General features: G+C 64.9%; 52 protein-coding genes (1 of these 52 only partly in view). 28 read left to right on the forward strand and 24 right to left on the reverse strand.

What is annotated here, in order from left to right:
- Positions 1-191 carry the final stretch of a hypothetical protein gene (locus tag GMST_RS07830; RefSeq protein WP_183354075.1) on the forward strand. 346 nt of this gene lie to the left of the window's left edge, so only the last 191 of its 537 coding nucleotides appear in the window; its start codon lies beyond the left edge, outside the window; the stop codon is at positions 189-191.
- Positions 192-213: 22 nt separating this feature from the next.
- On the opposite strand, the gene GMST_RS07835 is transcribed toward GMST_RS07830, so the two are convergent.
- The 6 genes from GMST_RS07835 to aroF form a co-directional block, all read right to left on the reverse strand.
- Positions 214-891, reverse strand: coding sequence for a cyclase family protein (locus GMST_RS07835; RefSeq protein WP_183354076.1), 678 nt, complete (start codon positions 889-891; stop codon positions 214-216).
- Between the two features lie 78 nt (positions 892-969).
- On the reverse strand, positions 970-1860 hold the full coding sequence (gene hslO / locus GMST_RS07840; protein ID WP_183354077.1) for an Hsp33 family molecular chaperone HslO: 891 nt from the start codon (positions 1858-1860) through the stop codon (positions 970-972).
- On the reverse strand, positions 1860-2420 hold the full coding sequence (locus GMST_RS07845) for a hypothetical protein (protein ID WP_183354078.1): 561 nt from the start codon (positions 2418-2420) through the stop codon (positions 1860-1862). Before GMST_RS07845 ends, hslO begins: the two co-directional genes overlap by 1 nt.
- Positions 2421-2524: 104 nt before the next feature.
- On the reverse strand, positions 2525-4894 hold the full coding sequence (locus GMST_RS07850; protein WP_443093440.1) for a peptidase U32 family protein: 2370 nt from the start codon (positions 4892-4894) through the stop codon (positions 2525-2527).
- Between the two features lie 427 nt (positions 4895-5321).
- The gene (locus GMST_RS07855) at positions 5322-5804 is read right to left on the reverse strand and encodes a hypothetical protein (RefSeq protein WP_183354080.1); all 483 of its coding nucleotides are present in this window, start codon (positions 5802-5804) and stop codon (positions 5322-5324) included.
- A gap of 147 nt (positions 5805-5951) precedes the next feature.
- Complete coding sequence (gene aroF / locus GMST_RS07860) at positions 5952-6971, reverse strand: 3-deoxy-7-phosphoheptulonate synthase (RefSeq protein WP_183354081.1); 1020 nt, start codon at positions 6969-6971, stop codon at positions 5952-5954.
- 511 nt (positions 6972-7482) lie between these two features.
- Between aroF and GMST_RS07865 the strand changes: the two genes are divergently transcribed.
- From GMST_RS07865 to cobD, 12 genes are all read left to right on the forward strand, one after another.
- Entirely contained in the window at positions 7483-7935 is a 453-nt protein-coding gene (locus GMST_RS07865; RefSeq protein WP_183354082.1) for a YqaA family protein, read from the forward strand.
- Positions 7936-8007: 72 nt separating this feature from the next.
- Positions 8008-9297 carry a M16 family metallopeptidase gene (locus tag GMST_RS07870; RefSeq protein WP_183354083.1) on the forward strand — a complete coding sequence of 430 codons (1290 nt, stop codon included), beginning with the start codon at positions 8008-8010 and terminating at the stop codon, positions 9295-9297.
- 73 nt (positions 9298-9370) lie between these two features.
- Positions 9371-9754 (forward strand): sirohydrochlorin chelatase, encoded by a 384-nt coding sequence (locus GMST_RS07875; RefSeq protein ID WP_183354084.1) that lies wholly within the window; start codon positions 9371-9373, stop codon positions 9752-9754.
- Positions 9754-10392, forward strand: a complete 639-nt coding sequence (locus GMST_RS07880) for a precorrin-8X methylmutase (protein ID WP_183354085.1) — start codon at positions 9754-9756, stop codon at positions 10390-10392. The genes GMST_RS07875 and GMST_RS07880 overlap by 1 nt, the downstream gene beginning before the upstream one ends.
- 197 nt (positions 10393-10589) lie before the next feature.
- A complete protein-coding gene (locus GMST_RS07885) occupies positions 10590-11669 on the forward strand; it encodes a cobalt-precorrin-5B (C(1))-methyltransferase (RefSeq protein ID WP_183354086.1) in 1080 nt (359 codons plus the stop codon).
- 77 nt (positions 11670-11746) lie between these two features.
- The gene (cbiE, locus tag GMST_RS07890; protein ID WP_183354087.1) at positions 11747-12964 is read left to right on the forward strand and encodes a precorrin-6y C5,15-methyltransferase (decarboxylating) subunit CbiE; all 1218 of its coding nucleotides are present in this window, start codon (positions 11747-11749) and stop codon (positions 12962-12964) included.
- The gene (gene cobI / locus GMST_RS07895; protein WP_183354088.1) at positions 12964-13674 is read left to right on the forward strand and encodes a precorrin-2 C(20)-methyltransferase; all 711 of its coding nucleotides are present in this window, start codon (positions 12964-12966) and stop codon (positions 13672-13674) included. The genes cbiE and cobI overlap by 1 nt, the downstream gene beginning before the upstream one ends.
- Before the next feature lie 74 nt (positions 13675-13748).
- Positions 13749-14525, forward strand: a complete 777-nt coding sequence (gene cobM / locus GMST_RS07900; protein WP_183354089.1) for a precorrin-4 C(11)-methyltransferase — start codon at positions 13749-13751, stop codon at positions 14523-14525.
- A 7-nt stretch (positions 14526-14532) separates the two neighbouring features.
- Positions 14533-15582: a cobalt-precorrin 5A hydrolase gene (locus GMST_RS07905; protein ID WP_183354090.1), complete on the forward strand. Its 1050-nt coding sequence runs from the start codon at positions 14533-14535 to the stop codon at positions 15580-15582.
- 62 nt (positions 15583-15644) lie between these two features.
- Positions 15645-18089: a cobyric acid synthase gene (locus GMST_RS07910; protein ID WP_183354091.1), complete on the forward strand. Its 2445-nt coding sequence runs from the start codon at positions 15645-15647 to the stop codon at positions 18087-18089.
- Between the two features lie 193 nt (positions 18090-18282).
- Positions 18283-19254 (forward strand): adenosylcobinamide-phosphate synthase CbiB, encoded by a 972-nt coding sequence (gene cbiB / locus GMST_RS07915; protein WP_183354092.1) that lies wholly within the window; start codon positions 18283-18285, stop codon positions 19252-19254.
- A gap of 292 nt (positions 19255-19546) precedes the next feature.
- Complete coding sequence (gene cobD, locus GMST_RS07920; RefSeq protein ID WP_183354093.1) at positions 19547-20623, forward strand: threonine-phosphate decarboxylase CobD; 1077 nt, start codon at positions 19547-19549, stop codon at positions 20621-20623.
- A 111-nt stretch (positions 20624-20734) separates the two neighbouring features.
- Here the strand turns inward: cobD and GMST_RS07925 are convergent, their stop codons facing one another.
- Positions 20735-21466: a PilZ-like domain-containing protein gene (locus GMST_RS07925; protein WP_183354094.1), complete on the reverse strand. Its 732-nt coding sequence runs from the start codon at positions 21464-21466 to the stop codon at positions 20735-20737.
- 307 nt (positions 21467-21773) lie between these two features.
- Between GMST_RS07925 and GMST_RS07930 the strand changes: the two genes are divergently transcribed.
- The 6 genes from GMST_RS07930 (at position 21774) to GMST_RS07955 (ending at position 26557) form a co-directional block, all read left to right on the forward strand.
- Complete coding sequence (locus tag GMST_RS07930) at positions 21774-22211, forward strand: Fur family transcriptional regulator (protein WP_183354095.1); 438 nt, start codon at positions 21774-21776, stop codon at positions 22209-22211.
- Positions 22212-22281: 70 nt separating this feature from the next.
- Positions 22282-23034: a metal ABC transporter ATP-binding protein gene (locus GMST_RS07935; RefSeq protein ID WP_183354096.1), complete on the forward strand. Its 753-nt coding sequence runs from the start codon at positions 22282-22284 to the stop codon at positions 23032-23034.
- Positions 23035-23270: 236 nt separating this feature from the next.
- Positions 23271-24095 (forward strand): metal ABC transporter permease, encoded by an 825-nt coding sequence (locus GMST_RS07940; RefSeq protein ID WP_183354097.1) that lies wholly within the window; start codon positions 23271-23273, stop codon positions 24093-24095.
- Positions 24096-24206: 111 nt separating this feature from the next.
- The gene (locus GMST_RS07945; protein WP_183354098.1) at positions 24207-24377 is read left to right on the forward strand and encodes a hypothetical protein; all 171 of its coding nucleotides are present in this window, start codon (positions 24207-24209) and stop codon (positions 24375-24377) included.
- A gap of 191 nt (positions 24378-24568) precedes the next feature.
- Positions 24569-26188, forward strand: coding sequence for an NADP-dependent glyceraldehyde-3-phosphate dehydrogenase (locus GMST_RS07950; protein WP_183354099.1), 1620 nt, complete (start codon positions 24569-24571; stop codon positions 26186-26188).
- A 15-nt stretch (positions 26189-26203) separates the two neighbouring features.
- Positions 26204-26557, forward strand: coding sequence for an MGMT family protein (locus GMST_RS07955; RefSeq protein WP_183354100.1), 354 nt, complete (start codon positions 26204-26206; stop codon positions 26555-26557).
- Positions 26558-26602: 45 nt separating this feature from the next.
- On the opposite strand, the gene gpmA is transcribed toward GMST_RS07955, so the two are convergent.
- From gpmA to GMST_RS07970, 3 genes are all read right to left on the reverse strand, one after another.
- On the reverse strand, positions 26603-27301 hold the full coding sequence (gene gpmA, locus GMST_RS07960) for a 2,3-diphosphoglycerate-dependent phosphoglycerate mutase (RefSeq protein WP_183354101.1): 699 nt from the start codon (positions 27299-27301) through the stop codon (positions 26603-26605).
- A 10-nt stretch (positions 27302-27311) separates the two neighbouring features.
- A complete protein-coding gene (locus GMST_RS07965; protein WP_183354102.1) occupies positions 27312-27863 on the reverse strand; it encodes an acyloxyacyl hydrolase in 552 nt (183 codons plus the stop codon).
- 104 nt (positions 27864-27967) lie between these two features.
- The gene (locus GMST_RS07970; protein ID WP_183354103.1) at positions 27968-29287 is read right to left on the reverse strand and encodes a M23 family metallopeptidase; all 1320 of its coding nucleotides are present in this window, start codon (positions 29285-29287) and stop codon (positions 27968-27970) included.
- A gap of 628 nt (positions 29288-29915) precedes the next feature.
- Here GMST_RS07970 and GMST_RS07975 point away from each other — a divergent pair.
- Entirely contained in the window at positions 29916-30113 is a 198-nt protein-coding gene (locus tag GMST_RS07975) for a cytochrome c3 family protein (RefSeq protein ID WP_183354104.1), read from the forward strand.
- A gap of 745 nt (positions 30114-30858) precedes the next feature.
- Here GMST_RS07975 and GMST_RS07980 read toward each other — a convergent pair.
- The 4 genes from GMST_RS07980 to GMST_RS07995 form a co-directional block, all read right to left on the reverse strand.
- Positions 30859-33504, reverse strand: coding sequence for a PAS domain S-box protein (locus tag GMST_RS07980; RefSeq protein WP_183354105.1), 2646 nt, complete (start codon positions 33502-33504; stop codon positions 30859-30861).
- 100 nt (positions 33505-33604) lie between these two features.
- Complete coding sequence (locus GMST_RS07985) at positions 33605-35239, reverse strand: methyl-accepting chemotaxis protein (RefSeq protein ID WP_183354106.1); 1635 nt, start codon at positions 35237-35239, stop codon at positions 33605-33607.
- 294 nt (positions 35240-35533) lie between these two features.
- Entirely contained in the window at positions 35534-36916 is a 1383-nt protein-coding gene (locus GMST_RS07990) for a sigma-54-dependent transcriptional regulator (protein WP_183354107.1), read from the reverse strand.
- A gap of 159 nt (positions 36917-37075) precedes the next feature.
- Positions 37076-37387, reverse strand: coding sequence for a hypothetical protein (locus GMST_RS07995; protein ID WP_183354108.1), 312 nt, complete (start codon positions 37385-37387; stop codon positions 37076-37078).
- A gap of 337 nt (positions 37388-37724) precedes the next feature.
- Here GMST_RS07995 and GMST_RS08000 point away from each other — a divergent pair, with 337 nt between their 5' ends.
- Positions 37725-40022, forward strand: a complete 2298-nt coding sequence (locus GMST_RS08000; RefSeq protein WP_183354109.1) for a nitric-oxide reductase large subunit — start codon at positions 37725-37727, stop codon at positions 40020-40022.
- A 110-nt stretch (positions 40023-40132) separates the two neighbouring features.
- On the opposite strand, the gene GMST_RS08005 is transcribed toward GMST_RS08000, so the two are convergent.
- Genes GMST_RS08005 through GMST_RS08015 form a run of 3 tightly spaced genes read right to left on the reverse strand, consistent with a single transcriptional unit; the run spans position 40133 to position 41457 of the window.
- Positions 40133-40648 carry a lipocalin family protein gene (locus GMST_RS08005; protein ID WP_183354110.1) on the reverse strand — a complete coding sequence of 172 codons (516 nt, stop codon included), beginning with the start codon at positions 40646-40648 and terminating at the stop codon, positions 40133-40135.
- Positions 40645-41094, reverse strand: a complete 450-nt coding sequence (locus tag GMST_RS08010; protein WP_183354111.1) for a VOC family protein — start codon at positions 41092-41094, stop codon at positions 40645-40647. Before GMST_RS08010 ends, GMST_RS08005 begins: the two co-directional genes overlap by 4 nt.
- A gap of 12 nt (positions 41095-41106) precedes the next feature.
- On the reverse strand, positions 41107-41457 hold the full coding sequence (locus GMST_RS08015; protein ID WP_183354112.1) for a hypothetical protein: 351 nt from the start codon (positions 41455-41457) through the stop codon (positions 41107-41109).
- A gap of 154 nt (positions 41458-41611) precedes the next feature.
- Here GMST_RS08015 and GMST_RS08020 point away from each other — a divergent pair, with 154 nt between their 5' ends.
- The 3 genes from GMST_RS08020 to GMST_RS08030 all read left to right on the forward strand — a co-directional run bounded on the left by GMST_RS08020 (position 41612) and on the right by GMST_RS08030 (position 43691).
- A complete protein-coding gene (locus GMST_RS08020) occupies positions 41612-42622 on the forward strand; it encodes a GlxA family transcriptional regulator (RefSeq protein ID WP_183354113.1) in 1011 nt (336 codons plus the stop codon).
- Entirely contained in the window at positions 42619-42894 is a 276-nt protein-coding gene (locus GMST_RS08025; protein WP_183354114.1) for a DUF2917 domain-containing protein, read from the forward strand. The genes GMST_RS08020 and GMST_RS08025 overlap by 4 nt, the downstream gene beginning before the upstream one ends.
- Before the next feature lie 104 nt (positions 42895-42998).
- A complete protein-coding gene (locus tag GMST_RS08030; RefSeq protein WP_183354115.1) occupies positions 42999-43691 on the forward strand; it encodes an aspartate/glutamate racemase family protein in 693 nt (230 codons plus the stop codon).
- Between the two features lie 74 nt (positions 43692-43765).
- On the opposite strand, the gene GMST_RS08035 is transcribed toward GMST_RS08030, so the two are convergent.
- The 4 genes from GMST_RS08035 to GMST_RS08050 all read right to left on the reverse strand — a co-directional run bounded on the left by GMST_RS08035 (position 43766) and on the right by GMST_RS08050 (position 49956).
- Positions 43766-45388: a methyl-accepting chemotaxis protein gene (locus GMST_RS08035; RefSeq protein WP_183354116.1), complete on the reverse strand. Its 1623-nt coding sequence runs from the start codon at positions 45386-45388 to the stop codon at positions 43766-43768.
- Positions 45389-45745: 357 nt separating this feature from the next.
- Positions 45746-47593, reverse strand: a complete 1848-nt coding sequence (locus GMST_RS08040; RefSeq protein ID WP_183354117.1) for a glycoside hydrolase family 15 protein — start codon at positions 47591-47593, stop codon at positions 45746-45748.
- Positions 47594-47790: 197 nt separating this feature from the next.
- Positions 47791-49206, reverse strand: a complete 1416-nt coding sequence (gene cls / locus GMST_RS08045) for a cardiolipin synthase (protein WP_246399286.1) — start codon at positions 49204-49206, stop codon at positions 47791-47793.
- A 189-nt stretch (positions 49207-49395) separates the two neighbouring features.
- Positions 49396-49956: a thioredoxin family protein gene (locus tag GMST_RS08050; protein WP_183354118.1), complete on the reverse strand. Its 561-nt coding sequence runs from the start codon at positions 49954-49956 to the stop codon at positions 49396-49398.
- Between the two features lie 152 nt (positions 49957-50108).
- Here GMST_RS08050 and rsmB point away from each other — a divergent pair, with 152 nt between their 5' ends.
- The 3 genes from rsmB to GMST_RS08065 all read left to right on the forward strand — a co-directional run bounded on the left by rsmB (position 50109) and on the right by GMST_RS08065 (position 52922).
- Positions 50109-51458 carry a 16S rRNA (cytosine(967)-C(5))-methyltransferase RsmB gene (gene rsmB / locus GMST_RS08055; protein WP_183354119.1) on the forward strand — a complete coding sequence of 450 codons (1350 nt, stop codon included), beginning with the start codon at positions 50109-50111 and terminating at the stop codon, positions 51456-51458.
- 136 nt (positions 51459-51594) lie between these two features.
- Positions 51595-52260: a ribulose-phosphate 3-epimerase gene (gene rpe, locus GMST_RS08060; RefSeq protein ID WP_183354120.1), complete on the forward strand. Its 666-nt coding sequence runs from the start codon at positions 51595-51597 to the stop codon at positions 52258-52260.
- A 95-nt stretch (positions 52261-52355) separates the two neighbouring features.
- Positions 52356-52922 (forward strand): NUDIX hydrolase, encoded by a 567-nt coding sequence (locus tag GMST_RS08065; protein ID WP_183354121.1) that lies wholly within the window; start codon positions 52356-52358, stop codon positions 52920-52922.
- A gap of 456 nt (positions 52923-53378) precedes the next feature.
- On the opposite strand, the gene GMST_RS08070 is transcribed toward GMST_RS08065, so the two are convergent.
- The 3 genes from GMST_RS08070 to nadA all read right to left on the reverse strand — a co-directional run bounded on the left by GMST_RS08070 (position 53379) and on the right by nadA (position 55626).
- Complete coding sequence (locus GMST_RS08070) at positions 53379-54023, reverse strand: endonuclease III domain-containing protein (RefSeq protein WP_183354145.1); 645 nt, start codon at positions 54021-54023, stop codon at positions 53379-53381.
- A 122-nt stretch (positions 54024-54145) separates the two neighbouring features.
- Positions 54146-54688 carry a gamma carbonic anhydrase family protein gene (locus GMST_RS08075; protein ID WP_183354122.1) on the reverse strand — a complete coding sequence of 181 codons (543 nt, stop codon included), beginning with the start codon at positions 54686-54688 and terminating at the stop codon, positions 54146-54148.
- Positions 54689-54711: 23 nt separating this feature from the next.
- Entirely contained in the window at positions 54712-55626 is a 915-nt protein-coding gene (gene nadA, locus GMST_RS08080; RefSeq protein ID WP_183354123.1) for a quinolinate synthase NadA, read from the reverse strand.
- A gap of 203 nt (positions 55627-55829) precedes the next feature.
- Between nadA and tatB the strand changes: the two genes are divergently transcribed.
- A complete protein-coding gene (gene tatB / locus GMST_RS08085; RefSeq protein ID WP_183354124.1) occupies positions 55830-56180 on the forward strand; it encodes a Sec-independent protein translocase protein TatB in 351 nt (116 codons plus the stop codon).
- Positions 56181-56371 lie beyond the last annotated feature (191 nt).

Raw genomic sequence — 56371 nt, forward strand, 5'->3', positions numbered from 1 at the left:
AAGGAAAGCCGTGCTGCGACAAGGGGGCGAAGGCCGGTGCGGGGTGTGAGAAGTGCGCCAAGATGAAGGAAGGCGCTGCCAAGCCGTGCTGCGACAAGTCCGCCAAGGCCAAGGCCGGGTGTGACAAGTGCGCCAAGATGCAGAAGAAGCAGGCCAAGCCCTGCTGCGACAAGAAGGACCAGAAACAGTAGTCGATACAAAAGAAATGGCCGGTCAGGAGACCGGCCATTTCGTCGTGTGCGGGTCGAAGGCGAGCCCGCCGCCAGCTGCAGAGCCCCGCAATAGAGCCCGTACGGGCGCCCCGTCTCCCCCCTTCACCTTGAGCGGCAGACAGATAAGCTCGTACTCTCCCGGATCGATCCCCTCCAGGTTCAGCCCCTCAACAACCAGCACGTCGTTTTTCAAAAGGGTCCGGTGCACCGTGCCGTCGCCGTCCATCCCTTCGATGGAGAGGTAGTCGATCCCCACGAGCTTCACCCCCGCCTCGACCAGGTACTGGGCGCCGTCCACGGAGAGCGCGGCGAAGTCCGGCGAGAAGCCCGACTCCTGCCAGAGCCGGGAGTTCCCGGTCTTTAAGAGGAGCCGCTCCACGCCGCGGACCGGAAGCCGGTGCAGCTCCTTGCGTCCGATCACCTTGGTCTCCTCGAGTTCCAGCACCAGGGCCCGGCCGACCAGGCGCTCCAGCGGGATCTCGTCGATGGTCGCTCCCGCATCGTCGAAGTGGCGCGGCGGGTCGAGGTGGGTTCCGGCGTGGTTGCAGAAGGAGAGCCGGGAGACGTTGGCCTCGTCGCCGTTGGCGATCCGGTTCCAGGGGGAGAGTTCAAAGCCGCAATCCCCGGGATAGACCGGGAGCTGTGACGAAAGCGGGAGGGTGATGTCGTAGATGCGCATGGGCTCCTCCGGAATGTCCGTGCTGGTCGACTGGGTCATTATAGCGCGAGATGCCCAGGACGCGACCGGCTTCTCCCTCTACGCCTGAGCCTCTCCCTCGGTCATCCCCGCAATGAGACCGACCAGGTCGGCCTCGCTGAAGCTGTAGCGCTCGCCGCAGAACTCGCAGGTGACCTCTGCCCCGTGCTGCTCCTCGCGCAGCGAGGCCAGCTCCTTCCTCCCCATCGAGATCAGCACCCGCTCAATCCGTTCCCGGCTGCAACTGCAGGCAAAGCGGAGCTCCCTCTTCTCCAGGATGTCGTAGGGGATCCCGGCAAAGAGGAGTTCCAGGATCTCTTCCGGCGTCTTCCCCTCGCGCAGCAGCTGGCTCAGTGGCGGCAGCTGTTCGATGCGCGCCATGAGCTCCTCGATCACGTCCGGATCGACCGGCGGCACCGCCTGGATCAGGAAGCCGCCCGCTACCGCGACCTCCCCGGTCGGCTCCACGTACTCGGCGAGTCCCACCGCGGAGGGGATCTGCTCCGATTCGACCAGGTAGAGCGCCAGGTCCTGGGCGATCTGGCTCGTGTAGAGCTGGACCGTGCCGCTGTAGGGTTCGCGCATGCCGAGGTCTTTGGCAACGGTGAGAAAGCCGGCCCGGCCGATGGCACCCGGAACGTCGAGAGAGCCGTCCGGCTTTTGCAGGTTCACCTCCGGGTCCCCCACGTAGCCGCGCACGCTGCCGTTACTGTCGGCCTCGACGACGATCTTTTTGAGCGGTCCGTTTCCCTCGAAACGCAGCGCCACCCGCTGACCGGTCTTCAGGAACGCTCCCATGAGTGTCCCCGCCGTCAGTGCCCGCCCCAGGGCGGCCGAAGCGGTAGGGAGCGTGCCGTGCCGTTTGCAGATATCTTCCACGAGACCGGTGGTGAGGCAGGCGAGCCCGCGCACGTTGCCGGCCTTGGTTATGATGCGCACCAAATAATCCATTAAATCACTACCCCCACTCTTCCTACGATTTCTCCCTGTTTCAGGGTAAGTTCCTTCAGCGTGACGAGGTCCCAGCCGTTCAGTTCGCGCGAGCCCAGGCGTACCCGGCGGGCGAAGAGTTCCGCCAACGTGGGGACCCGGTTCAGGTCGCAGGTGATGAGATTGCCGCTGCAGGTTAAAAAAGGTATGTGTTCGACCACCTTGCGGGTCAGCCAATCGATGTCGAGCGGTGCCACCTGCTCCAGCTTCAGCAGCACGTACTTGCGTGCCGGGCTGAACTCCATCCCCTGGATGGTGAAGGTGGCCGAGAACGGGATGGCCGGCAGGAGCCGTTTCTTCATCTTTCCGGAGACCTCGCCGTAGCCGTTACAGAGCTCGATGGAGAGCTCGATCAGCTCCTCGTCCTGGGCCCGGCTCAAGAACTCGCGCTGCAGGTAGGCCTGCGAGATGCGGAACTCGCGCCTGGTGAAGAGATCATGGAGCTTCTGCTCCTTCATGAGCTCGGCCAGTGCAGGATTTTTCTCCTGTAATTTCCCTGCGATCTTGTCAAAGAGTGACATGTCTTTGTGCACCTGCCTTTCAAGGAGCCAAACGCCCGGGGCTTCGGGCCGGACTGCCAAAGAGGGGACCTTAAGCGCGCTGGCCCACCTGCCCATTTTACTCTTTAGACCAATCCCGCAGTGTAGTTAAATTCCGAGGCGCCGGGGAGTGACTGGCCTTTGCGGTAGGCCTCCAGGACGCGCTCGCGCTGTTCGGGGGCGAGCTGGGAGACGTCGAGGAGGAAACTTCCGCACCCCAGCTGGCGCAGTTCGCTGCGGTACTGGGTGAGCGCGAAGGGCGTCTCGGCACTGACCACGGTGAGGCGGTCCTTTACCTTCACCGCGTACTGGTCGCCGCGGTCCGAGACGAGCCCGGCGTCCCCCTTCACCTCCTTGATCGCGATCTTCGAGGTGATCACCGGGACCGGCGCGAAGAGGAGGGTGCCGCGCTTGATCTTCAGCTCGGCCCCCAGAAGTTGCGCCAGGTTCTCCCGGTCGTCCTCTATGTACAGGGTCGCCCGGGTGGCGCCGAGTTCCTGCCAGCTCAAAAGCGCCTGGGTGTTCAGCGAGTAGAGCCGGTAATCGGTAGAGAGCTCGGCATCGGTCCCCTTGAAGAACTGGAACTGGGAGAGGTTGGTGAGCTCGAAGCGCTTCAATCCGGAACGGAGCAGGTACTGGACCGCCTCCTGGTAGAAAGCGAGGTCCGCTTCGAAGATCATGAAGGGGAGCTGCCAGACGATGCGGGCCTCGTACCCTTTAAGCTTGCGCAGGTACTGCGGGATCTGGTGCAGGTTGGCGCGCGATACCGGGAGGATGATCTCGTCCACCATGTCGCGGTGCAGTTCGTGCCAGTCCTTGAGCTGCTCGAGCCGAACCGCCAACTCCTCCTTCCCCTTGTGGGGGACTGATGGGCGCTGGCGCACCAGGGAGGCAAGGGCCCGCTTGCGCCCCTCGCCGCTTTTCTGCTTCAGCGCCCCCACGGTTGCCTCGGCGAGCCAGGCGTAGAAGACGCGCCGGATATCTTTGAGCTTGGCGGCCGGGATGAGGAGCGCGGGGAAGTCCGGGGCGCTCAGCTTGGCGAGGGTGAACTGGGTGTCGCCGGTCTTGGAGAACTGTCCCCTGAGCACCCCTTCCATGTCGCTGGTGCGCGCCGCCTCAAGTTCGCCCAGGTCAAACCGGGTGCTGAACCTGGTGCGGAACACCTCCGCCTCGATCTGCATCCCCTGGTCTGCATAGGAGATGTTCAGGATGCAGGGGATACTGTCACCCTTCACCGAGTCGAGCCGTTTCAGACAGGCGTTCTCGCTCATGGTGAAGGCGGTCTCGGAGGAGACCTTGAAGACCGAGTCCCCCAGCTTGAACGGGAAGGGGGAGGGGGTGCTGACCAGGGTGTTTTCCTTCACCTGCTTCACCGGTTTGCCGACGACAAAGAGTTCCTTGATGGTGAAGGCGCGTCCCGCCATATCGGATTTGGGTTGGACCCGGATCCGGTCCCCGACGAAGAGGCGGTCCCGGGTGTCGAAGCTGATCCGGTTGCCGCGGATCTCGCGGATGTCCCCCAGGTAGCGGCCGGTGGCCCCCTTGATGGACGGGGTGGAGATGTCGGTCGGCTGGTGCGAGGCGAGGAACCCCTTGGTGGGGACCCGCCCGAAGGATTGCTTGAGCAGCCCCTTAGCCTCGGTGACCGCGGCGGCGTAGTTTTCGGGGGCGGAGTCCAGTACCATCCGGTAGGCCCCGATGACGCTCGCCACGTACTCGGCGGACTTCATGCGCCCCTCGATCTTGAGCGAGTGGACGCCGGCCTCCATGAGCGCCGGGATCATCTCGATGCTGGAGAAGTCGTTGGTGGAGAGGTAGTACCCCTCCTTCCCCTTGTGCTTGTACTGGCGCCGGCAGGGCTGCGCGCAGCGCCCGCGGTTGCCGCTGTGGCCGCCCAAGAAGGACGAGAAGTAGCACTGCCCGGAGATGGAGAAGCAGAGCGCGCCGTGGATGAAGCACTCGATCTCGGCGCGGCTCGCCTCGACGATGGTCTTGATCTCGTCGATGTGCAGCTCGCGGGCAAGCACCACGCGCTCGAAGCCGAGCTCCTCGAGCTGGCGCACGCCCAGCGAGTTGTGGATGGTCATCTGGGTCGAGGCGTGCAGCGGGATGCCGGGGAAGAACTCGCGGGCCAGGCGGGCCACCGCGAGGTCCTGCAGGATCACCCCGTCCACCCGCATCGCCTCCAGGGCGGCCAGGGTGTCAACCAGTTGGGGGAGCTCATTTTCCTTAACCAGCGTGTTGAGCGTCACGTAGACCTTCTTGCCGGTGCCGCGGGCATAGGAGGTCATGCGCTCCATCTGGGAGAGGGAGAAGTTCTTGGCTTTGGCGCGGGCGGAGAAGTCTTTGAGCCCTGCATAGACGGCATCGGCGCCTTTTTCCATGGCGGCGAAAAAGGCTTCCAGGGAACCTGCGGGAGAGAGGAGTTCCGGCTTCGTGGGGACAGTTTTTTTCATTATAGACATGTGGCTTAGAGTACCGGAAGGGGTGGAAAGGGTCAAGCTCATTGAAGGGCGGGGGGATTGACTTAGGAGAGGGGGCGGATGGAGTCAGCGGCAGCGCCAAGGCGAATCCTCCCTGTCCCTCCTTTTGCAAAGGAGGGGACGCGGGGGGAAGGGCTGCGCTACGTGGATGGAGTGCTGCGGGTTACGCTGATCGTCGGAGGGACTTCAAAAAATGTTGTTCCGAGGAAGCTACGAGATTGTTCCGGCGGGGTCAGAGGGACAGGGTGAGGGGGAAGGCGCCATCTCTTCACAAATGGCAACTTCACCCACCCCCCGACCCCCTCCCGTCAAGGGAGGGGGGGATATGCTTCTGCCAAAAAGGCGTTCAGGGGACAGAGACGTTCTAAAGGGACAGGGCGCCGGGCGGAGCCCATTCATCTTATTTGGGCTGGATCGGCAGGTATTTGTAGCGGGCGCGCTTCTTGGTAAGCTCGGCCAATGAGAAGAGGTCGGACTGTGAGATCACCCAGACGCTGTCCTCGCGTTTAAGTTTGATCCCCTTGGTGACGTACTCGGTGCCGGGGACGCTCCCCTCGAAGCCGAGCTTCGCGTGCACCGTCGCTGCGCGGTCTCCCTTGAAGGAGACGCGGGCTTCCTGGATCTTCTCCCAACAGCAGGCGGGCTTGCGCGGGGCGGCGGCAAGCTTCTGAGCGAAGCGCTCCTTCCCTTCCTTGCCGCCGGCGGTCCGGTCGTAGAGCTCGGCGTAGCGGCCGTCGCGCCAGAGGTCGAGGATCTTTTCCAGATCCTGGATGACGGCCTGCTCGTCGCTGCCCGGGGGGCGCGGCTCTGCCTTGCGACGCGCCTCGGCGGGGAGGGCGAAAAGCGAAAGAGCGAGGAGCATAAGCAGAACGATTCGGGCCATGGGCACCTCCTACGGATTCAGGTCGCACCAATGATACCGCAAAAGGAGGCGCGGGCGAGCTGCCGGCGGCCCTCGAACCGGGGACGCCGGAGCGTCCCCCGAGGCATTCCCACGCCGGAGCGTGGGAACGAATGTGGTGCTTCGTGGCTACAGGGTTTTGTCCGCGGCGGCCGCGAAGAGCTTCAGCTTGTCCATGAGGGCCGCGAACTTCTTGGGCTTTAAGGACTGCGGGCCGTCGGAGGAGGCCTTCTCCGGGTCCGGGTGCACCTCGATGATCAGACCGTCGGCACCTGCGGCCACCGCCGCGTAGGACATGGGGGCGATGTAGTGGTAGTTGCCGGTCCCGTGCGAGGGGTCGATCACGATCGGGAGGTGGGTCTTCGCCTTGAGGACCGGGATCGCCGAGAGGTCGAGGGTGTTGCGGGTGGCGGTCTCGAAGGTGCGGATGCCGCGCTCGCAGAGGATGACGGACTGGTTCCCCTCGCTCATGATGTACTCGGCGCTCATCAGGAACTCCTGGATGGTCATCGACATGCCGCGCTTCAAGAGGATCGGCTTGTTGATCTGCCCCACCTTCTTAAGGAGGGCGAAGTTCTGCGAGTTCCTCGCGCCGATCTGCAGCATGTCGGCGTAGGAGGCGACCAGGTCGACGGAGTCGGGATCGATCACCTCGGTCACGAAGGGGAGCCCGGTCAGCTCGCGGGCCTTGGCGAGGAACTTGAGGCCCTCCTCCTCGAGCCCCTGGAAGGAGTAGGGGGAGGTGCGCGGCTTGAAGGCGCCGCCCCTCAGCATCTGGGCGCCGGCCGCCTTTACGGCTTGCGCACTCTCGATGATCTGGCTCTCGCTCTCCACCGAGCAGGGACCGGCCATGACGACAAGCTCGCTGCCGCCGATAGCGAGGCTGTCCGAGATGCGCACCACGCTCGCCTCTTTCTTCACTTCCTTGGAGGCGAGCTTGTAGGGCTGCAGGATGGGGACCACGCTCTCCACGCCCGGCATCGACTCCAGGGCCTGCAACACGCTCTTGCCCCGCTCGTCCCCCACCGCCCCGATCACGTCACGGGTGGTGCCGTGGATGATGTGCGGCGTGTAGCCCAGTTCCTTGATCCTCTTGGTTACTTCGTCCCGGTCCTTCCGCGCTGCTCCCGACTTCATGACGACGATCATGCTCCCTCCTCCGTGTGGTCCCCCAAAAGCGACAGGGCCGGAAGGATTGCCCCCCGGCCCTGTTTCTGTTCGTGCTATTTCGGCTTCTGAGAACCGGAAAGAGGGGGGAGGCTCCTGTCCCACCCCGGCTTTCGGTTCGTAATTTTTGGTTTTCGGCTACCTCAAATTACAACTCTACCCGGGGCGACGGCCTAAAATAAAAGCCGTACCAAAAGTAAAAGTTGCTAAAGGTAAAGTAGCCAGTGTTGATCATGGCGCTAGTATCTGCCAGTTTGTCCTGTCGATGTCAAGGAAAAAGTGTTTACGGGATGCGGGGTGCGCAGGAGGGGCTGGCTGAGCTCAGGGAAAGCTCCCTCACAGGCGGGGTTGTTCCTTATCGGCTGTCGGGCAAACGATGGCGCTGAGACAGTGAGAAAAGGCGGGATTCTCTCTAAGCCAACCGGGAAAAAACTCTAGCTCCAGTACACCAAGTTGTTTGACAATCCAAATGGTTTCCGCTAATTTGGCTGCAATGCACGACTGGCTTACCAGCTACGGTTACGGCTCGCTGTTTCTTTTGAGTTTTCTCGCTTCGACGCTGATCCCCCTGGGCTCGGAATGGCTCCTGGTCGCCATGCTCCTCGCCAAGTACGATCCGGCGCAGGTGGTGGCCGTTGCCACGCTGGGCAATTACCTTGGGGCCTTGACCAGCTACGCCATCGGCCTGTATGGTGGCGAGTTCCTCAGGGTGAAGGTGCTGCGCATGGACGAGCGCGCCACCCAGCGGGCCGAGAGGATCTACGGGAAGTTCGGGTCCTATTCGCTGCTTCTTTCCTGGCTGCCGGTGGTCGGAGATCCGCTCTGCCTGGTAGGAGGGGTGCTTCGGATAGGCTTTTTGCGCTTTTCGGTCCTGGTCTTTGCGGGTAAGCTGGTCCGCTACGCCGCCGTCGCCTGGCTCACCATGCAGGGCGCTTCGCTAACTTGATCCTCCGGACCGGCCGTACCCCGCAGGCGCCTGGCGCACGCCTGTGACGGCCTTCCGGGTTCTAGGAGTTCTATGCTTTCTTGCAGTACCAAGACCTTGGCCAACGGGTTGCGACTGGTGGCCGTCGACATGCCGCACCTGCACAGCGCCGAACTGGCGGTCTACCTGAAGGCCGGCGGCCGCAACGACCCGCCCGAAAAGGCGGGGATCTCCCACTTCCTGGAGCACATGCTGTTTCGCGGCTCCCGCGAGTTCGCCTCCAACCTGGAGCTGGAGATCGCCTTCGAGGCCATCGGCGGCAGCGTGAACGCGGCGACCGACGAGGAGACCACCTGCTACTTCTCGCGCGTCCACCCCGACCAGATCCCGGAAGGGGTGCGCCTGTTCTCCTCGATGCTGCTCTCCCCGAGCCTGGAAGGGATCGAGATCGAGAAGCGGATCATCACCGAGGAGGCGCTCGAGGACATCAACGAGCGCGGCGAGGAGACCAACACCAGCAACCTGGCAAGCCGCCTGCTCTGGCCCGGCCACCCGCTCGGCATGCCGACCATAGGCTACCTCGATACCATCAAGGGATTCACCGAGACGGACCTGCGCGCCTACCTGGCGGAGAACTACGTCCCCGGCAACGCGCTCATCGTGGCGGCGGGGAAACTGGACAGCGAGCATTTCTTCAGCGCCTGCGCAGAGCACTTCGCCGGCTGGAGCGGAGCCCCTGCGAAGGAGCCCGTGCCGGTAGCCGAGGTGCAGGACGCGCCGCGTTCCCTGTTCGTCAAGGACTCGGACAGCCAGGTGAACCTGCAGATCGCCTTTCGCGGCTTTGCCCGGCGCGACCCGCGCATCATGGGGCTCAGGCTCATCCGGCGCATCCTGTGCGGGGGCGGCAGCTCGCGCCTGCACCTCGCCTTGCGCGAGAAGCTCGGCATCGTCTACTCCGTGGACGCCTCGCTGTCGGCCTACGAGGAGACCGGTGCCTTCGCCATCGAACTGGCCACCGCGCCTGAGAACCTCCTCCTGGCGGTATCCGAGGTGCTCAGGGAGGTGAAGAGCCTGGCCTTTGAGGATGTCGGCGACGCGGAACTCGAGCGCATCAAGGCCGGCTATTTCTACGACCTTGAGTACAGCGCCGACTCGACCTACGAGATGCAGGTGCGCTACGGCTGGGGGGAACTCATGAGCCTGGTGCGCTCCATCGAGGAGGACCGGATCGAGGCGGGCCGCATCAGCGCCGCGGAGATCAGGGAGAGTTCGCGGGCCCTCTTCGACCCGCAGAACCTGAACCTGGTCGCGGTGGGCCCTTGGAAGGCGCCGTCGCGCCGCGCGGTGGAAAAGCTGGTCAAGGAGTATCACAGAGGTTGGTAAAGTCATGACGTTTCCCGGTAACGCCCTTAAGAACACTATGTTTTCGGACTGGAACTATCACGCAGGAGCAACGATGAAGACGGCAATACTACTTATGGCGCACGGCAGCAGGATCGCCGAGGCCAACGACGCAGTGCGCGAGATCGCCCAGCGGGTGAAGCGGCTTACCCTTTTCGATATCGTCGAGGTCTCCTACCGGGAGCAGCACCTCCCCAACATCCAGCAGGGAGTGGACGCCTGCGTGGCGCAGGGTGCCCAGCGCATCCTCCTGGTCCCCTACTTCCTGTACCTGGGCGCCCACGTTCTGGAGGACCTCCCCGAGGAACTGGAGCAGGCGCGCCAGCGCTATCCGGACGTCGAGATGGTGCTCGGCAAGCACCTGGGTGTGCACAACAAGCTCGCCGAGGTGGTGGTCGAACGGATCGCCGAGAGCCTGAGCGAAGAGGGGTGGCACTGATGTCGGTGCACCTGCGCCCCGAGGAGATCGAGGCGGAGTCCTTCCGCATCATCGAGGCGGAGCTTGGGGCGCATCGCTGGTCCGAGCGCGAGTGGCCCGTGGTGCGGCGCGCGATCCACACCAGCGCCGATTTCGAGTGGTCGCAGAGCATGTGCTTCTCGGAAAACGCCATCGACAGCGCCCTTGCCGCCATCAGGGAGGGCGTAGGCGTGGTGAGCGACACCACCATGATCCTCTCGGGGGTCAGCAAGCTGCGCCTCAAACCGTTCGGGATCACCGCATCCTGCTACGTGGCGGATCCCGAGGTAGCGCGCGAGGCGAAGGAACTCAAGATCACCCGCTCGATCCTGGCCATGCGCCGGGCCGGGCGCGAGGCCGGAAACGGCATCTTCCTGATCGGCAACGCGCCCACCGCACTCTTCGAACTGATCCGGCTGGTCCGCGAGGAGAACCTGCGCCCCCGGCTCATCGTCGGGTTGCCGGTCGGCTTCGTCGGCGCCGCCGAGAGCAAGGAGGCGCTGAAGGAGCTGGCCCGGGAGATCCCCGAGCTCCCCTTCATCACCAACACCGGGCGCAAAGGCGGCTCCAACGTGGCCGCGGCGGTGATGAACGCGCTGTTGATCCAGGCTGAGCAGTAGCCGGGGTTGCCGCTTTGTCCTGAGGCAGGTCATGCGCCTGGCGGCAGTAGTTATCTTCGATACGTCGCACGCCGGGTCCCCTCTCCCCTTGCGGGAGAGGGGATGTGGTTTTCCCGGCAATCCCCGATGAAGTTTAAGAAAAAGATCTGCGACAGATCTTTTTGCTGGCTAAATTCCGTATCACTGGACCCACACCTATGAACGGTAAAAAGCTCAGATACGGCTACACCACGGGTTCCTGCGCTGCCGCGGCAGTGAAGGGGGCCGCGCAGATGCTGCGCGACCAGGCGCTGGTCAGCGAGGTGGAGCTGACGCTCCCCTGCGGCGAAACTGCGCACTTCAAGCTGCAGGGCGCCAGGCTCGAGGAGAACACCGCAACCTGTTACGTCGTGAAGGACGCCGGGGACGACCCCGACATCACCAACGGCGCCGAGATCCATGCGACCGCCAAGGTGGACTACTTCACCAGGCGGCGGCTGGTCATCAAGGGGGGCGTGGGGATCGGCAAGGTCACCAAGCCGGGGCTCGCGGTCCCGGTCGGGGAGTGGGCCATCAACCCCGTGCCGCGCCGGATGATCATGGAGGTGGTGAAGGAGGTCTTCGCGGTGCGCTGCGTCCCTTGGACCCTCACCTTCACCATCAGCATCCCCAACGGCGAGGAGCTCGCCAAGAAGACCCTCAACGAGCGGCTGGGAATCGTGGGGGGGCTCTCCATCCTGGGGACCACCGGGGTCGTGAAACCGATCTCGACCAAGGCCTGGACCGACACCGTCGACGCCTCCATCGACGTGGCGCTCGCCTGCGGCAACCGGACCGTGGTGCTCTCTACCGGGCGCAGCTCGGAGATGGCGGTCCAGCGGGAGTGGGCGGCCAGAAGCGAGGTGCACGAGGAGGCCTTCGTGATGATGGGGGACCACTTCGGCTACGCCATCAAGAGCTGCGCGGCCAAGGGGGTGCAGCAGGTGGTGGTCGCCGGGCAGTTCGCCAAGCTGGTGAAGATCGCCTGCGGGCACCTGCAGACCCACGTCTCCTCCTCCGAGCTCGATCTCGCCACCGTGGCGGAGTGGCTCAAGGAAGAACCGACCCTCGCGCAGCTTGAGCCGCTGGCGCGCGAGGCGAACACCGCCCGCCACCTCCTGGAGGCGTCGGGTTACCACAAGGGGCTCATCGAGCTGGTCTGCCGGAAGGTGCGCGAGGCCTGCGCCGCAACGGTGCCGGGCCTGGCAGTCCGGGTCTTCTTGGCCGGATATCAGGGCGAGACCCTCTACCGCGATTGATTACATTGACGAGGCCCGGGCAGCCCGGTTTCCTCACTTTAACGACTGGCGTTTGACGCAGGGCAAGGGGAGCGGCCATGCAACAGCAGAAAATCTACCTGGTAGGCGCAGGCATCGAAGGATGGGAAGGTTTCGGGAAGCAGGCGCTCGAGGTGATCGACCAGGCCGAGGTGCTCATCGGCCACAAGCGTCTTCTGGACATCTTCCCCACCTTCAAGGGTGAGAAACGGCTCCTGGAAGACCTCTCCATCATGCTGGAGTACCTGAAGACCACCAACAAGAAGACCGTGGTGCTCGGCTCCGGCGATCCGAACTTCTTCGGTGTCGGCAGGTTCCTTTTGCGCAACCTCCCCAAGGACCGCGTCGAGATCTACCCCAACGTAACGAGCGTGCAGTACGCCTTTGCCCGGATCAAGGAGCCCTGGGACGACGCCACCTTCGTCTCGGTGCACGGCCGCGGCCTGAAACCCGCCCTGGACCGGATCATCGCCTCCGAGAAGACCGCGGTCCTCACCGACGCCAACAACAGCCCGGCGGTCATCGCGCGCGAACTGATCAGCCGCGGCGCCGAGGGGTACGAGGCCTGGCTCTGCGAGGACCTGGGGCTCCCCACCGAGAAGTTCACCAAGACCGACGTGCGCGGGCTGGTCGAGATCAGCTCTTCACCCTTGAACATCCTCATCCTGATCAAGACCTGGGAGCCGAACCTGGAGAACTACCCGGTGATCGGCATCCGGGACGACGAGTTCGCCACCGCGAAGAAGCTGATCACCAAGGAAGAGGTGCGCGCCATCACGCTGGGGAAACTGCAGCTGCAGGACGACCTGGTGATGTGGGACATCGGCGCGGGCTCCGGGTCGGTCTCCATCGAGGCGAGCAACCTGATGCCCAACGGCCGCATCTTCGCCCTGGAGAAAAACCCCCAGTACATCGGCTTTCTCAGGGACAACCTGAGGAAGTTCGCCGCGCGCAACGTGCTGCTCATCGAAGCCTTCGCCCCCGAAGGGCTCGACGACCTCCCCGATCCGGACCGCGTCTTCATCGGCGGCTCCGGCGGGATGCTCGAGGAGATCATCGAAGCGGTGGATAGGCGCCTGAAGCCCGACGGCTTCATCGTCCTGAACGCGGTAACCCTCGACACCCTCACCAAATCGGTGGAGTTTTTGGAAGACCACGGCTACACCGTCGAGGTCACCTGCGTCAACATCTCCAAGACCCGCACCCTCACCGAATACAAGATGTTCGCGGCCCACAACCCGGTTTACGTGATCACCGCCTGGAAAGGGGAGGAGTAGTGGCGGTTGTCTATGCTGTTGGTGTGGGGCCCGGCGATCCGGAACTTCTGACCCGCAAGGCGGAGCGCATCCTAAGAAGCGTCGACGTGATCTGTGCGCCGACCGGCGCCGCCGAGGCGGGGAGCTACGCGCTCTCCATCGTGGAGCCGTTTCTGGACCGCAGCCGCCAGGAGGTCCTGGTCCAGCTCTTTCCCATGGTGAAGGATCAAAAGGGGCTCGACCCGTTCTGGGAGGAGGCCGCCGACCAGGTGGCGGAGCGCATCGCCCAGGGCAAGGACGTCGCCTTCATCACCATCGGGGACCCCTTCCTCTATTCCACCTATCTCTACATCCACCGAATTTTCCTCGCCAAGTACCCCGAGATCAGGATCGAGATAGTCCCCGGGATCTCCAGCATCCTGGCCGCCTCTGCGGTCTCCGGCGTTCCGCTGGGGCTTGCCGCCGAGAAGATCGCCATCCTGCCGGCAGCCTACGAGGACGCCGAGTTGAAGCGGACCCTCGAGGAGTTCGACACCGTCATCCTGATGAAGGTGAGCCGGGTCTTCGACCGGGTCTACGCCCTCTTGAAGGAACTGGGGCGCGAGCGGCAGGGGGTCTTCGTGCGCCGGGTGGGCTCCGAAGAGGAAGAGGTCCACTTCGACCTCGAGGCCCTGGTGGGGCAGAAGCTCGACTACCTCTCCATGCTGATCGTCAAGAAGGGGGCGCTCTAACCGCCCCCCGGCTCCCCGCACCCATCGGCTCTCCGCTTCCGGAGGGATATCCAGCTTAAGAAAAGGAACCTTACGTGACTCAAGTCTTCTTTGTCGGCGCCGGTCCCGGCGATGCCGAACTGATAACCGTGAAGGGCGCCCGGCTGCTCAAAGAGGCGGAGGTGATCGTCTACGCCGGGAGCCTGGTGGACCGCGAGCTGGTGCGCAGCTATGCGCCCGACGCCGAGGTCTACGATTCCGCAGGGATGAACCTGGAGGAGACCACCCGCGTGCTGGCCCAGGCTGCGCTGGACGGCCGGAAGGTGGTGCGCCTGCACACCGGCGACCCGAGCATCTACGGCGCGATCCAGGAGCAGATGGCGGAGTTGGACCGCCTGGGAATCGGCTACCAGGTGGTGCCGGGGGTGACGAGCGCGTTTGCCGCCGCGGCGGCCTTGAAGCAGGAGCTTACCCTGCCGGAGGTTTCACAAACCGTCGTCATCACCCGCCTGGCCGGCCGCACCCCGGTGCCGGACCGGGAGCGCCTGAGCGAGATCGCCCGCATCGGCGCTACCCTGGTCATCTACCTCTCCGTCTCCATGATCGAGAAGGTGGTGGCGGAGCTGCTGCAGGGGGCCTACACCCCGGCGACTCCGGCGGCGGTGGTGGCAAAGGCCTCCTGGCCGGACGAGCAGGTGATCGAGGGGACGCTTCAAGATATCGCCGGCAAGGTGAAAGAGGCCGGCATCGGGAAGCAGGCGCTCATCCTGGTGGGCGACGTGCTGCGCGCCAGAAGCGAGGGGATGCGCGCGAAATCGCTTCTCTACGACAAGGGTTTCAGCCACGGCTGCCGGGAGGGGATCGTCACCTGACGGACGGATGCAGATAGCCATCATCGCCATAACCCGCAACGGGGCCCGGCTCGGTGCGCAGCTGCAGGGCGGTCTCCCCAAGAGCAGGCTCTTCGTCATCGAGAAGCACGCCCAGGGCGAGGCGCATCCCTTCAGCGGCGGGCTGCAGCCGCTGCTGGACCGGCTCTGGCCCGACTACGGCGGGTTCGTCTTCATCATGGCGACCGGCATCGTGGTGCGCACCATCGCGCCGCTTTTAACTTCGAAAGACCGGGACCCGGCGGTAGTGGTGCTGGACGACGCGGGACAGTTCGCGGTCTCGCTCCTCTCCGGGCACATCGGCGGCGCCAACGCCCTCGCCAAGAACTGCGCGGAGCTGACCGGCGCCATTCCGGTGATCACCACGGCCACCGATGTGAACCAGCTCCCTTCCTTCGACATGCTGGCGCAGGAGCACGGCTGGCTGATCGAAGACCTCTCCCGCGTCAAGCTGCTGAACGCCCTGCTTCTGGAGGGGGAGGAAATCGCGGTGCTGGACCACGGTTCCGCGGTCAAGCGCTACTGCGCCGGAAAGGGGAAGCTCACCTACTTCGAGGAGTTGAGCGAGGTGCTGGCAAGCGGGGCGCAGGGGCAGGTGATCGTCACCAACCGGATCATCCCGCCGCAGCTCGATTTCGAGCGCATGCTGGTGCTGCGGCCGGTGAACCTCTGCCTGGGGATCGGCTGCAACCGCGGGGCCTCGGCAGAGGAGATCGAGTCGGTGGTCCGGGAAAATCTGGAGCGCCTGGAACTCTCCTTCCGCAGCGTGAGGTGCCTCACCAGCGCCCAGGCCAAGGGAGACGAAGCGGGACTGCTGCAGTTCGCGGAGAGCTCGGGGTTGCCGCTGTTACTCTACGACAACGAGCAGTTAAACGGCGTCGACACACCGAGTCCCGCCTCGGAGCACGCCCTGGCCGCAATTGGCGCCCGCGGTGTCGCCGAACCGGCGGCGCTCCTTGCGTCGGGCGGCGGCAGGCTCCTGCTGCACAAGGTGAAAAGCGGCAATGTAACCTTGGCCATCGCGCAAAGCGTAGGCTGAGCGGGAACTGACGCGACACTCTCCCGGCTTTGGTCGGGTAAGGAATGAACGAGGTCTTTTTGATGTCGAAACTTTTCGTGGTAGGTATCGGTCCCGGCGGCCTGAACCATATGACGTTTGAGGCGCACCAGGCGATCGAGCAGGCCGAGGTGGTAGTCGGCTACCAGACCTACCTGGAATTCATCGAGCCGCTTTTGGCTGGGAAAGAGGTGGTCTCCTCGGGGATGATGCGCGAGGTGGAGCGCTGCCAACAGGCGCTTGCCATCGCAGCCGAGGGGAAAACGGTGGCCCTGGTCTCCAGCGGCGACGCCGGCATCTACGGGATGGCGGGGCTTGCCCTGGAACTTGCCGAGCCGAAGCTGGACGCTCCTCCCTCTCCGTACCGCGATGTGGAAATTGTCGTGGTCCCGGGGGTCTCCGCGGTGCAGGCGGCGGCCTCGGTCTTGGGCGCACCGCTCATGCACGATTTCGCCGTGATCTCCCTTTCGGACCTGATGACCCCCATCGACCTGATCCGCAAGCGCCTGCGCGCCGCGGCCGAGGCCGACTTCGTGGTGGCGCTCTACAACCCGCGCAGCAAGGGGCGGGTGACCCAGATCGAGGAGGCCGCGGCGATCTTCATCGAGGCACGCGGCCCGCAGGTTCCGGTCGGCATCGTGCGCAACGCCTGCCGCTCGGGGGAGTCCCGCATCGTCACCACCTTGGGTGAGATGCTGAACCACCCCATCGACATGTTCTCCATCGTCATCATCGGCAACGCCGCCACCCGCATCAGCGCCGACGGCCGCATCATCACCCCGCGCGGCTACGAGCCCGACGGCAGCCGGAACAGGCGCAGAACGGCACCCGCCGTAGCTGCGGAAGGGGGACAGGCTGCAGAAGGGGGGCAGGCACCTGTGGAGCCTGTCCCCGCGGGCTCCGGCTCCCTGAGCTCGCCCTCTCCCCTGGCGGGAGAGGGCCGGGGTGAGGGGGAAGATGCCAGCTCCTCCCCTGCCGCTCCCCACGCCGTGATGTTCTGCGGCACCGGCTCCGACGTCGGCAAGTCGGTCCTGAGCGCCGGCTTCTGCCGTCTCCTCAAGCGCCGCGGCATCTCGGTCGCCCCCTTCAAGTCGCAGAACATGGCGCTCAACTCGGCGGTCACCCCGGAAGGGGGCGAGATCGGCCGGGCCCAGGCGGTGCAGGCCGAGGCCTGCGGCATCGCGCCGCACACCGACATGAACCCGATCCTTTTGAAACCCAACTCGGACACCGGCAGCCAGGTGATCGTGCAGGGGAAACCGGTCGGCAACATGGCGGTGAAAGAGTACAACGCCTACAAGCCGCAGGCCTTCGAGAAGGTGCGCGAGAGCTTCGAGAGGCTCAAATCCCGCTACTCGTTCATCGTCATGGAAGGCGCCGGCAGCATCGCCGAGATCAACCTGCGGGCCCACGACATCGCGAACCTGAAGGTCGCCGCGATGGCCCAGGCACCCGCCATCCTGATAGCCGACATCGATCGCGGCGGGGTCTTCGCACAGATCGTGGGGACCCTGGAGTTGCTCACCCCGGAAGAGAAGGCGCTCGTCAAGGGTGTCATCATCAACAAGTTCCGCGGCGACGCGAGCCTGCTTACTCCGGGGATCCGCCAGGTCGAGGAGCGGACCGGGGTTCCGGTGCTCGGTGTGCTCCCCTGGTTCAAGGAACTCGGCATCGCCGAGGAGGACAGCGTGGCCCTGCAGCGGCGCGGCAATCCCACCCCCCAAGCGGCAGCCGCGGGAAAACTGAAGGTCGGTGTCATCAAGCTGCCGCGCATCTCGAACTACACCGATTTCGCGGCGCTGGAGGCGGAGCCGGACCTGGCGCTCTTTTACCTGGAGGATCCTTCCCAGGTGTTCTCCATGGACCTTCTGGTACTCCCGGGAACCAAGTCCACGCTGGCCGACCTGGAGTTCCTGCACTGTAAAGGGTTTGCCGAGGTGATCCGCGCGTTCCGCGGCCCGATCGTCGGTATCTGCGGCGGGTTCCAGATGCTCGGGAACCTGGTGCGCGATCCGGAGCATGTCGAGGGGACGCTGGTGCGCGTGGCAGGGCTGGAGCTTCTGGATGTCGAGACGGTGATGCTCGGGGTGAAAGAGACGCACCTGGTCGAGGCCGAGCTGTTGCCTGCCGCCCGGGAACTGGTCCCCGGTTGTGCACCGGCTCTCACCGGCTACGAGATCCACATGGGAGAGACCTCGCTCGGCGCGGCGGCTCGACCGTTCGCGATGCTCGGCTCACGTTCGGGGGAGGCCGCGGGGGTGACCGACGGGGCAGTATCGGCCGATGGCCGCGTCTTCGGAACCTACCTGCACGGCATCTTCGACAACCACGCATTCCGAACCGCCTACCTGAACCGGCTGCGGCGCAAGAAGGGGCTCCCGGAGCAGGACGTGGTTGCAGCGCAGGTCGATCCCTTCGATCAGCTGGCCGAACACATGGAGCGGCACCTGGATCTGGAGCGGATACTGGCTATCTGCGGAGTTAACTGATCCCCGGGGAGATCGGAGTCGACAAGGTTCGCGCGGGCTCCTTCGCCAACCTCTTCCGCACCGGGGATACGGCCGAAGCCCGAAACAGGGTGCCGGGTTGCGCTGGCGCAGGTTACGTGCCTGCCGGCGCGACGGGCGGATGATGATCCGCCCCGAGGTAACCGTTGCCGGCATTCTCGGATGCACCTTCCTGATGAGGTCTGCTACGCATTCTTTGCCAACCGACATAACGATAGTGCTGGCGGCCGTGTTGCTCGACCTGGTGTTCGGCGACCCGCGGGCGCTGCCGCATCCCATCGTGGCGATAGGGCGGCTCATCTCCTTTCTGGAGCCGCGCCTGCGCCGAAACGTTGCCAGCGCGCGTAGCGCCGGGTGTCTTTTGCTGGTTATCACGGTCGGTGTCACCTACGCTGCGGCTTCCTCGCTGCTGGCGCTGGCGTACCTGATCGCGCCGGGTGCGGCGCTCCTGGTTGCCAGCTACCTCGGGTGGGTATCCTTGGCCGCGCGCTCGCTGCACCTCGAGTCCTCCAAGGTGGCACATGCCTTGGAGCGGGGCGACCTTCCCGGTGCCCGGACCGCGCTCTCGTGTATCGTGGGGAGAGAGACCGCGGAACTCGAGGAGCCCGAGATCGTCAGGGGTGCGGTGGAGACCGTTGCCGAAAACACCGGCGACGGCGTGATCGCACCGCTCTGCTACCTGATACTGGGCGGCCCGGCACTTGCCTTAGCTTACAAGGCGGTGAACACGCTGGACTCGATGGTCGGCTACAAAAACGAGCGCTATCTCGAGTTCGGCTGGGCCTCGGCGCGCTTCGACGACCTGGCCAACTACCTTCCGGCGCGGCTGACCGGGCTGGTCATGGTGCTCGCCGCCCCGTTTTGCGGGTTGAACGGCAAAAATGCCTGGCGCATCATGCGCCGTGACGGCCGCAACCACTCCTCGCCGAACAGCGGCTTCCCCGAGGCCGCCGCGGCCGGCGCACTCGGGGTGCAACTCGGCGGTGCGAACCGCTACTTCGGCAAGGTTGTGGAGAAGCCGACCATCGGCGATGCAGTACGACCGCTCTCCCTGGCCGCCTACCACGGCGTGGTGCGGCTTATGTACAGCGCGGAGCTGTTGCTGGTGGCAGCCTGGCTGGGGGTGCGGTACGCCTTTCAGGGGTAGCACAAAGGAATTCACGGGCACCAACTTCACCACGAAGGGTTTCCCGAGAGTTCACGAGAACCCGTTCCACCACGCAGCGCTGCAAGAGGAATCAGGTCCCCTCCTTTGCGAAGGAGGGACAGGGAGGATTTGACCCAGGGGGGCCACCGCGTCGGTGTCTGCCACAGCGCCAAATCCCCCTAAATCCCCCCTTCGCAAAGGGGGACATTTCGCAAAAGCTTCTGCAGCCCCAGAATGCCAACGCAAGGCCCCGCGGTAGTCATTCCCCGGTGGCCTGTTATTTGGAGCCTTGATGTCCAGCAGCCACGAACATGGCGGTAATGTCTTTGCGGTAGCGCGCTCGCTCGGGATTGCGCCGGAAAAGGTCATCGACTTTTCCGCCAGCATCAACCCGCTGGGTATGGCGCCGGGTGTAGGGCAGGCGCTTGCCGAGAACCTCGACCGCCTGCTGCACTACCCGGACAAGAACTGCTTCGAGTTGAAGAAGGCACTTGCCACCTACCACGGGGTGACTGCGGCTCAGGTCTGCGTCGCCAACGGCTCTACCGAACTCATACACCTCGTGCCACGGGGCTGCGCGGGATGCCGCGCACTGATCGTAGCCCCGGCGTTCGCCGAGTATGCCAGCGCGCTGGAGCGCTCCGGCTGGGAGGTTGACTACTTCTTCCTGAAGCCCGAGAACGGTTTCGAGCTATCCCTGCCGGTTCTTCTGCAAAAGCTGGGAGAAGGCTACGACCTGCTGTTTCTGTGCAACCCCGCCAACCCCTCAGGGTCGCTACTGCCGAGGAAAGAGCTCGCGCGGGTGCTGGCTTTGTGCCAGTCGAGCAGGACCTTCCTGGTGCTGGACGAGGCCTTCATCGACTTCTGCGAAGAGGCCTCGGCTAAGGAACTGGTGGTGGCAAACGAGGGTGCGCTGGTGCTCCGCTCGATGACCAAGTTTTTCGCGATCCCCGGCCTGCGCCTGGGGTACGCCCTGGGAGCCGCCACGACCATCGCCCGCATCGCTGAACTTCAGGACCCCTGGAGCGTGAACACGGCCGCGCAAGTCGCAGGTATCGCATCGCTGAGCGACCTCGACTATGTCCAAAGGACACGGGAATACGTGGCCTCCGAGCGCGCACGCCTGGCGACACGGATTGGCGCGCTCGCGGCACTGACGGTGTTCCCGTCTGCGGCGAATTACCTTCTGGTTCGGCTGGACAACGGCAGGACCGCGGCAGAGCTTCGCAGCAGGCTTCTCGAGGCGGGTGTGCTGATCCGCGATTGCGGGAACTTTGTCGGACTCGACGGGAGCTTTTTCAGGGTGGCGGTGCGCCGTGCCGAGGAGAATGACCGCCTGGTGCAGTTGCTGTCGCAAGAGCTCGGCTGAAGCTAGGAGCTGGGGTAGGGCGGCGCGGCCGGGCCGAATGATCAAGCCAGTGAAAAAGAAAGGGCGAACCGTTCGGTTCGCCCTTTCTTCGTTTTGTGGAGTACGGCAGATTTATTGGTCTGGCAGCGAGAAGAACTCCTTGCGTCGCTCGCGGATTCTTCGGATCTCCTCGTTGCAGACAAAGCGCACGATGGCGTCGCGGTCGCGCTCGTTTATGTGCATGAAGCGCAGCCCGGCGCCGACGCAGGTCCCTTCCTGGCGCTCGACCACCTCGCTGTGCACGACCTGGGTCACAACCGGAATCACCTTGGGCTCGGGAAGCGGCAGGTGGAAGGTCGCATAGATGATGTCCTCGACCGTCATCGCCATCTCGGTTTCGGTGCGCAGCCCGCCACCGCTTATGTTGACGATGCGCGGCAGGTTCCCTTCGCTCGCTATCCTGAGCCCGCCCGAGCCGCTCTCTTCGGCGGTACCGGCGGTGACGTTGAAGAGGGTGACGGGGATGTCGGTGTTGAGACGGAAATACTCGCGCAGATCTTCCGACATCACCTGGCTGGTGAAACGGACCTGCAGCGCGTCTCCCGGAAGGTGGTCGAGTATGATGCCGCGGCAGCGGTACCCGTTGCCACTCACGCCGACGCGCACCACCAGCGGAGCGTCGTAGTGGAGCAGGGTCCCCTCGGGGAGGATATCGCGGGACAGGCGCAGGTCGATGCGGTCCTCGTCGACCGCGGTAACCACCGCGCCGTCTTTGAAGACGCCATCTCCCTCGACCGCCAGTTCCACTCTGGCCCGCTGCCCGGGATGGAAGTATTCCTTATAGTTGCAGGATTCTTTCTGCATGTCATGCCCACCATCAAGAAAATCAATTAAATAGCAAATCTAGCGCACCAGGCGAACCATGCAAGCCGGGCGCCAACAGGACAAGAAATGTCAGGATCAGGTAACCACGCGGCATCAGGCAGGACGCGCGCCACCCGCAGCCGGCAGCCCGGCTCCTTGCTACGTTAAACCCCTGATCTGCTAAGTCATTTGACCGTTAGCGGCGGCACCTTAACACATCTCAACCTGTGACGCCAGCACAATTGTGCTTGACTTTGAAGACCCGGTGTTTATGCTAAAACGAAATCATTTCTATTTAGGAGAGGTCATGGAGCAGGGGCACGCCAGGGCACTGAAAGACGCCGGCATGAAAGCGACGCCGAAACGTCTGGCGATCCTCGAGGCGCTGTACGCCGAGAGCGGCTACGCGAGTCCCGAGGAGCTCTGGAAGCGGCTGCGCGACCGTTTCGACCGGCTCGGCCTGCCGACGGTCTACCGCAACCTCGAGGAGCTTGCGGCAAGCGGCGTGATAACCAAGGTGATCCATCCCAACCGCCAGCTCTACTACTTTTTCTGTCCCAACCGGGAGCACCACCATCACTTCGTTTGTCTCTCCTGCCGCAAGGTTGAAGACCTCCCCGCCTGCGGGTTGTCGGCACTGGAGCAGGAAGTGAGCCGCAACATAGGCGGCAAGGTGCTCTCCCACATCTTGCAGCTCAACGGCCTGTGCGGCGTGTGCGCCGCTGCCGCTGGAGGTACCCCTTGATTTCATGTTCAACCGGTCGGCGTGTCTGCCTCGCCGGTTTTTCGCACCCCCGACGCAACGAGGTGTCGCTATGAACGGTGCGGCCTTGGCGATCCGTAACCTGCGCGCCGGCTACCACGGCAGCGAAGCCTTGCGTGACGTGACCTTCAGCGTGAGCCGCGGCGACTACCTGGGGATCTGCGGCCCGAACGGCTCCGGTAAGAGCACCCTGGTCAAGGTGATCCTCGGCCTGGTGACGCCCCAGTCGGGAGAAATCTCGCTTTTGGGAACCCCGCGGGACTCCTTCAAGGAGTGGCGGCGCATCGGCTATCTCCCCCAGGGACTCCAGTTCTTCAACCCCCATTTTCCGGCGACGGTCGATGAGGTGATCCGCCTCGGGCGGCTGTCGGGGAAGAGCTTCCCGCGGCGCTTCGGTCGGGAGGATACCCTCGCGGTCGAACGGACCATGGACTGGATGGGGATCGGTCACATCCGGGGCCGCATGATCGGTGAGCTTTCCGGCGGTCTCAGGCAGCGTGTGCTCCTGGCCCGCGCCCTGGTGAACGAGCCGGAACTCCTGGTGCTGGACGAGCCGACCACCGCGCTCGATCCCGAAACCCGGGAGAGCTTCTACAAGCTGATCTACGAGATGAACCGCGAGAGGGGGACCACAGTGCTCCTGGTAACCCACGACACGGCGACCATCGGCAAGTACGCCACGCACCTGCTCTACCTGGACAAGAAAGTGATCTTCTGCGGCGATTTTGACGACTTCTGCAATTCCAGCGAGATGACCGGCCTCTTCGGCGAACACGGACAGCACCTGGTCTGCCACAGGCATTGAAGCAGGGGCTAACGGCAGAGACTGGGGATTAGGGGCTAGGGCCAGGCAACGGCTTTAAAGGCAGGGACTAGGATCGGAGATTGGGGACAGGCGTTAAAGGCAGGGAATAAGGAATAGGGATTAGCGGCTAGCGAGTCCGGGTGGTCTTCAGTTTGTGGTGGAGGCGCTTTTTGACCCTAACCCCCAGTCCCTAACCCCTGCAGTTAACCCCTAGCCCCAGCAGTTAAGAGGACTCGATGAACATAACGGAAATGCTCAGTTTTGGATTCATGCAGCGGGCCCTGGTGGGCGGATCGCTGATCGCCATCCTCTGCTCGGTGCTGGGGGTGTTCCTGGTGCTGCGCCGGCTCTCCCTGATCGGCGACGGGCTTTCGCACGTCACCTTCGGCTCGGTGGCGCTCGCACTCTTGTTTCGCCTGCACTCCTTCTACATGACGCTCGCCATCATCCCGCTGGTGCTCGCCTCGTCGCTCGGGATCCTGAAGCTTGCCGAGCGGGCGCGCATCTACGGCGACGCGGCGATCGGCATCGTCTCGGCCCTGGGCGTTGCCACCGGCGTCATGCTCGCCAGCATGGCCGGTGGCTTCAACATCGACCTCTTCAGCTACCTGTTCGGCAACATCCTCTCCATAAGCTCGAGCGAACTCGCCATCGCCGCGGTGCTCTTCGTCATCGTGATCTCCGGCGTCGCCATCTTCTACAACGACCTCTTCGCCAGTACCTTCGACGAGGAACTTGCCAAGACCTCCGGTATCGATACCGGGCGCATCAACGCCATCCTGGTCCTGCTCACGGCTCTCACCGTGGTGCTGGCCATGAAGGTGGTCGGCATCATGCTCATCTCGGCGCTCTTGATCCTCCCCGCCGTCACCGCGCTGCAGCTCTCCAAGGGGTTTCGCACCGCCATCATCAGTTCAGCCTTTATCGGGGTCTGCACCGTCGTCGTCGGCATCTCAGTCTCGTTTGTCATGAACCTTCCGACCGGCGCGACCATCGTGTTGGTCAACTTCGTCACCTTCCTCTGTGCCTTCGCGGCGCGCACTCTCCTGCGGCGCCGCTAGTCTGCACTCCGCCACCAGATTGGCGCTTCCGGGTAACCCCGCTGTCACTCCACCACGTTAAAATGTGCTAAACTGGGTCGGTGCTGTTGCAGCCCGACCAGGAGGCGTGCCGTGAGAGTCCCCAGCGCTGAAGAACTTTTGCAGGATCCCGAGCTCTCCTTTGCCGAGTTCTGCGTGATCTCTAACGCCCTCGACGAGGGGCTCAGCCGGGAGCAGATCCTGAACCTCCCGGAACTTGCCCCGTTGTGGCTGAAGCTGCTCGATACCGACCCCGAATCGTAATCCCCGCCCGCGGGGCAAAATTCCCTCCTCTGCCGATCCTGCGCAGACGCTCCCCAAGCCCCGCCAGCCCATCCACCCTCCTCCTGGCATCGCCGCTGCACGCTGGTGGCGCATCTCCCATTAAAGCTTGACCTCCCCCCCGTTTTGCAGTAGCTCTACCTTTTGCACACCATTCATGAAGGGACCCGCCTGTGAAAGAGAGCCTTGCAGCACTGTTCCCGGCAGAAGCCGAGATCCCCGAAGCATTCCGCATCCCCGCCCCCCTCACCCAGGACTACTACCTGATCAACGGCGAACTGCGCCGTTGGAGCGGCCCACTCCAGGAGATCCTCTCTCCGGTGCAGCTTTCAGGCGCCGGCGCGCCTGCCGCCAAGCTCATCGGCGCGGCACCTCTTTTGTCCGTGGAGGCGGCCCGGGAGGCGCTGGAGGTGGCGGCGCGCGCCTACAGTAACGGGCGCGGTGAGTGGCCGACCATGTCGGTGGGGGAGCGGATCCGCTGCGTGGCGCGCTTTGCGGCGGCGGTGCAGGAGAAGCGTGCCGAGGTGGTGAGGCTCCTCATGTGGGAGATCGGCAAGTCGCTCAAGGAGGCGGAGCGCGAGTTCGACCGGGCCTTAAGCTACCTGCGCGAGACGCTGGAGGCCTTGAAGGAGCTGGACCGGGTCTCCTCGCGCTTCGTGATCCAGCAGGGGATCATCGGCCAGATCCGCCGGGCGCCCCTGGGGGTGGTGCTCTGCATGGGCCCCTACAACTTCCCGCTCTACGAGACCTTCACGACGCTCATTCCGGCCCTGGTCATGGGTAACACCATCGTGATGAAGCCGCCGCGCTTCGGGATCCTCCTCTTTGCGCCGCTGCTCGAGGCGTTCCGCGCCTGCTTCCCGGCGGGGGTGGTCAACACCGTGTACGGCGACGGCGAGGTGGTGCTCCCCCCCCTGATGGCGTCCGGGCAGGTGGACGTCCTCGGGTTCATCGGTACCCACAAGGTGGCCGACGCCCTGCGCGCGGCGCACCCGAGGCCGCACCGGCTGCGCTGCGTCCTCGGGCTCGACGCCAAGAACCCGGCCATCGTTTTGCCCGATGCCGACCTCGACCTGGCGGTCCGCGAATGCCTCTCGGGGAGTCTCACCTTCAACGGCCAGCGCTGCACCGCCTTGAAGATCCTCTTCGTGCACCGCAGCATCGTGGAGCAGTTCCTGGAAAGGCTCGCCGCCGGGATCGGCTCGCTTAGCTGCGGGGTCCCCTGGCAGGAGGGGGTGACGGTGACCGCGCTCCCCGAACCGGAAAAACCCGAGTTCCTCGCCGAGTTGGTGCGCGACGCCGAGAGCAAGGGTGCCCGGGTGGTGAATCCGGGGGGCGGCACCCGCAGCGGCTCGTTCTTCTACCCGGCGCTTATCTACCCGGTTTCCCCGCAGATGCGGATCTACCACGAGGAGCAGTTCGGCCCGGTGATCCCCGTGGTCCCCTTCGACGACCTCAGGGAGACCATCGACTACGTGGTGGCCTCCCCCTACGGCCAGCAGGCGAGCGTCTTCGGGCGCGACGGCGACCTTTTGGCGCAGTTGGTGGACGCCCTGGTGAACCAGGTCTGCCGCATCAACATCAACAGCCAGTGCCAGCGCAGCCCGGACAGCTTCCCCTTCAACGGCCGCAAGAACTCGGCCGAGGGGACCCAGTCGGTGGCCGACGCCTTGCGGGTCTTCTCGATCCGGATCGTGGTGGCGGCGCGGGAGACCGACGAGAACCGGGACATCATCACCAACATCGTCCGGGAACGTAAGTCCCACTTCCTTTCCACCGATTTCATGCTGTAGGGCGAGGGGGCGAGCGTGAGGGTGTCGGCCAAGTACCTGCAGATCTACCGGGTGGTCCAGCTGATTCCGGAAGGTAAGGTGGCGACCTACGGCCAGGTGGCCCGCCTGGCGGGGTTTCCCGGGCAGGCGCGGCAGGTGGGATACGCGCTCGCCGCGTTGCACGGAGAGCTGCCGGTCCCCTGGCACCGGGTGGTGAACGCCCAGGGGCGCATCAGCTGCCGCTCGGAGGACGGGGTGCCCGATCCGCTGCAGCGGGTGCGCCTGGAGCACGAGGGGGTGCGTTTCGATCGGCTGGGGAGGATCTCTTTGGAGCGCTACCAGTGGCAGGCCGAATGGCTGGGTGAAGAGGATGGCGCCGGGGAGGAGTGAGTCCGGCGGGAAGGGGAGGGGCTGCCGGCTACATCGGCAGCCCCTTTAGTTTTGGGATCTCAGGTAGTAGTGGCGCTGCGGCCGCAGGTCCTTGTCCAGCTCGTAGATGAGGGGCTGGCCGGTGGGGATCTCCAGGTTCACGATCTCGTCGTCGGAGATGCCGTCCAGGAACTTTATGAGGCCGCGCAGGCTGTTGCCGTGGGCCACGATGACGACCCGCTTCCCCTGGCGCAGAAGCGGTGCCACCCGGGACTCCCAGCAGGGGAGCACCCGCTCTACGGTGTCTTTCAGGCACTCCGTCGCCGGCAGGAGGTTCGGCTCGAGCTCCCGGTAGCGCGGGTCCAGTCTCGGGTGGCGCGGGTCCCCCGGCTCGAGCGCGGGAGGCTGCACCAGGTAGCTGCGCCGCCACTTCTTCACCTGGTCCACGCCGTACTTCTCTGCGGTCTGCGCCTTGTTGAGCCCCTGCAGCGCGCCGTAGTGCCGCTCGTTTAGGCGCCAGTCGTGGTGCACCGGCACCCACATCCGGTCCACCTCGTCGAGCAGGATCCAGAGCGTTCGGATGGCACGCTTCAGGACCGAGGTGAAGGCGACGTCGAAGCCTACCCCCCGCTCCTTGAGGGCAAGCCCCGCCAGGCGGCTCTCTTCGCGGCCGCGCTCCGAAAGGTCCACATCGGTCCACCCGGTGAACAGGTTCTCCTGGTTCCAGACGCTCTCCCCATGACGCAGCAAGATCAGCTGGTGCATCGCGTACCCCTTAGAAATTCCAACTCACCCCGAACATGTGCAGGTCGAGCCCGGTGTTGATGGCGCCGTGACGTCCCAGCCCGCCGTTGGACATGTGCTGGAACCGGTACAGGATCCCAGGCCCGCCGGCGAAGCGGTAGACGAGCCCTATGTGCCCGAGAAACAGTGGGTTCCCGTTGAAGTTGACGTTGCGGAACTTGTACTGGCTCAGGAAGCAGAGATCGCCCCCCAACTGCAGCCCGAGCCCCTTCCCCCAGCGGTCGACGATGACCCCGGGCCCGAGGGTGCCGATGAAGCCGTACTCTCCCGCGGCGTGCAGCGTCCCAGCCGAGGCGTTCGCCTGCAGCGCGACCCCCCATCCCGAGTCGCCGCGCAGCGACCAGGGGAGCCCGAAGGTGGCGAAGGCTTCGTACTGGTGGAATTCGTCGTTGCGCGAGGTGGCGTTGAAGCCGCCGCGCACCCCGACCGCCTTGAGGCCGGGGTCGGGCTCGCGGCACCACCCGGCGGGTGCGTAGCAGACGATGCAGAAGAAAAAGAGGATGGTTCGGAGGATCGATCTCACGTGTGCTCCCGGGACGAGTGGATTAGGCACCTCAAACGACAAGAGTGACTTTACTGGCTGCCCCCTAAATGTCAATTGGCCGCGGCTGCCGGAAATATCCGACATCAGGGGGTTGCGGCGCGCGAGGCCGCCTCGGCGAGCTTGCCGGTGACGTTGTTCTTGATCCAGGACGGATCCCACCACTCGATCGGGTTCACCTGTTCCCCGGAGACGACGACGCCGAAGTGCAGGTGGTCGCCCCCCGCCAGTCCGGTGTCGCCGGTGTTGCCGATGATCTGTCCTTTCTTAACCTGGTCCCCCGCCTTCACCGCGATCCGGCTCAGGTGCCCGTAGAGCGTCTGCAGCCCGAGGCCGTGGTCGATGATCACGCACTGCCCGTAGATCCCCAGGTCGTCGGCGTAGACCACCTTGCCGGTGTTGGCCGCGGGGACTTGGGTGTGCGCCAGGGCGGCCAGGTCGATCCCCAGGTGGGTCTGCTGGTCGACCTCCTTGCCGTGGAAGTAGTAGCTGCGCAACTGGGCGAAGGTGCCGCGCGGCGCCGAGTTGGGGAGACGCAGGAAGACCCCTTCCCAGACCGGGACCTTCGAGGTGTTGCGGCCGCACTCGGCGAGGATCTTCAGGTCGTGCTCGCGCAGCTCCCAGTTGGCCTTCAAGAAGACATCAAGCGGCGTCGCTGCCTGTGGGAAGCGGTCCTTGAACTCACCGGCCACCTTCTCGAGGAAGGAGTCGCTCAGTTCGATCCGGTCGTGCGGAAACGCCTTGGGGAGCAGGTGGAAGTAGATCCCCGCCAGCCGCTCGTTGCTGGCCCGGTCCACCGCGAGGACCTTGGGGACGAAGCTCTCGGCGGGGAGGTTGAAGGGGAAGGCAAACAGGCAGGCGTAGAGGTCGCCGGATTGCCGGTAGCCGGGAAAGAACCGGTCGGCGAAGACCACCCCGGAACGCTCGACCTCGCGGTTTACCGTGTAGACCACCAGGGCCGCGCCGCCGCGGGCGATGTTGTGCGCTACGCTGAGTACCGCTACGGAGGGGGGCTTGTTCTGCAGGTCGAAGCTGGGGAACTGCCGGGTGAGGTTGCCGGCGCCAAAATGCATGGGGGAGCGGTCGGTGGCGCTGATCTGCAGCTGGAAGGTCCCCTCCTTGAGCCCTGCGGGAAGTCGGAAGGTCTCCCGGGCCTGGTGGCTGCCGGCCGGGTACTGCTTGGCAAGCACCGGGATCTTCTTCTCTCCCTGCAGCGCTTCGATGCTCAGGCTGCGCAGCCCGGAGCCGGGGTCGGCAAGGTTCAAGGTGATGTCGCGCCGGGCGGAGATGGGACCCCGGTCCGGCGCCAGGGTCAGGCTCGGGCCGCTCAGGTCCCGGAAGTAGTAGACCCCCGCCCCCAGAAGCACCACCAGCAGGATTACTGCGACGATCACGGACGTTTTCATGGCTTACCCCCGGTCGACCGGTCCCCGCCGGTCCCTCAGCTACGCCTGCGGCCGGCACATTCGGCGCCGCTGCAGGTGTTGCGGGTCCTTCTCGCGGCCCCACCGGATTGTAACACCCCTCCCTGCGATGTAAAGCCGCCCCTGGAGGCCGAGGATCTTAGTAATCTCAGTAAGTTGAGAAACTTTATCGGGCCGGTGAGACCCCGGGAGACCCTGCGGGGAACCGGGAGGGTGCCAAAAGGAACCGGGATACGGGGGCGCTTCCGTTGCCCGAAATGGCGCATGATACCCTTACCGGCAGACCCTGCGGCGGGAGGGCTTTAGCTGGAGCAAGGAGGATCCGATAAGGTGAGGTAACTTCCGGGTAACCGGTTGCGCATCAGGGGATCCGGGCAGCGGCCCGATTACCCGATTTCCCTGCTGTGTCAAGGGCCTGGGGCATTTTTCGCTGGACAAAGAGTGTAAGTCTGTTACATTCGTACCCAAAAATCTCAAAGGGAGCATGCAAATGATGAAGCGACTTGTACTGGTACTGGGATTACTGTCAATCGCAGCCGTATCTGCTGCTGCGGTGACCACTGCACCAAAGGATCCCGGTCCGGAAATCATTCGGCTCAAAATGGGCGATATGGAACTTCCCTTCCAGCATTGGAAGCATCAGAAGAGCCTGAACCAGGAGTGCTACCACTGCCACAACACGAAGATCGGCAAGATCGACCGCTGGGGCAAGGATACCGCCCACAAGGTTTGCATCGCCTGCCACGAGCTGGAAGACAAGGGGCCGACAACCTGCCTGCAGTGCCACCCCAAAAAGACGAAGTCCTAGAACCACAGGTTGAAATGAAGATGAAGCGGGGCGCACCGATCGGTGTCGCCCCGCTTTTTTTTCCAGTGGGAACATCGGGAACTTCCGGGGATAAGGGGTACGTAGGGGTGAATGATTCGCCCGGAGCGCCGGCAGGCGCATAATAACCCCAGTACCAGCCCAGCAGGGTGAAAAGGGTGACGTGGTGCAGGGGGGGCACAGACTGCTGCTGGCGACTCGGTGAGGCGGCAACTTCGTGTAGTTTTCTTTCTGACAAGGGTGGCAGGAGACGGATCAAGACTGGGACTGCTCGGAGGGGGGACTGGCACAGCGAGGCGAGGGCCTCACTCCTCATTAACCGGTGGAGTATAGCCTAAAAAAAAAATTTGCAACAGCCTGTAAAAATGAGCGAGGGGTGCTATATTTACATCAGCTAGCTAGCTGAGAAAGAATCTGGGAAAAAGGAGGTAAATCAACATCGAGGTAACTCCACCGAACAGGATTCTTAAAAACTGAGAGCTGTCCAGCGCCGGTGTCTGAGGACACCGGTACCACCCTTGAAAAGGGAAGACGAACCAACAGCAACAGAGGCCCGCCGAAACTGGCGGGCCTTTCATTTTGTCAGTACTAGAAAAAAGCCCCCGCACTGAGAGTGCGGGAGCCCTGCCCATCTTCTTCCGTTGTGTCCCCATCCCTTCCGGAAACACCACTCCCCCAGTGCCCTTCCTCCCGAGGTACCCGCGGGCCCCTGTTCGGCCGATGCGCCTCAGGCCGCCTCCGCGGTCACCTTCGGAACGGCCTGCAGCACTTCCTCAAGTTCTCTCTCGAAGCGCTCCAGGTATCCGGCGAGCTCCGGCGCCCCCTGGGTGAGGGCCCGCTCCAGGCATCCCGCCGCCTGCTGCAGGGGGACCGCCGCCAAAACACCGGCCACCCCCTTCACCGAGTGCGCGATCAGCGCCGCCCCGGCGAGGTCTCCGCGCTCCCGCTCGGCCGCAAGCCGCGTGGCGCTGTCTCGGTACTCGTCGACGAACCGGTGCAGGAGATCCGCGTAGAGCTCGCGGCTGCCGCCGATCTGGCGGATGCCGCAGACCAGGTCGAGGGCTGGAGATTCCTGGCTGGAGGCGCTCGCGCTGCCGGCCGCCCCCTTAAGCACCTGCTGCGCGATGGTCCGGTTGATCTTATTCTGCTCCACGACCAGTACCCGTTCACCGGCGAAACGGTACTCCGGCACCGGCGGTTCCGCGGCCGGCGCTTCACCCTCGGCCGGGAGGCAGGGAAAACTGAGGGTAAAGCTGCTGCCGACGCCGGGAACGCTTTCACAGCGCAGCTCGCCCCCCATGAGGACACTGAGCGCGCGGCTTATCGCCAGTCCCAGGCCGGTACCGCCCAAGCTGCGGCGCCCCGATCCGTCCGCCTGGCCGAAGGGGTGGAACAGCAGGGGTTGCTCCCGGTCCGGGATGCCGAGCCCGGTGTCGCGGACGGTAAAGCAGACCTGGTCCGGGTCCCCGACCGCGTGCACCAGGGCCCCCTCGAGGCTGACCGAGCCGTGGCGGGTGAACTTCACCGCGTTGGAGAGCAGGTGCCCCAGTACCTGGGAGAGCCTGAGCGGATCCCCCAAGAGGTGCTCGGGAAGCGCCGGGTCGAGACGCAGCTGCAGCTTGAGCCCCTTTTGCCGGGCGTGCGGCTGGAAACGGTCGCCAAGCTCCCTCACCTGGTCCGGGAGGCTGTACTCCACCCTGGCCAGGCCGAGCTGTCCCGCCTCGATCTCGGCGAAATCAAGGATGTCGCTGATGGTACGCAGCAGGGACTCGGCAGAGGAGGTGACACTCTGCAGGTAGCCGGTCTGCTTGGTGGCAAGACGGGTCCCTTCCAGCAGGTGGCAGGAGGCGAGGATGCCATGCAGCGGCGTGCGCAGCTCCTGTCCCACGCTGGCCAGGAAACGGCTCCTGGCTGCGTTGGCCTGCTCGGACTGCTGCGCGAGCCGCCCCACCGACTCCAGGGCATCGCCGAGCTGGCCCCTGGTTGCCTCCAGTTCCACGTTCTTCCGCGACAGCTCCGCCTCGAACCTCTTGCGGGTGCTGATCTCGAGGACCATGCCCGATACCCGTGCCGGAGGACCGGCGAGCCAGCGGGCGTTCACTGCCACCCAGAGGTAGTGCCCGGCGCGATGCCTCAGCCGAACCTCGAGGGCCAGAGGGGCGCGCTCACCGTGGAGCCCGTGCAGGGCCTCCTCCAGCCGCTCCAGGTCTTCCGGGTGGCACAGCGTGCGCCAGAACTCGTAGGGGGTGGCAGGGAGCTCGTCGGGCCGGTAGCCGATCAAGGTGATCCAGCGCTCATCGGGGGAGAGCCGACCGGTCTCCGGGTGCCACTGCCAAAGGGCGCTCCCCGCCGCGACCAGCGCCTGGCCCAACTCCTCCCGGGACTCCCGGGCCGCCGCTTCGGCCTTTTTCAGGGGGCTCAGGTCCTGGTAGATCCCGACCAGGTGGCTCAGCGTTCCATCCGGGGCGAAGAGCGGCGTCACGGTGACCGCCTCGCTGGAGCTGACGCCGCGGGGCCCCTTGCCGGTCCACTCGGAGTGCCAGCTCCGGCCGGCCCGAACGGTATCCCAGAGCTCGCGCTGGTGTTCCGGGGGGAGCCCTTCTGTGCGGAGCATCCCCAGGTTCCCTTTCAAGAGTTCCTGTTCCGGAGCGCCGGCAATGGTCGAGAACGCGGGGTTGGCAAAGAGGATCCCTCCCGCAGCATCGGCGATCACGATCCCCACCGTTGCCGCCTTGAGTGCGGCCTCCTGCACCCTGAGGCGCTCCTCGGTGGCGCGCCGCGCACTGAGGTCGTTGAAGGTGATCAGGACCCCGTCGCAGCTCCCCTCGCGCAGGACCGGGGTGCAGCGGTACTGCACCGGCAGCGCGCTGCCGTCGCCGCGCGTGAAGGAATCCTGGTCGACCTGCCAGCAGCCGGCACCTGCGGCACAGGCCAGGATGGGGCTGTTCTGCGCGGAGTAGGGTGCCGCGTCGGCAGCCGGTTTCAATACGCTTTGATGCAGGTCCTGTCCCAACAGCTCGGCGGCGCTCTGGTAGCCCAGCAGCCTCACTGCCGCGCGGTTTGCAAAGCGGATCCTGCCGGCGAGGTCGGTGCCGATCACCCCGTCGCGCGCCGATTCCAGAAGGAGGTTGGCGTACTCCTCCGCCGCGGCACGCCTGAGCACCTCGTTTTTCAGGTGCCCGAAGATGAGCAGCAGCACCGGGACGCTGGCCAACAGCACCGAGACGATACCGAGGGCGAGGGAGAATTGCTGCTGCCCGACGCTCTCGCGCAGGGGGCCGCGGAAGGTCCCCATCAGGAGAAACGAGAGGAGGCTCATAAGTGCCAGGAGCGTGAGGCTGAAGGCGGCGGTTATCTTGAGGCTGCGAGGCATGGCGGACTCCAGGTGCTCGGAGAGGGGGGGGCTCCCCCCGGGGGGCGTGCGGGCGGGGCCGGTTCGCTTGCCGGCCCCACTGGTGCGGCTCGGGCCTTACTCAGGCGGTGAGGCGGAAGCGGCCGACCAGGGACTGCAGGCCGGTTGCCTGGGCCGCAAGCTGTGCGGCGGCGTCGGCGGTCTCTTCGGCTCCCCTGGCGGTCTGCACCACCACCTCGGTGATCTGCTGGATGTTGCCGGTCACTTCGCCGGTGGTCGCGGTCTGCTCTTCGGCTGCGGTGGCGATCTGGCTCACCTGGAGGGTCGCCTCGTTGATCCGGTTCAGGATGTCCTCCAGGGCGGAACCGGAACGCTGGGCGGCGGCGCTCCCCTTCTCCACCTCGCGTACCCCTTCCTCCATGGCGGCGACGGCGGCGGCGGTCTCCTTCTGGATGGACCTGATCATCCCGGCGATCTCCTTGGTGGCCTTGGTGGTCCGCTCGGCGAGGTTGCGCACCTCGTCGGCTACGACCGCGAAGCCGCGTCCCTGGTCCCCGGCGCGGGCGGCCTCGATCGCCGCGTTCAGTGCCAGGAGGTTCGTCTGGTCCGCGATGTCCTCGATGGTCCCCACGATCTCGCCGATCTGCTGGGAACTGGTCCCCAGCGCCTGCACGGTGTTCGAGGTCTGACGCACCCGCTCGGCGATCATGCTCATTCCGGCGATGGTTTCCTGGACGATGCCCGCGCCGCTGGTCGCGGACTCGGTCGATTTCCTGGAGGCGTCGGCCGCCATGGTGCAGTTGTGCGCGATGTCGGCGCTGGTGGCCGCCATCTCTTCACTGGCGGTGGCTACCGAGCCGACCTGCGCGGCAACCTCTTCCGCGCCGGTGGCGATCTGGTCGCTGGTGGCGTGCAGCTGGGTGGAGGCCGAGGCGATGCTGGACGAGATCTGTACCGTCTGGGCCACCAGGTTCCTGAGGCTTTGCACCATCTCGTTCAGAGCCTTCATGAGCTGGCCGGTCTCGTCGTTGCTGCCGACCTCGACGGTGGCAGTGAGATCGCCTTGGGCGAGCCGGTTTGCCACCTGGACCGCCTGGCCCAGCGGCACGGTGATGGTGCGGGCGATGACGAGGCCAAGTCCCACCGCTAGGAGCGCTCCCAGCACCACCAGGACGACCATCACGGTGCTGGCGCGGTAGGCGACCCGGGCGTTTTCCTGCGAGGTGAGTTTCCCCTGCTCCTCCTTTGAGAGCAGCAGTTTGTCCAGGAGTTCCTGGGTTTTCACGGCAGCTTGCTTGGCGTTGCCTTTGAGCAGTGCCTGGGCCTCGGCCTTGCGCCCCGCCTGGGCCAGGGAGAGCACCTGCTCGCTCATGGTTATGTAGCCGGCGCGGGCCGTGCGGTACTCCTTGAAGGTGCTGCGCCCCTCGTTGCTGATGATGTTCTTCTCGAACTGGTCCGATTTATCCGAGATCTGCTGACGCAGCTTTCCGATGGTGGTGACGTAGTTGGCACGTTCGGCCGGGTTGTCGGTTTCGATGGCGTCGCGCAGGTTGATCCGGATGCGCTGGAACATAACCGCCATGGTGGCCAGGTCGCTGAGCGGTACGGTCACTTTCTCGTAGAGCTTGGTGTCTGCTGCGTCGATCTGCTTAATCTTACTGATGCCGACCGCTCCGACCGCCGTTGCGACCAGTGCGACCAGTATGAACCCGGCGATCAATTTGGTTCCGACTTTGAGATTATTAAAGGCTTTCATGGTGGTATTCCCCCAGGTGTGTGTCGTTTGGGTACGACGTCTTTGCCGTACACCCGTAAAGTAGCATCGGGTATGCCGGAAAGGGGGTTCCTGCGAAATCGGTGAGTTAGTCGCATGGGGCTGCAGCTTGGTGGGTCAGCCGGGAACAGTTGTGCCTGGTGGGCACATCTTTTCGGGGCGGAGCTGCCGGGATCGGAGCCGGCGCGGCCGGCAGCGCCGAGCGGCCGGCAGCGCCAGCCGGGGTGGCGGCACGGGGATAAGGTTCGGGCAAAGAGGGTGGGGGAAACGCTTCGGCTAGCGGTAGAAGGCCTTCCGGCCGATCTTGAGCATCTGGGAGGCCTTGGACTTGTTGCCGCCGCAGCGCTCCAGGGTGAGCGCCAGGATCCGCTCGTTGAGCGCCTCCAGCGAGAGCTCCGCACGCGGCAGGGTGAGCGTGTAGCTCACGGAATCCGAGTCGAGCTGCACCGCGGCGGGGGCGCTCGACCGGGGAGGCACCGCGGAACCCTGGCCGGCCCAGGTGACCTGCTCCGGCTTGATCTCGCCGTCCTCGGTGAGGATGGCGGCGCGCTCCAGGAAGTTGCGCAGTTCGCGCACGTTCCCCGGCCAGGGGTACTCCATAAGCAGCCGCAGGGCGCTCTCGGAGATGCCGGCCAGGGGCTTCCCGAGGTGCTGGCGCAACTGCTCGAAGACGTGCTCGCACAGGATCGGGATGTCCTCGGGGCGCTCGCGCAGGGGGGGGAGCGTCAGGGGGAACACGTTGATCCGGTGGTAGAGGTCCTCGCGGAACTTACCTGCGGCGACCAGTTCCTGGAGGTTGCGGTTGGTGGCCACGATGACCCGACAGGTCGCGCCGATCTGTTCGTTGGAGCCGATTCTCTCGAACACCCGCTCCTGCAGTACCCGCAAGAGCTTGGTCTGCAGGGCAAGGGGCATGTCGCCGATCTCGTCCAAAAGCAGCGTACCGCCGCGGGCCAGGCTGAACTTCCCCTCCCGGTCGCGGTCGGCGCCGGTGAAGGAGCCGCGCAGGTGGCCGAAGAGCTCGCTCTCCAGGAGGTGGTCCGGGATGGCGGCGCAGTTCACCGCCACGAAGGAGTTGGGGAGCCCCTTGCCGGCGAAGTGGATGGCCCGGGCCAGCACCTCCTTGCCGGTGCCGCTCTCCCCGTAGATGGCGACCGTGGTCTGCCGGGCCGGGACCACCTTGGAGGCGAGCCTGAGCACCTCCTTCATGGCAGGGTTCGCCGTGACGATGCTCTGGAAGCTGAAACGCTCCTTGAGCAGGCCGCGGATCTGCTCGTTTTCCCGCACCACGTGGTGGTAGTCCAGGGCGCGCTTGATGGTGAGGTGCAGGTCGTCGGGGTTGTAGGGCTTCTCGACGTAGTCGTAGGCGCCGCGGCGCATCGCCTCGACGGCCCCCTCGACGCTGCCGTTGGTGGTGATGACGATGATGGGAAGTTCCGGGAAGCGCTCGCGCACCCGCTCCATGAGCTCCAGCCCCCCCATCTCGGGCATGATCAGGTCGGTGATCATCAGGTCGACCGGCTGCTCCTCCAAAAGGGCGAGCGCCTCCCGGCCGCTGGCGGCCAGCAGCGGGTGGTATCCCCCCTGGCGCAGGTGGGTCTCCAAAAGGAAGAGGATGATTTGCTGGTCGTCGACGACCAGGATGCGTGGCTCAGGCATGGCTCCCCTCGGGTAGATGACGTAACGTGGGGACCTTATCGGCAGAACGCATGTAAAATTAAGGAGTTTCTGCGGGAAAACCGCGGGGTGGCGCAGCCGGGCAAAAAAAGAGGGCCTGCACGCTGCAGGCCCCCGGTGAGCGGCCCTCCCTGGGGGGGATCAGGCGCCGCTGTTTTCGTTAAGGATCTCCATCAGGTGGTTCGCGTCATCGAGCTGGTTCTGCAGGCGCCTCAGCTCGTCGTTGCTGTAGACGGAGCTCCCCTTGCCGAGCTCGCGGTTGATCCGCTGGATTCTCTGCTGGATGGTATCGGCCTGGTCGCCGCAGTTTCGGGCCATCAGCAGGCATTCGTCCTTGCCGCTTTGCCGATCCTGTCCCATCGTCCCGCTTCCCATATCCGCTGCCAGAACCGGCAGCGCCGAGATCAGGGAAGCTGCGATCACGAGTGTTATTTTAAGAGCGATTCCTTTCATGACGTGCCTCCGCTTGTGGAAGTAAGTGACGTATAGAGTGATTATAGGTAGTCCTGTGCTCTTTGCAAGTGATTTTCTCTATCAAAATCTTACGCTTCCCGATACCTCCAGTCTCTACTGTCAACGGCGCACCGGTCAGTGCCAGTTTTTCGCAGCCGCTTCAGGCGCAATTCTCCTCGCTCATCCAGAAATAATCCGGAGTTGTAGGATTTCCAGCCCGGTCGGTAGGTGCGGTGGAATGGCTCCGTCAGGGATGTGGCAAAAACTCGTCCGTTTCTTTGACATTGGGTAAATGTAATCTATCTTATCTGCTGAACTTTCACCCAAGGAGGCTTTCATGCAGACGACTCGACGTGACATGATCCTCGCACCTGGCTGGCTCCTGACGGCCGTGGTGACGTTCCTGGTCGGCTTTTCGATCCTGGGCTACCTGGCCCTGCGCAACGTGAGCGACAAGCCCCCCGTGCCCCGTGAGGTCCGCTCCGCCGACGGAACCGTCCTCTTCACCAAGGGGGACATCATGGCCGGGCAGCAGCTGTTCCAGAGGTACGGGCTCATGCAGTACGGCACCCTGTTCGGCCACGGGGCCTACCTGGGGCCGGACTTCACGGCGCAGTACCTGCGCACGGCGGGGGAGAAGGCGCTCATCTTCTACTCGCTGCAAGGGGTGCCGCGGGCAGCCGCTGCCGATCGGGTGCGCAGCGAGGCCAAGCAGAACGCCTATAACCCCAACATGGGTGACCTGATCTACACGCCGGCCCAGGCCAGCGCTTACCGTGACATGATCGGCTACTACCGGGACTGGTTCGGCCCCCAGCAGCAGCAACAGGGGCTCAGGCGCCCCTACCTCTCCAACCCCGAGGAGGTGCGCCAGCTCACCTCCTACTTCTCCTGGGCCGCCTGGGTGACCGCAGCCCAGCGCCCCTACACCAACCACTCCTACACCAACAACTGGCCACCCGACGACCTGGCCGGCAACACCCCCACGCCGGGGGCGCTCATGTGGAGCGTCCTGAGCGTGGTGGGGCTCCTCTGCGGTACCGGGCTCATCCTCTTCGTGTTCGGGCGCTACGAGTGGCTCGGCTGGCACAGCGCCGACGACTACGCAGCCGCCGGCCCTCCCCCCGAGGAGGTGCCGCTTACCCCCTCGCAGCGCACCGTGGCCTGGTACTTCCTGGTGGTGTCCGGGCTGTTCCTCCTGCAGGGGCTCCTGGGCGGGGTGAACGCGCACTACCACGTGGAGAGCTCCGGGTTCTACGGCCTCCCCCTGGGGGACATGCTCCCCTACAACCTCTCGCGCATGTGGCACGTGCAGCTCGCCCTGTTCTTCGTCGCCTCGAGCTTCCTCGCCATGGGGATCTTCCTCACCCCGTTCATCGCGGGGAAGGAGCCGCGCCACCAGGACAAGCTTGCCCTGATCCTTTTGGGGGCCCTGGTCGTCGTGGTGCTCGGGAGCCTGGGGGGGGAGGGCGCCAGCCTGCTCGGCATGATCCCCACCAACGGCCCCTGGTTCTGGATCGGCTCGCAGGGGTGGGAATACCTCGACCTGGGGAGGTTCTGGCAGATCCTGCTCACCCTCGGGATGGTGATCTGGCTGGTGATCCTGGTGCGCGGCATGGCCGAACGGCTCAAGGGGGAGCACCCGGGTAACATGCCCTGGCTCTTCATCTACTCCGCGATCTCTATCCCGCTCTTCTACGCCGCGGGGATGCTCTACGGGCGCGGCACCAGCTTCGTGCAGATCGAGTTCTGGCGTTTTTGGGTGGTGCACCTTTGGGTCGAAGACTTCCTGGAACTCTTCACCACCATCATGGTCGCCTACGTATTCCTGCTGCTCGGCGTGGTGCGGGCGAAGGCTGCAACCACCATCATCTACCTGGACATCATCCTCTACTCGATAGGCGGGGTGGTCGGGACCATGCACCACCTCTACTTCTCGGGCACCCCGGAGATCCACATGGCCCTGGGGGCCTGCTTCTCGGCGCTCGAGGTGATCCCGCTGCTGCTTTTGACCTACGAGGCCTGGAAGTTCATGAGGCTCGGCGCGCCGACCGGGAGCTCCATGCTGAGCACCACCGGGGCGGTATTCCCGCACAAGTGGGCGGTCATGTTCCTGATCGCCGTCGGTTTCTGGAACTTCCTGGGCGCCGGGGTCTTCGGCTTCTTGATCAACCTCCCCATCGTGAGCTACTACGAGATCGGCACCCAGTGGACCGCGAACCACGGCCACGGGGCCATGATGGGGGTCTACGGGATGCTCTCCCTGGCCTTTTTCATGTTCGTGGCGCGCTACTTCCTTCCGCTGGACAAGTCGGGGGACCGCGCCATGGCCTGGGCCTTTTGGTGTACCAATCTGGGGCTTGCCTGGATGCTCTTTGTGAACCTTTTCCCGGTCGGGCTCATCCAGCTGAACCAGATCCTCGCCACCTCCTACTGGCAGGGGCGCCAGCCGGAGTTCTACCAGCAGTACCTGGTGCGCATCTTTGAATGGCTGCGCCTTCCCGGCGACGTCCTGTTCATCGTCGGCATCCTCCCGGTGGTCTACCTCGCGGTGCGCATGTTCCTGAACCGCAAGCGGCAGGGGACACCGCCGGCCGTCGCGGCAACGGCAGCCCCCGGCAGCGCGCGGCGCTAGCCAGGCGCTGCAGACGCACAAAAGCCCCACCGGATCCAGTTCGGTGGGGCTTTTCTTTGGGTGCAATCTAAACGCGCTGGTAGCTGTGTTGGAGCCGCGCTGCCTGAATTTCAGGGGGCCTGGTCGTGGCGCACCCGGATCAACCCGCTGGTGGCAAAGCCGAGCGCCGCGGCGCGCTGTACCAGCCGCTGCAGCACCGGGACCTCGAGGTACGGGGTGCGGGAGAGGATCCAGAGGTAGTCGGTGTTCGGCCCACCGACCAGGGCGTAACGGTAGTTTTCGCGGTCGAGCTCGAGCACCAGGTAGGAGCCGTAGAAGGGGCCGAAAAAGGAGACCTTGAGGTACCCCTCATCGGGCGCGCCGGCGAGATAGGCCTTCCCCACCGCCTCCTTCCAGCGCCGCTCCCGGTCGGCGTACCCCCGGTTCACCACGCGCAGCCTGCCGTCCGGACGCAGGGTGTACTCGGCCGTCACGTTGCTGAGCCCCCGCTCGAAAGGGTGGTCCAGCCGCGCCACCTCGTACCAGGTTCCCAGGTAGCGCTCCACCTCGAAGTCCCGCACCGGCTCGCCGGGGAGCGGAGCCGGCTTGCCGAAGAGCCGCAAGAGCCACGAGCCGAGGGCGCTCATACCGCCTCCGGATGCTTCGGGTACTGGGCGAGCTCCAGGAGGATGCCGTCGGGCCCCAGGAAGTACACGAGCTTTTTGCCGGTCGTCTTCCAGGTCTGCACCGGTGACAGGAAGGTCACGCCGGCCGCCGTCAGCCGTGCCACCTCGGCGTCGATATCGTCGACGGCGAAGGCCAGGTGGCGCAGCCCGATCCGGTTCGCCTCGCCGATGCCGGCTTCCGGCGCGGGGCCGTCGGCGAACTCGAGGAGTTCGATGGAGAGCTGCGATCCGGGGTGGTGCAGGGCGCAAAACCGCCCGTTCGCCCCGGGGATGCCGGTCACCCGCCCGAGAAACCCCGAGTCGAGCGGGGCCGCGATCCCTTCCCTAAAGCCGAGCAGCAGGAAGAAGCGGGTCGCCTCCTCGAGGCTGCTCACCACGATGTTCAGATGATCCAGGTGCAACAGCATGTCGTCTCCCCCTTACCAGACCATGACGTGGTCGATGAGGTAGCGTCCCTCCCGCTCGACCACCAGCGCCTCGGCTACGAAATCGCCCGGTACCTTGCTGAACTTCTGCCTCCAGAGTACCGCCACGGCTCCCGGCCGGCGCACCACGGCGACCGGCTCGCGCGAAGCGAAGAACCCCTTCTCCTCTTGGTATTTCCGGCACACGGCCTCCAGATGCTCGGGGGTAACGATGGCCCGGATCCGCTCGGTGAAGTCGCGGGTATGGGCGGCGTGGTCGATCCTGGTTGAGGCCTCCATCAGGTTGTCCATCATCGGGTTCACCAGGGCGAGGACCTCCTGGTCGGTCATCTGCTCGAGGGGCATGGCTTCTCCTAGGCGGTTGCCGGCTGGAACGCCGGACGGCTCCAGCTTCTTTACCACACCGGGGGCGCCAGGGCCAGCGTCCCTTTTCAAAAATGGCAGTATTTGCTTGTTCGTTGTCATTGCGCCTTCCGTGAGTGTGTGTGATGATCTCACCATGAAAACTAACGACCACACCAAAAAAGGAGCGCCGGTTCCCCGCACCGTCGGGATCGTAGCCTACGACGGCGCCGAACTCCTCGATATCACCGGGCCGGTCGAGGTGTTCAACATGCTGAACCGCTGCCTGGGTGCGACCGGCTACCGGGTGGTCCTGCTCGCCGAGCAGGCCGGCCCGCTCGTTTCTGCGGCCGGGATGCGTCTTGTAGCCGATGCCGCCTGGCAGGAGTTCGCCGCCCCGCTGGATACCCTCGTGGTGGTGGGGAGCCCGGACGAGGCGCTGAACCGGGCGCTCGCCGACCGGGCCCTGGTCAACTGGCTGCGGGACGCGCCGCGGCGGGCGCGCCGGGTGGTCTCGGTTTGCACCGGCGCCTTCCTGCTCGCCGAGGCGGGACTTCTGGAGGGGCGGCGCGCCACCACCCACTGGATGGACCTGGAGCGGCTGGAGGCGTCGTATCCCGGGGTGAGCGTGGAAGGGGACGCCATCTACGTGCGGGACGGGGCGGTTGCCACCTCTGCCGGGGTGACCGCCGGGATCGACCTGTCGCTTGCCCTGGTGGAAGAGGACTTCGGCCGGGCCCTGGCCCTCGCGGTGGCGCGACGCCTGGTGATGTACCTGAAGCGCCCGGGAGGGCAGGCGCAGTTCAGTACCCAGCTGCGGGCCCAGATGGTGGAGGGGGGAGCCCTGGCGGGGCTCTTGGCGCGTTTGCGGGAGCAGCCGGCGCGCCAGTACACCGTGCAGGAGCTGGCGCAGCTGGCCGCCATGAGCCCACGCAACTTCGCCCGGGTCTTCGCCCGGGAGACCGGCACGACGCCCGCACGCTACCTGGAGCAGTTGCGCCTGGAGCGGGCCATCGCCCTCCTGGAGCGGGGCGAGCTCCCGATCGGCTGCGTGGCGCAACAAAGCGGTTTCAGCTGCGCCGAGCAGTTCAGGCGCAGCTTTCAAAAGCAGATGGGGGTGAGCCCCGTCGGCTACCGGAAGCGCTTTTTTCCGGAGGAGGTCCCATGAACTACCTGCTCAAGAACAAGGAAGTGCTCACCCTGATAGGGAAGGCCCGGCTGGAGTCGGTCTGGGTCAAATCGGGGCGGGTCTGGCTCACCAAGGAGGGGGACTCTCGGGATTACTGCCTCAGCGCAGGCTCCCGCCTCCCCTTGGGAGGGGCCCGGCTCGTGGTGCTGGAGGCGCTCGAGGATGCGGCGCTGTCGGTTGTGGTGGCGGGTCAGGAGCACTCCGGCGGGGTCCGGCTCACACTGGCGCTCTCCGCGCCAGGGGGGCGCTAGGGACTGTACCCGTGCCGACTGTGCCTTGACAGGTTGCCGGTTCGGGGGCATATGCGGCACAAACGGGGCCTTCAGGGGCCGGCAATCCAAGGGGGAGAACACGCATGAAGACCGTGGGACTTATCGGAGGGATGAGCTGGGAATCGACCATTCCCTACTACCGGCACCTGAACCAGGCGGCTAAAGAGCGGCTGGGCGGGCTCCATTCGGCAAAGATCCTGCTCTTAAGCGTGGACTTCGCCGAGATCGAGGCGCTGCAGCGCGAGGGGGACTGGGACGCGGCGGGGAGGTTTCTGGTCGAGGCGGGGCTCAGGCTTCAGGGGGCCGGCGCGGAGTGCGTCGCCATCTGCACCAACACGATGCACAAGGTGGCGCCCGCCCTGGAGGCGGCTCTTGAGGTCCCCCTCCTGCACATAGCCGACGCCACTGCCCGGGCGATCCGCGCCGCGGGACTGACACGGGTCGGCCTCTTGGGGACCCGCTTCACCATGGAGCAGGAGTTCTACAAGGGGCGGCTCAAGGAGCGCTTCGGGATCGAGGTGCTGGTCCCCGAGCCGGAGGAGCGCGAGCTGGTGCACCAGGTGATCTACGGCGAGCTCTGCCTGGGCGAGATCAAGGAGGCCTCGCGCCTGGCCTTCGAGGGGATCGTCGAGAGGCTCGCCTCCCGCGGGGCGCAGGGGGTGGTGCTCGGGTGCACCGAGATCCCGCTCCTGCTCGATCAGGCCGCTGCACCGGTGCCGCTTTTCGACACCACCGCGCTGCACGCGGGGCTGCTGGCGGACTGGGCGCTTTCCTGAAGCGGTGCCGGCACGGTTTTGGCGCGGGGCCCGGGACAGGGAAGTCCCGGGCCCGCGCCGTTTTGTGCTCGGCGCTAGAGCTTGAACTGCCCCACGGTTTGCTGGAGGCTGTGGGCGAGCCCCGCCAGCTGCACCGAACCCTCCGCCGACTGCTGGGCCGACTGGGCGCTCAGTTGCACCGCCTGGGTCATCTGCTGCACGTTGCTGCTGATCTCGTTGGTGGTCGCGGTCTGCTCCTCGGCGGCCGTGGCGATCTGGGTGACCTGGCCGGTGACCTCGGTGATCTGGGCGATGATCTCGTTGAGCACCTCCCCCGAGCGCGCGGCATCCTGGGCCCGCCTCTCCACCTCGCTCACCCCCTGTGCCATGAAGAGCACAGCGTCCTTGGTCTCGCGCTGCACGGCGCTGATCATGGCTCCGATCTCCCGGGTGGCCTTGGCGGTCCGCTCGGCCAGGGCGCGCACCTCGTCGGCCACCACGGCAAACCCCCGCCCCTGTTCGCCGGCCCGGGCCGCCTCGATCGCCGCGTTCAGGGCCAAAAGGTTGGTCTGGTCGGCGATGTCCTCGATGGTGCTCACGATGGCGCCGATCTGGTCGCTGCGCGCTCCCAGGCTCTCGATGGTCTTGGCGGACTCGTTGACCCGGTCGGCGATGAGCTGCATCCCCTGCACCGTTTCGGCGATCACCGAGCCCCCCATGCGCGCCGAGTCGCTCGCCTCGCTGGAGCCCTGGGCCGCGCTGCCGCAGTTGCGCGCGATGTCGGCGGAGGTGCTCGCCATCTCCTCGCTCGCGGTGGCGACCGTCGAGGCCTGCGCCGCGACCTCTTCGGAGCTTTGGGCCATGGAGCAGGCCACCTGGTTGATCCCTTCGGCTGCCAGTGCCACCGCCTTCGTGTTCTCCGCCACCCGGTCGATGATGCCGTGCAACTTGTCGAGGAACAGGTTGAACTGCAGCCCGACCTCGCCGATCTCGTCCCGGCCGCTCACCGCTACCCGCTTGGTCAGGTCCCCCTCACCCTGGGCTATGTCGGTGACACGCTCGAGGATCCCGGCGATGCTGGCGCGCATGTTGAGCGAGAAGAAGCACAAGAGGGTGATGATGATGGCGAGCGACGTGCAGAGCATGAGGACCGAACGCGAGGTGACCATGGAGGTGAAACCGTCCACCGCCTGGCGCTGGGTCAGCATCTGCTTTTTCACCTTCTCGGAGATCGCCAGCAGCTTGTCCTTGCAGTCGCGCCACTTGGGGGTCTCCTGTTTGGTCAGAAGTTCGAGCGCCTCGGCACCCTTGCCGGAGCGGGCCAGGGTCTGCACCTCGCGTTTCAGTCGATCCCCCTCCTGCCACACCGGAAGCATCGCGGAGAGGGATTCCTTGACCGCCGGGTCTGCCACGACGGAGGCGCTCTGGTAGGCCTTGTCGAACTGTTCCAGCGCCGCCTGGTAGTTCTTCACCGCCTTTTCGTCCGTCGGGTTGAGCAGCACGTTGCGGGTCGCCTGCTCGCTTTGCAGCCCCTGGGCGTACATGTCGCTCAGCGCGAAGGCCACCACCTGCTCCTTGTCGACGAACCCCTTGAAGTTCCCCGCCAGATGCCTTATCCACAGTACCGACTGACCCATGGTGGCGACGAAACAGCCGACCACCAGCAGGTTCAGCAAGATGAACTTCTTCGCGACGCTCAAATCGTCGAATACTCTCATAGCGCTCCCCCTCCTTGGGCACATCCCTCTGTCTGTATCGGAGGGTCCTTACAGTTCTTGAATCTTTTGCGCTTTGGTGTCATTGCCAAAGACGCCTTGAGACAATTCCGGAGGGATGTTTAGGTTAATCCAGGGCGGGGTGAGGAGAACCAGGATGGAGACTGTACTGCATTCACCGTAACGAAGGCTCGCTTCAGGGAAACAGATAGTTCGCGGCGACAGCGGCCGGGCGGCAACGGCTGGACGACAGCCGCTGGGAGTTGGGAGGTGGGAGGTGGGAGGTTAGCGGCTCGTAGTGGCGTGCGGCTTGGACGGCTTGGACGGCTAGCTCTAACGATTGGCGGATGGCGGGGACGCTCAGGAACTTCCCGGCCGCTCCCCTTCCGACTGCGGCGGCGGTCCCTGGTGGCCGCGCCCTTTGGCGATCCCCAGGTGCAGGGCCGCGTTTATGAGACCGATGTGGCTTAACGCCTGCGGGAAGTTGCCGACCTGCTCGCCGGTTGCCGGCTCCACCTCCTCGGACATAAGCCCCAGGGGGCTCACCCGCGTCAGCGCCTGGCGGAAGACCGCTTCCGCCTCGTCGATGCGCCGGCTCAGCGACAGGGCATAGACCAGCCAGAAGGAACAGAGCAGGAAGGCCCCCTCCCGGCCGGCGATCCCGTCGTCCGCGCTGTAGCGGTACAAAAGGCCGGGGCCCGCCGAGAGCCCGCTCCAGACCGCATCGATGGTCGACTGCACCCGGGGGTCGTCCGGCGCCAGGAACCGGTGGATCGGGATGAGGAACGCGGTCGCGTCCAGGTCCTCGGAGTCGAAGGTCTGCACGAAGCTGTTCAGCCTCGCGTTGAAGCCGCGCTCCAGGATGGCCCGGCGCAGCTCGCCCGCCTGCCGCTCCCATTCGGCGACCGGTGCGCGGCGACCGGTGCGCCGGGCGATCTCGCAGCCGCGGTCCAGCGCGACCCAGCACATGAGCTTTGAATGCAGGTAGTGGCGCGGCGGGGTGCGCATCTCCCAGATGCCGCGATCCTTCTTCCCCCAGTTCTGGCAGATGAAATCGCAGATGCGCCGGACCGCCTCCCAGGTTTTCGCCCCCATCTCCTCGCCGAAACGCGTGGTCTCGAAGACCGTGTTCACCATCTCCCCGAAGATGTCCAGCTGGGTCTGGTGCCAGGCCAGGTTCCCCACCCGGACCGGCGCCGAGTTCCGGTACCCCTCCAGGACCTCCAGCGACCCCTCCTCCCGTGCCACCGACTCGTGCAGCCGGTAACACGGCTTCAGGCTGGAGACCTCGGGCAGCTCCTGGAGGATCTTGGTGACCCAGCGGCGGTACTGGCCCGCCTCGCGCGCGTACCCCAGGTGGAAGAGCGCCTGCGCCGTGAAGGAGGCGTCCCTGATCCAGGCGAAGCGGTAGTCCCAGTTGCGCACCCCACCCACCGTTTCGGGGAGCGCCATGGTGCAGGCGGCGGCGATGGCCCCGGACTCCGGGTTCATGAGGAGCTTGAGCGCCAGGCCCGAGCGCATGGCGAGGTCGTGGCAGAGTTCCTGGTGCACCGACTCGGAGCGCTGGTGCGCCTCGCTCCAGCGGGTCCAGAAGGAGAGCGTCTTCTCCAGCAGTTTCCCGCACTCCTTCGGCGTCGGGAGCTTCTCGGTATCCGCCCAGCTGAGCACCAGCCAGAGCTCCTCCCCCTCGTTGAGCCTCAGCTCGGCGCGGGCGGCGGCGTCGCTCTCCACCTCGAGCGCCACGCCGGAAAGTATCAGGTTGAGCTTTCCGGCGCGCGCCGTGAGCCGGGTCCCATCCGGTACCAGCTCCGGCTTCTGTCTGCCGTAGTCGAAGCGCGGGGCGAAGACGACCTTGAGCCGGGTCTCCAGCCGGGTGGCCGCGATGCGGCGCAGCAGCATGCGGTGCTCGCCCCCCGCCTCGCGCGGCGGCATGAAGTCGGTGATGGTGCATTCGCCGGCGGCCGTGCTGAACTGGGTGGTCAGGACGTTCGAGTTGGGGAGGTAGCGCTGCAGGGACTGGAACTTGAGCGTCGGGGTGATCGCGAAGAGCCCGCCGCGCTCCCGGTCGAGCAGCGCGGCGCAGGCCGAGGGGGAGTCCAGGTAGGGGAGGGGGAGCCAGTCCAGGGAACCGTCGCTGCCGATCAGGGCGCAGGTCTCCTGGTTGCCGATCACTCCGTAGTTTTCCAGGGGGGTATAGGTATCGGGCATGGCGCGGGTGGCGGGGCTAGCGGTGAGCCAAAAGCCCCTGCTTCTCCATCTTCTTGATCTGTGGGTTCATCGCACACCTGGGAAATTCTAGCGGCCAAAGCCGACATTGCCAGCGCAGTTTTGGAAAAAACCAATCCTTCTAGGGGGCGGCCTGATCCTGCCGGGGTGGGGGCGCGGGGATTGACCGTCGTAGACGGTCACAGGTAGGGGGAGAAGAGCTTGGCGACGCCGTCGCGCAGCTTGACCGGAAGGGGGCGGCCGTCGACCTCGGCCTGGGTGATCTCGCGCGAGGCGGCCACTGCCTGGGCGCCCCGGGCCTCCAACTGGTGGGCGAAGTTGCGGTCGTAGACCTCGAGGTTGAACTCGAAGTTGAGCCTGAGGCTCCTGGGGTCCAGGTTTGCGCTGCCGATCAGGCTCCAGCTGCCGTCCACCACCATGAACTTGGTATGCACGAACGGCGGGGGCTGCGAGAAGATGCGCACCCCGTTTTGCTGCAGCTCCCAAAGGTAGGTGCAGCTCGCCCACTGTACGAAGGGGAGGTTGTTCTTCCCCGGCAGTACCAGGGTGATGGCGACGCCGCGCAGTGCCGCGGTGACCAGCGCCGAGATGAGCGGGCGGTCCGGTATGAAGTACGGGGTGACGATGAGCACCCGGCGCCGGGCGCAGGAGATCGCCCCGAGGACGATCCAGTTCAGCTTGCGGAAATCCTTGTCGGGGCCGTCGCTTACCGCGCGCACCAGGGCGCTCCCCAGCACCGGGAGCTCGGGGAAGTAGCGCAGCCCGGTCAGGTGCTCTCCCTTGGCGAAGCGCCAGTCCTCCAGGAAGGTACGCTGCAGGTCTGCCACCGCAGGGCCCACCACCTTGAAGTGCAGGTCCATGACCTGCGGGTTGTCCCGTTTGACCAGGTGGCGGTCGCCGATGTTCATGCCGCCGGTGAAGGCGATCCTGCCGTCCACCACCAGGATCTTGCGGTGGTTTCTCAGGTTCAGATATCCCCCCGGTCGCAGCGGCAGGAAGCTGCGGAACTGGACCCGCGACCCCTTGAGGAGCCTTTTCGCCGTGGGGCGCGAGTACTTCTCTCCCAGGCTGTCCACGATGACCCGCACCTCGACGCCGCGTCCGGCTGCCTTTCTCAGGGCCTCGGTGAATTCCCGCCCGGTCCGGTCGCCGTCGAAGATGTAGGTGCACAGGTGCACCGAGGAGGTCGCCCCGTTGATGGCGGCCAGCATGGCGGGGTAGGCCTCTTCGCCGTTTTCCAGGGGGGTGATGCTGTTGCCGGGGATCAGGTGGGCGCTGACCACCCGGTCCGAGAGCCGGCGCAGCTCCTTTAGGTAGGCGAGGTCGGCGGGGAGCGGGACCGTCACCGCGTTGGCGCGCTCGGGCCAGTGCGGAATCTCCCCCGCCTCGCGGTGCCAGCGCTTGGCGCGGCTGTAGATCCGGTTCACCCCCATGCCCCAGTAAAAAAGCGGGCCGAAAAGGGGGATGGCCAGGCAGGTGAGGATCCACCCGAGCGCCGAGCGCGGGTCGCGCTTGTTGATGAGGGCGTGCCCCGCGGAGAGCAGGGCCAGAAGCGACAGCAAACAGATGAGCACACCGTTGAGCACGTGGTCCACTGCCCCTCCGGAAGGGATCATGATCAGTGAGAGCGCCAGGGCGTCGCACTGTACTCGGACTTTCGGCCGGATTATGGAGGAAATGGCAGACATTTACAAGAGATACCCCGGGTTTTGCTCCTCCGGACACACGAAGGGGGACGGCGAGTTGCCTTCCCCCTTCGTATATCGGCCGTTAGTCGGCGTTACTTAAAGAAGCGTGTAGGGTTGGGCCTTCTTGGTCCAGATGCTCCCCGGGTACTCGGCGGCGAGCTGCCGGTGGGCCTCCTTGAGCGCCTCGACCGCGTGGCTCGACCGGTAGCGCGCCACCCCCCGGAGGTAGACCGCCTCGGCCGCCACGTCGCTTTCCGGGCAGCCGTTTAAAAGCGTGCTGAACTGGATGACCGCCTCGCTGAACAGGTCCTGTTCCAGGGCGACCTTGCCGATCCCCAGCAGGAGGGAGGGGACCAGTTCCTGCGGGGGGAGAAAGCCCAGGGTGCGCTGGTGCTCTTTGCCGTAGTAGTCCAGGGTGATGATGGTCGGGGTCCAGACTACCCGGAAATCACTGGCGAGGTTGCGGGCGGCGACCTCCACGCGCAGCGGGACCATCCGGTCGGAGATGAAGTTCTCCACCGACTCGTCCGGAAAGCTGACCGCATCCATCTGCTTGCAGCCGATGCATTCGTGGCTGAAGAATTCCAGCAGGATGCACTTCTGCTCGGCCTTTGCCCTGGCCAGCGCCCTGGCCATATCCGATTCCCAGCTTATCATGGCAGACCCTCCTTTTTATTAAACCGCTCCAAAGGAAAGATTAACCTTGCTGTAAAGCATGTCAAGTGCCCTATCAGCTTGCAGTTTTGCCCGAAATGCTTATAATGAAGCAGCTTCGGCACGATCTTCTCCCCGCATGAAAAGGAAGCACCTTGTCCACCAAAAATCCACGTCGCGCCGCCTTCGACATCCTGCTTAGGATCGAGAAGGAGAGGTCCTTCGCCGATATCCTCATCGACCACGAGCTCTCCAAGGAACTGATCAAGGGGGCCGACCGCGGTCTTTTGACCGAGCTGGTCTACGGCGTTTTGCGCCGTCAGGCGACCCTCGACCACATCGTCGGGCAGTTCTCCAAACAGCGCCCCGAGAAGCTGGAACTCTACGTCCGCCTGCTGTTGCGCCTGGGGATCTACCAGGCCTTCTTCCTGGACCGGGTCCCGGTCTCGGCGGCGGTTAACGAGACGGTGAACCTCGCCAAGGAGCTGGCGCCGCGCGCCGCGGGGTTCATCAACGCCGTCCTGCGCAGCGCCGACCGCGGCCGCGACGGTATCCGCTACCCCGATCCTGCAGAGCAGCCGGCGCAGTACCTGGCCGCGCGCTACTCGCACCCGCAGTGGCTCACCGCGCAGTGGCTCGAGCAGCTGGGGCTCGAGGATGCCGAGGCGCTGGCGACCGCCATGGCCGAGCCGCCCCCCTTTACCATCCGCGCCAACACCCTGCGCATCGGCCGCGACCAGCTCATGGAGCGGTTGGGGCGCGACGGCATCAGCTGCACCCCGACCGCCTGGTCGCCCGACGGCATCCGGCTGAACCACTCCGGCGCCGTGACCCGGCTCGCGGCCTTCGGCGAGGGGCTCTTCACGGTCCAGGACGAGTCCTCCCAGCTGGCGCCGCTCTTTTTGACCCCCGGGAAAGGGGACCAGGTGCTGGACGCCTGCGCGGCCCCCGGCGGCAAGACCACCCAGATCGCCCAGCTCATGGCGAACGAGGGTGATATCTACGCCTGCGACGTGAACCAGAGGAAGCTGCGCCTGATCCGCGAGACCTGCGATCGTCTGGGGATCCGCATCGTGCGTACCTTCACCATGGACGCCAGCTCCCCGTCGAACGCCATCCGCGAGGTGAAGTTCGATCGGATCCTGGTGGACGCGCCCTGCTCGGGGCTGGGGGTGATCCGGCGCAACCCCGAGGGGAAGTGGTGGAAGCAGCCAAGCGACCTCGAGCAGCTCTCGGTGACCCAGTTCGCCATCCTGGAAAACCTGGCGGAGTACCTGAAGGTCGGCGGCACCCTGCTCTACGCCACCTGCTCCACGAGCGTGATCGAGAACGAGGCGGTGGTGGATCGCTTCCTGGTGCGCCACCCCGAGTTCGAGGCCGAGGACCTGCGCCCCCTGTTCCCGCAGTTCGCCCCGCTCTGCACCGAACGCGGCTACTTCAGAAGCTGGCCGCACCGCGACGGCATGGACGGCTTCTTCGCGGCGCGCCTCAGGAAAGTCGAGTAACTGCCGTCGCCTTAGCGAGGCCGGCTGTCCTCTCCCCTCGCAGCACCTGCCGGGGGAGCGGCCTAGCCGGGGCGCCCCCGCGACAGCGGCATATTCGCATGACGTACACGCTACTTAAGATAATCCGGGAGTTGACATGAAAAAGATCGCACCTTCGATACTTTCTGCAGATTTCGCGCGGCTTGGTGAAGAGGTCGCCGCCATCGAGGCCGGGGGTGCCGATTACGTCCATGTCGACGTGATGGACGGCCACTTCGTCCCCAACATCACCATCGGTCCGCTGGTGGTCGACGCGGTGCGCAAGGTCACCAAGCTGCCGCTCGATGTGCACCTGATGATCGAGAACCCGGACCTCTACATCCCGGATTTCGCCAAGGCCGGAGCCGACATCATCGTGGTCCACGCCGAGGCGACCAACCACCTGCACCGCACCGTGCAGCTCATCAAGTCGCTGGGGAAGAAGGCCGGGGTCTCCTTGAACCCGCACTCCCCCTTGAACCTGCTCGACTACGTGCTGGAGGACCTCGACCTGGTGCTCCTCATGACCGTGAACCCGGGCTTCGGCGGCCAGTCCTTCATCGAGGCGTGCCTCCCGAAGATCCAGGCGCTGCGGGCCATCATGGACCGGCGCGGCATCGAGGCGGAACTCGAGGTGGACGGCGGGGTGAAGGTCGACAACATCGCCCGGATCGCCCACGCCGGCGCCGACGTCTTCGTGGCGGGGAGCGCGGTCTTCAACAGCCCCGACTACGCCGCCACCATCGCCGAGTTGAAGAAACGGGCCAAGGAGCCGGTGCTCTGAGTAAGGGCGCGCGTCAAGAAGACGCGGTCTACCGCGACCCGGCGGCGATAGCGGAGCGCCTGAGAGCCGCGCTCGCTGCGCGCCAAAGGGTCCCCATGGAATCGGGGCCGGTTCCGGCGGCAGCCCTGGTGCCGCTTTTCTTGAAGGACGACGAGATCCACGTCCTCTTCACCAAGCGCACCTCGCAGCTGACCCACCACTCCGGCGAGATCTCCTTTCCCGGCGGTCGCGGCGAGCCCGAGGATATCAATTCGGCGGCCACCGCGCTGCGCGAGACCTGGGAGGAGATCGGCATCCGTCCCGAGCACGTCGAGGTCCTGGGAGAGTTGGACGACGTCCGCTCGCTGCACAACTACCGGGTGACCCCCGTGGTGGGGATCTTCCCGGCCGGCTACCAGCTCACCGTGAACGACGCCGAGATCGAGCGGATCATCGAGGTGCCGCTTTCGCACTTCGGGAAGCCCGGGGTGTACCGGACCGAGGATTGGCAGTGGCAGGGACAGAGGCGGGCCATGCATTTTTACATGCACGGTACGGACGAGATCTGGGGGCTGACGGCCAGGATCCTGAAGCAGTTTCTGGACGTTTTGCACGGCAAGTGCGACGCGCGCGAAGAGGAGTGCACCACGCCGGCGGATTTCAGCTATCCGCCCAGCGACTGAGGGGCGTTTGGAAAGGTGATGAAGTGGTAGGGGCGAATAGTAATTCGCCCTTTTTTATTGCCCAGAAGCGGAGGCGGGGTTTCCTAGTGAATCCCTTCCGCCACCTCGTCAAACTTTTCCACCCAGCGTTGCAGGAGCCCCGGGCGTAAAAGATTCTTCCGAGAATTTGGTAAATGGTGCCTTACCTGCCAGGCACGTTGTCACGCAAACCGCTTCGTCACGTTCCTCCCTTTGCGAAGGGAGGACAGGAGGGATTTGCTTTTTCCGTCCGGTGTAAAGATCTGAAAAAGAGCAGTACTAAGTTCAGAAGGTTAATGGGAGGTTTCGAGTCATGGTGCTCACGAAGGCAAATCCCCTCTGTCCCCCCTTCGCAAAGGGGGGGACGCGAGTGCGCCAGCAGGAGGTGGGTAGCAACCTCTTCCCGGAATCCCCGGATGACCTTTGAAAAAGGAGGGCTTACCTCCCGTGCACCTTCGGATACGGGCAGACCGCCCTCAGCGGGCACCCCTCGCACAAAGGCTTCTTCCGGCAGTGCTGCTTGCAGTGCTCCACGATGAGCGCGTGGTACTCATTGTACAGGTAGACCTCCGCTGGCAGCGCCTCCATGAAAAGCGCCCGCACCTCCTCGTAGCCGTCCGTCTCCCGCACCAGGCCCAGCCGCGAAAAGAGCCGCTTGGTGTAGGCGTCCACCACGAAGGAAGGCTTTCCCCCCGCGTAGAGCAGGATCGAATCGCAGGTCTCCCGCCCGATGCCGCGCACCGCCAGCAGGCGCTCGCGCAGCTCTCTCCAGTCCCCCTCGAACACGGCGTCCAGCGAGCCGTGCCCCTCGAGCACCCACCGCACGAACTCCTTGAGCCGCACGCTCTTCACGTTGAAAAAACCGCTGGGGCGGATCAGTTCCGCCAGGCGTTCCATCTCCAGCTCCAGGATCGCCTCCGGAACCAGGAGCCCCTCGCGCCTGAGGTTCAGGATCGCCTTCTCCACGTTGAGCCAGTTGGTGTTCTGGGTGAGGATGGCGCCGACGCAGACCTCGAAGGGGGTCTCGGCCGGCCACCAGTTGAGCGCGCCGTAGCGTTTGAAGAGGAGGTCGAACACCTCCATGAGACGGGACTGCCGGGGATCTGCCTGCAAGGGGACACTTCCTTGGTTGGGGGTGGTCGATACGAAAAGGGCCCTCCCCTTGTGAAGGGAGGACCCGGGATGCGTGGATCGGAAGCGAGACGCTACACTTGTTCGGCGAGATCCTCGAGATACTCGCGCGAGTACCTCACGTAGTTCCCCGCGGAGCGCGCGAGCCAGGCAACTTCCGCCTCGGTCAGGTCGCGCTTGTACTTGGCCGGGGCCCCGACCCAGAGCGTTCCCGGCGGGATGACGGTCCCCTCGGTGACCAGGGCGCGGGCGCCGACCAGGGCACCCTTGCCGACCACCGCCTTGTCCATCACCATCGCCTGCATCCCGATGAAGGCGCCGTCCTCGATGGTGCAGCCGTGCAGGGTCACGCTGTGTCCCACGGTCACGTCGTTGCCGATTACCAGCGGGGCACCGGGGTCTTCGGCGTTTTTCTTGTGGGTCACATGCAGCATCGAGAGATCCTGGATGTTGCTCCGGTCGCCGATCGTTATGAAGTTGACGTCGCCGCGCACCACGCAGTTGTACCAGATGCTCGCTTCCTTGCCGATGGTCACGTCGCCGATTACCACGGCTCCTTCGGCGATGAAGGCGGAATCCTCGATTTTAGGGGAGATCCCCTTGAAGGGACGGATCATGGTTGGCTCCGGTTCAGCGCGTGTCAGTCGCGCGGGATGGCGAGCATGCGCTCCAGGGCGCGCTTGGCGGGAACCCGGGTCTCTTCGGGGACCTTCACCACCGGCTGCATGGTGGTAAGCGCCTCGAGCACGTCCTCCAGGGAGGTCAGTTTCATGTTGGGGCAGACCAGGGCCGGCGAGGCGAGGATGAACTCCTTCTCGGGGTTCTCCCGCTTCAGGCGCCACAGGATCCCGGCCTCGGTGCCGATGATGAAGCGCTTGGCGCTGCTTTTGCGGCAGTAGTCGTACATGCCGGTCGTGGAGCAAACGTGGTCGGCGAGCGCCACCACCTGCGGGTTGCATTCCGGATGGCAGACGAAGGGGGCGTCGGGGTTGTTCTGCTTGAGTTCCTGCACCACTTCGGCGCGCAGCCGCTCGTGGGTCGGGCAGTACCCTTCCCAGAGGTGGAAACGCTTGTTGGTGAAGCCGGAGACGTAGCGGCCCAGGTTGCGGTCCGGGGCGAAGATGATCTCGTCGTCCTCCAGGGACTGCACGACCTTCACCGCGTTCGCCGAGGTGCAGCAGATGTCGCTTTCCGCCTTCACGGCGGCCGAGGAGTTCACGTAGGTTACCACCGGCACGCCCGGCAGGCTCTTTTTCAGGTCGCGCAGCGCCTCGACGGTGACCATGTCGGCCATCGGGCAGCCGGCGTCCAGGCGGGGCAGGAGCACGGTCTTTTCGGGGGAGAGGATGGAGGCAGATTCCGCCATGAAGTGAACGCCGCAGAAGACGATGACTTCCGCGTCAGTCTTGGCCGCCTCCATGGAAAGCGCCAGAGAGTCGCCGGTTATGTCGGCAATTTCCTGTACTTCATCCCGCATGTAATTATGGGCAAGGAGCACCGCATTGCGCTCCTTGAGAAGCTTCTTAATCTGAGTCTGAATCGACTGCTGCTCCATATGTTTATCACCGCCAAAGGTTTGTTTTCAGTAGCTGAATCCAATGTAAACAGCACCGATAGTAGACAATGTTAACGATCCTGTCAAACCCTTTGAGCCAGCGGATAAGCAAGCTTGACACTGGAGAGTAAAACCTCTATTATTTTTTCTAACTTTTTTGATCCAACTGCGGAAGATAGCGCAGAAAAAGCGAGGTAGCAGGTATGTTTGGAATTGGGATGCCGGAACTGATCATCATCATGGTCATCGCGCTGATAGTAATCGGCCCTCAGAAACTCCCGGACCTCGCCAAGTCGTTGGGCAAGGGGCTGGCGGAGTTCAAGAAAGCCACGGACGATTTCAAGCAGACGATCGATGCCGAGACCAGGAGCACCGAGGAGAAGGAGCACCTGGCGAAGCTCGCCGAGGCGAAGGCCAAGGCGGAGGCCGAGCGCCTGCAGGAAGCCGAGGAGCTGCGTCTTAAGGTTGAGGGGCACGGCGCACCGGCCGAGGGACCGAAGGTGGAAGCAGCGGCCGCCGCTGCGGCCGTCGAGCCGGAGAAGAAGCCGGCCTGAGGTCAGCGTGTGCAGCACAAGCCGAGAAGGCGGGGGGAACCCCGCCTTTTTTTTGTGCCTGACAGGGATAAACGGGATAGAGTCAACGGCATAGGGACAGGGATGAATGTGATAAATGGGATAAAGGCAAATACTGAAATCTTGTAGAGGGAAAACCAAAAGCAAAGCCTTGAACCACTAAGGGTTAAGGT

This window comes from Geomonas silvestris (assembly GCF_014193515.1).
Classification (GTDB): Bacteria; Desulfobacterota; Desulfuromonadia; order Geobacterales; family Geobacteraceae; genus Geomonas; species Geomonas silvestris.

Coding starts and splice junctions, on each gene's coding strand:
- GMST_RS07835 (WP_183354076.1), bottom strand. CDS start 891: ATGCGCATCTACGACATCACCCTCCCGCTTTCGTCACAGCTCCCGGTC.
- hslO (WP_183354077.1), bottom strand. CDS start 1,860: ATGGATTATTTGGTGCGCATCATAACCAAGGCCGGCAACGTGCGCGGG.
- GMST_RS07845 (WP_183354078.1), bottom strand. CDS start 2,420: ATGTCACTCTTTGACAAGATCGCAGGGAAATTACAGGAGAAAAATCCT.
- GMST_RS07850 (WP_443093440.1), bottom strand. CDS start 4,894: ATGAAAAAAACTGTCCCCACGAAGCCGGAACTCCTCTCTCCCGCAGGT.
- GMST_RS07855 (WP_183354080.1), bottom strand. CDS start 5,804: ATGGCCCGAATCGTTCTGCTTATGCTCCTCGCTCTTTCGCTTTTCGCC.
- aroF (WP_183354081.1), bottom strand. CDS start 6,971: ATGATCGTCGTCATGAAGTCGGGAGCAGCGCGGAAGGACCGGGACGAA.
- GMST_RS07865 (WP_183354082.1), top strand. CDS start 7,483: ATGCACGACTGGCTTACCAGCTACGGTTACGGCTCGCTGTTTCTTTTG.
- GMST_RS07870 (WP_183354083.1), top strand. CDS start 8,008: ATGCTTTCTTGCAGTACCAAGACCTTGGCCAACGGGTTGCGACTGGTG.
- GMST_RS07875 (WP_183354084.1), top strand. CDS start 9,371: ATGAAGACGGCAATACTACTTATGGCGCACGGCAGCAGGATCGCCGAG.
- GMST_RS07880 (WP_183354085.1), top strand. CDS start 9,754: ATGTCGGTGCACCTGCGCCCCGAGGAGATCGAGGCGGAGTCCTTCCGC.
- GMST_RS07885 (WP_183354086.1), top strand. CDS start 10,590: ATGAACGGTAAAAAGCTCAGATACGGCTACACCACGGGTTCCTGCGCT.
- cbiE (WP_183354087.1), top strand. CDS start 11,747: ATGCAACAGCAGAAAATCTACCTGGTAGGCGCAGGCATCGAAGGATGG.
- GMST_RS07905 (WP_183354090.1), top strand. CDS start 14,533: ATGCAGATAGCCATCATCGCCATAACCCGCAACGGGGCCCGGCTCGGT.
- GMST_RS07910 (WP_183354091.1), top strand. CDS start 15,645: ATGTCGAAACTTTTCGTGGTAGGTATCGGTCCCGGCGGCCTGAACCAT.
- cbiB (WP_183354092.1), top strand. CDS start 18,283: ATGAGGTCTGCTACGCATTCTTTGCCAACCGACATAACGATAGTGCTG.
- cobD (WP_183354093.1), top strand. CDS start 19,547: ATGTCCAGCAGCCACGAACATGGCGGTAATGTCTTTGCGGTAGCGCGC.
- GMST_RS07925 (WP_183354094.1), bottom strand. CDS start 21,466: ATGCAGAAAGAATCCTGCAACTATAAGGAATACTTCCATCCCGGGCAG.
- GMST_RS07930 (WP_183354095.1), top strand. CDS start 21,774: ATGGAGCAGGGGCACGCCAGGGCACTGAAAGACGCCGGCATGAAAGCG.
- GMST_RS07935 (WP_183354096.1), top strand. CDS start 22,282: ATGAACGGTGCGGCCTTGGCGATCCGTAACCTGCGCGCCGGCTACCAC.
- GMST_RS07940 (WP_183354097.1), top strand. CDS start 23,271: ATGAACATAACGGAAATGCTCAGTTTTGGATTCATGCAGCGGGCCCTG.
- gpmA (WP_183354101.1), bottom strand. CDS start 27,301: ATGCACCAGCTGATCTTGCTGCGTCATGGGGAGAGCGTCTGGAACCAG.
- GMST_RS07970 (WP_183354103.1), bottom strand. CDS start 29,287: ATGAAAACGTCCGTGATCGTCGCAGTAATCCTGCTGGTGGTGCTTCTG.
- GMST_RS07975 (WP_183354104.1), top strand. CDS start 29,916: ATGGAACTTCCCTTCCAGCATTGGAAGCATCAGAAGAGCCTGAACCAG.
- GMST_RS07980 (WP_183354105.1), bottom strand. CDS start 33,504: ATGCCTCGCAGCCTCAAGATAACCGCCGCCTTCAGCCTCACGCTCCTG.
- GMST_RS07985 (WP_183354106.1), bottom strand. CDS start 35,239: ATGAAAGCCTTTAATAATCTCAAAGTCGGAACCAAATTGATCGCCGGG.
- GMST_RS07990 (WP_183354107.1), bottom strand. CDS start 36,916: ATGCCTGAGCCACGCATCCTGGTCGTCGACGACCAGCAAATCATCCTC.
- GMST_RS07995 (WP_183354108.1), bottom strand. CDS start 37,387: ATGAAAGGAATCGCTCTTAAAATAACACTCGTGATCGCAGCTTCCCTG.
- GMST_RS08000 (WP_183354109.1), top strand. CDS start 37,725: ATGCAGACGACTCGACGTGACATGATCCTCGCACCTGGCTGGCTCCTG.
- GMST_RS08005 (WP_183354110.1), bottom strand. CDS start 40,648: ATGAGCGCCCTCGGCTCGTGGCTCTTGCGGCTCTTCGGCAAGCCGGCT.
- GMST_RS08010 (WP_183354111.1), bottom strand. CDS start 41,094: ATGCTGTTGCACCTGGATCATCTGAACATCGTGGTGAGCAGCCTCGAG.
- GMST_RS08015 (WP_183354112.1), bottom strand. CDS start 41,457: ATGCCCCTCGAGCAGATGACCGACCAGGAGGTCCTCGCCCTGGTGAAC.
- GMST_RS08020 (WP_183354113.1), top strand. CDS start 41,612: ATGAAAACTAACGACCACACCAAAAAAGGAGCGCCGGTTCCCCGCACC.
- GMST_RS08025 (WP_183354114.1), top strand. CDS start 42,619: ATGAACTACCTGCTCAAGAACAAGGAAGTGCTCACCCTGATAGGGAAG.
- GMST_RS08030 (WP_183354115.1), top strand. CDS start 42,999: ATGAAGACCGTGGGACTTATCGGAGGGATGAGCTGGGAATCGACCATT.
- GMST_RS08035 (WP_183354116.1), bottom strand. CDS start 45,388: ATGAGAGTATTCGACGATTTGAGCGTCGCGAAGAAGTTCATCTTGCTG.
- GMST_RS08040 (WP_183354117.1), bottom strand. CDS start 47,593: ATGCCCGATACCTATACCCCCCTGGAAAACTACGGAGTGATCGGCAAC.
- GMST_RS08050 (WP_183354118.1), bottom strand. CDS start 49,956: ATGATAAGCTGGGAATCGGATATGGCCAGGGCGCTGGCCAGGGCAAAG.
- rpe (WP_183354120.1), top strand. CDS start 51,595: ATGAAAAAGATCGCACCTTCGATACTTTCTGCAGATTTCGCGCGGCTT.
- GMST_RS08065 (WP_183354121.1), top strand. CDS start 52,356: ATGGAATCGGGGCCGGTTCCGGCGGCAGCCCTGGTGCCGCTTTTCTTG.
- GMST_RS08070 (WP_183354145.1), bottom strand. CDS start 54,023: ATGGAGGTGTTCGACCTCCTCTTCAAACGCTACGGCGCGCTCAACTGG.
- GMST_RS08075 (WP_183354122.1), bottom strand. CDS start 54,688: ATGATCCGTCCCTTCAAGGGGATCTCCCCTAAAATCGAGGATTCCGCC.
- nadA (WP_183354123.1), bottom strand. CDS start 55,626: ATGGAGCAGCAGTCGATTCAGACTCAGATTAAGAAGCTTCTCAAGGAG.
- tatB (WP_183354124.1), top strand. CDS start 55,830: ATGTTTGGAATTGGGATGCCGGAACTGATCATCATCATGGTCATCGCG.